The sequence below is a fragment of the Neobacillus sp. FW104-15D2 genome, assembly GCF_058790155.1.
The window spans coordinates 115,803-164,219 of the sequence record NZ_JBYTCJ010000007.1; the positions used below are offsets into that span (position 1 = coordinate 115,803).

38 protein-coding genes are annotated in these 48,417 nt (G+C 39.8%); 29 read left to right on the forward strand and 9 right to left on the reverse strand.

Features of this window, described 5'->3' with window-relative positions:
- Positions 1-419: 419 nt before the first annotated feature.
- From AC3WR0_RS07975 to AC3WR0_RS08035, 13 genes are all read left to right on the forward strand, one after another.
- Positions 420-1,892, forward strand: coding sequence for an amidase family protein (locus tag AC3WR0_RS07975; protein ID WP_492551804.1), 1,473 nt, complete (start codon positions 420-422; stop codon positions 1,890-1,892).
- Between the two features lie 332 nt (positions 1,893-2,224).
- Entirely contained in the window at positions 2,225-2,986 is a 762-nt protein-coding gene (locus AC3WR0_RS07980; protein WP_492551805.1) for a hydroxypyruvate isomerase family protein, read from the forward strand.
- A 1-nt stretch (position 2,987) separates the two neighbouring features.
- On the forward strand, positions 2,988-3,878 hold the full coding sequence (locus tag AC3WR0_RS07985; protein WP_492551806.1) for an NAD(P)-dependent oxidoreductase: 891 nt from the start codon (positions 2,988-2,990) through the stop codon (positions 3,876-3,878).
- Positions 3,879-4,077: 199 nt separating this feature from the next.
- The gene (locus AC3WR0_RS07990; protein ID WP_492551807.1) at positions 4,078-4,770 is read left to right on the forward strand and encodes a FadR/GntR family transcriptional regulator; all 693 of its coding nucleotides are present in this window, start codon (positions 4,078-4,080) and stop codon (positions 4,768-4,770) included.
- 65 nt (positions 4,771-4,835) lie between these two features.
- Positions 4,836-6,149 carry an FAD-binding oxidoreductase gene (locus AC3WR0_RS07995; RefSeq protein WP_492551808.1) on the forward strand — a complete coding sequence of 438 codons (1,314 nt, stop codon included), beginning with the start codon at positions 4,836-4,838 and terminating at the stop codon, positions 6,147-6,149.
- 1 nt (position 6,150) lies between these two features.
- Positions 6,151-7,503 (forward strand): (Fe-S)-binding protein, encoded by a 1,353-nt coding sequence (locus AC3WR0_RS08000; protein ID WP_027322614.1) that lies wholly within the window; start codon positions 6,151-6,153, stop codon positions 7,501-7,503.
- Positions 7,503-8,966, forward strand: a complete 1,464-nt coding sequence (locus tag AC3WR0_RS08005) for an FAD-linked oxidase C-terminal domain-containing protein (RefSeq protein ID WP_492551809.1) — start codon at positions 7,503-7,505, stop codon at positions 8,964-8,966. The genes AC3WR0_RS08000 and AC3WR0_RS08005 overlap by 1 nt, the downstream gene beginning before the upstream one ends.
- Before the next feature lie 470 nt (positions 8,967-9,436).
- A complete protein-coding gene (locus AC3WR0_RS08010) occupies positions 9,437-11,617 on the forward strand; it encodes a malate synthase G (protein WP_492551810.1) in 2,181 nt (726 codons plus the stop codon).
- A gap of 99 nt (positions 11,618-11,716) precedes the next feature.
- Positions 11,717-12,919: an NADP-dependent malic enzyme gene (ystJ, locus tag AC3WR0_RS08015; RefSeq protein WP_492551811.1), complete on the forward strand. Its 1,203-nt coding sequence runs from the start codon at positions 11,717-11,719 to the stop codon at positions 12,917-12,919.
- A gap of 14 nt (positions 12,920-12,933) precedes the next feature.
- Positions 12,934-13,713 carry a fumarylacetoacetate hydrolase family protein gene (locus AC3WR0_RS08020; RefSeq protein WP_492551812.1) on the forward strand — a complete coding sequence of 260 codons (780 nt, stop codon included), beginning with the start codon at positions 12,934-12,936 and terminating at the stop codon, positions 13,711-13,713.
- 75 nt (positions 13,714-13,788) lie between these two features.
- The gene (locus tag AC3WR0_RS08025) at positions 13,789-14,565 is read left to right on the forward strand and encodes an IclR family transcriptional regulator (RefSeq protein ID WP_492551813.1); all 777 of its coding nucleotides are present in this window, start codon (positions 13,789-13,791) and stop codon (positions 14,563-14,565) included.
- Between the two features lie 443 nt (positions 14,566-15,008).
- Entirely contained in the window at positions 15,009-16,700 is a 1,692-nt protein-coding gene (locus AC3WR0_RS08030; RefSeq protein ID WP_492551814.1) for an L-lactate permease, read from the forward strand.
- Positions 16,701-16,995: 295 nt separating this feature from the next.
- Positions 16,996-17,226 (forward strand): DUF4083 family protein, encoded by a 231-nt coding sequence (locus AC3WR0_RS08035; RefSeq protein WP_492551815.1) that lies wholly within the window; start codon positions 16,996-16,998, stop codon positions 17,224-17,226.
- An 86-nt stretch (positions 17,227-17,312) separates the two neighbouring features.
- On the opposite strand, the gene AC3WR0_RS08040 is transcribed toward AC3WR0_RS08035, so the two are convergent.
- A complete protein-coding gene (locus AC3WR0_RS08040) occupies positions 17,313-18,767 on the reverse strand; it encodes an N-acetylmuramoyl-L-alanine amidase (RefSeq protein WP_492551816.1) in 1,455 nt (484 codons plus the stop codon).
- A 253-nt stretch (positions 18,768-19,020) separates the two neighbouring features.
- Between AC3WR0_RS08040 and AC3WR0_RS08045 the strand changes: the two genes are divergently transcribed.
- The gene (locus AC3WR0_RS08045) at positions 19,021-20,220 is read left to right on the forward strand and encodes an ATP-binding protein (protein ID WP_492551839.1); all 1,200 of its coding nucleotides are present in this window, start codon (positions 19,021-19,023) and stop codon (positions 20,218-20,220) included.
- 258 nt (positions 20,221-20,478) lie between these two features.
- Here the strand turns inward: AC3WR0_RS08045 and AC3WR0_RS08050 are convergent, their stop codons facing one another.
- From AC3WR0_RS08050 to AC3WR0_RS08060, 3 genes are all read right to left on the reverse strand, one after another.
- On the reverse strand, positions 20,479-21,324 hold the full coding sequence (locus tag AC3WR0_RS08050) for a hydrogenase small subunit (RefSeq protein ID WP_492551817.1): 846 nt from the start codon (positions 21,322-21,324) through the stop codon (positions 20,479-20,481).
- Between the two features lie 228 nt (positions 21,325-21,552).
- On the reverse strand, positions 21,553-21,711 hold the full coding sequence (locus tag AC3WR0_RS08055) for a hypothetical protein (protein WP_492551818.1): 159 nt from the start codon (positions 21,709-21,711) through the stop codon (positions 21,553-21,555).
- The gene (locus tag AC3WR0_RS08060) at positions 21,708-21,941 is read right to left on the reverse strand and encodes a hypothetical protein (RefSeq protein WP_492551819.1); all 234 of its coding nucleotides are present in this window, start codon (positions 21,939-21,941) and stop codon (positions 21,708-21,710) included. The genes AC3WR0_RS08055 and AC3WR0_RS08060 overlap by 4 nt, the downstream gene beginning before the upstream one ends.
- A gap of 211 nt (positions 21,942-22,152) precedes the next feature.
- Here AC3WR0_RS08060 and AC3WR0_RS08065 point away from each other — a divergent pair, with 211 nt between their 5' ends.
- The 4 genes from AC3WR0_RS08065 (at position 22,153) to AC3WR0_RS08080 (ending at position 27,437) form a co-directional block, all read left to right on the forward strand.
- Positions 22,153-22,485: a hypothetical protein gene (locus AC3WR0_RS08065; RefSeq protein ID WP_492551820.1), complete on the forward strand. Its 333-nt coding sequence runs from the start codon at positions 22,153-22,155 to the stop codon at positions 22,483-22,485.
- A gap of 277 nt (positions 22,486-22,762) precedes the next feature.
- On the forward strand, positions 22,763-24,013 hold the full coding sequence (locus tag AC3WR0_RS08070) for a M20/M25/M40 family metallo-hydrolase (protein WP_492551821.1): 1,251 nt from the start codon (positions 22,763-22,765) through the stop codon (positions 24,011-24,013).
- A 199-nt stretch (positions 24,014-24,212) separates the two neighbouring features.
- Positions 24,213-25,622, forward strand: a complete 1,410-nt coding sequence (locus tag AC3WR0_RS08075) for a M20/M25/M40 family metallo-hydrolase (protein WP_492551822.1) — start codon at positions 24,213-24,215, stop codon at positions 25,620-25,622.
- 18 nt (positions 25,623-25,640) lie between these two features.
- Positions 25,641-27,437 carry a S9 family peptidase gene (locus AC3WR0_RS08080; RefSeq protein ID WP_492551823.1) on the forward strand — a complete coding sequence of 599 codons (1,797 nt, stop codon included), beginning with the start codon at positions 25,641-25,643 and terminating at the stop codon, positions 27,435-27,437.
- A 207-nt stretch (positions 27,438-27,644) separates the two neighbouring features.
- On the opposite strand, the gene AC3WR0_RS08085 is transcribed toward AC3WR0_RS08080, so the two are convergent.
- The 4 genes from AC3WR0_RS08085 to AC3WR0_RS08100 all read right to left on the reverse strand — a co-directional run bounded on the left by AC3WR0_RS08085 (position 27,645) and on the right by AC3WR0_RS08100 (position 32,765).
- Positions 27,645-27,863 (reverse strand): helix-turn-helix domain-containing protein, encoded by a 219-nt coding sequence (locus tag AC3WR0_RS08085; RefSeq protein ID WP_251571091.1) that lies wholly within the window; start codon positions 27,861-27,863, stop codon positions 27,645-27,647.
- 10 nt (positions 27,864-27,873) lie between these two features.
- Positions 27,874-28,356, reverse strand: coding sequence for a DUF2975 domain-containing protein (locus AC3WR0_RS08090; protein WP_492551824.1), 483 nt, complete (start codon positions 28,354-28,356; stop codon positions 27,874-27,876).
- Positions 28,357-28,875: 519 nt separating this feature from the next.
- Complete coding sequence (locus AC3WR0_RS08095) at positions 28,876-30,291, reverse strand: hypothetical protein (protein WP_492551825.1); 1,416 nt, start codon at positions 30,289-30,291, stop codon at positions 28,876-28,878.
- A gap of 68 nt (positions 30,292-30,359) precedes the next feature.
- Positions 30,360-32,765, reverse strand: a complete 2,406-nt coding sequence (locus AC3WR0_RS08100) for a M14 family metallopeptidase (RefSeq protein ID WP_492551826.1) — start codon at positions 32,763-32,765, stop codon at positions 30,360-30,362.
- A gap of 546 nt (positions 32,766-33,311) precedes the next feature.
- Between AC3WR0_RS08100 and AC3WR0_RS08105 the strand changes: the two genes are divergently transcribed.
- The 8 genes from AC3WR0_RS08105 (at position 33,312) to pepV (ending at position 44,053) form a co-directional block, all read left to right on the forward strand.
- Complete coding sequence (locus AC3WR0_RS08105; protein WP_492551827.1) at positions 33,312-34,304, forward strand: acyltransferase family protein; 993 nt, start codon at positions 33,312-33,314, stop codon at positions 34,302-34,304.
- A gap of 1,041 nt (positions 34,305-35,345) precedes the next feature.
- The gene (locus tag AC3WR0_RS08110; protein WP_492551828.1) at positions 35,346-36,674 is read left to right on the forward strand and encodes a sigma 54-interacting transcriptional regulator; all 1,329 of its coding nucleotides are present in this window, start codon (positions 35,346-35,348) and stop codon (positions 36,672-36,674) included.
- Positions 36,675-37,028: 354 nt separating this feature from the next.
- Complete coding sequence (locus AC3WR0_RS08115; RefSeq protein ID WP_492551829.1) at positions 37,029-38,600, forward strand: ABC transporter substrate-binding protein; 1,572 nt, start codon at positions 37,029-37,031, stop codon at positions 38,598-38,600.
- A gap of 89 nt (positions 38,601-38,689) precedes the next feature.
- Positions 38,690-39,631, forward strand: coding sequence for a nickel ABC transporter permease (gene nikB / locus AC3WR0_RS08120; RefSeq protein ID WP_027322928.1), 942 nt, complete (start codon positions 38,690-38,692; stop codon positions 39,629-39,631).
- Between the two features lie 19 nt (positions 39,632-39,650).
- Positions 39,651-40,547 carry an ABC transporter permease gene (locus AC3WR0_RS08125; protein ID WP_492551840.1) on the forward strand — a complete coding sequence of 299 codons (897 nt, stop codon included), beginning with the start codon at positions 39,651-39,653 and terminating at the stop codon, positions 40,545-40,547.
- Between the two features lie 72 nt (positions 40,548-40,619).
- Positions 40,620-41,624 (forward strand): ABC transporter ATP-binding protein, encoded by a 1,005-nt coding sequence (locus tag AC3WR0_RS08130; RefSeq protein WP_492551830.1) that lies wholly within the window; start codon positions 40,620-40,622, stop codon positions 41,622-41,624.
- Complete coding sequence (locus tag AC3WR0_RS08135) at positions 41,617-42,603, forward strand: ABC transporter ATP-binding protein (RefSeq protein WP_492551831.1); 987 nt, start codon at positions 41,617-41,619, stop codon at positions 42,601-42,603. Before AC3WR0_RS08130 ends, AC3WR0_RS08135 begins: the two co-directional genes overlap by 8 nt.
- A 37-nt stretch (positions 42,604-42,640) precedes the next feature.
- Complete coding sequence (gene pepV, locus AC3WR0_RS08140; RefSeq protein ID WP_492551832.1) at positions 42,641-44,053, forward strand: dipeptidase PepV; 1,413 nt, start codon at positions 42,641-42,643, stop codon at positions 44,051-44,053.
- A 201-nt stretch (positions 44,054-44,254) separates the two neighbouring features.
- Here the strand turns inward: pepV and AC3WR0_RS08145 are convergent, their stop codons facing one another.
- Positions 44,255-45,439 (reverse strand): hypothetical protein, encoded by a 1,185-nt coding sequence (locus tag AC3WR0_RS08145; protein WP_492551833.1) that lies wholly within the window; start codon positions 45,437-45,439, stop codon positions 44,255-44,257.
- A gap of 464 nt (positions 45,440-45,903) precedes the next feature.
- Here AC3WR0_RS08145 and AC3WR0_RS08150 point away from each other — a divergent pair, with 464 nt between their 5' ends.
- The 3 genes from AC3WR0_RS08150 to AC3WR0_RS08160 all read left to right on the forward strand — a co-directional run bounded on the left by AC3WR0_RS08150 (position 45,904) and on the right by AC3WR0_RS08160 (position 48,213).
- Positions 45,904-46,821, forward strand: coding sequence for a DUF1835 domain-containing protein (locus AC3WR0_RS08150; protein WP_492551834.1), 918 nt, complete (start codon positions 45,904-45,906; stop codon positions 46,819-46,821).
- A 136-nt stretch (positions 46,822-46,957) separates the two neighbouring features.
- On the forward strand, positions 46,958-47,356 hold the full coding sequence (locus AC3WR0_RS08155; RefSeq protein ID WP_492551835.1) for a nuclear transport factor 2 family protein: 399 nt from the start codon (positions 46,958-46,960) through the stop codon (positions 47,354-47,356).
- A 425-nt stretch (positions 47,357-47,781) separates the two neighbouring features.
- Positions 47,782-48,213: a hypothetical protein gene (locus tag AC3WR0_RS08160; RefSeq protein ID WP_492551836.1), complete on the forward strand. Its 432-nt coding sequence runs from the start codon at positions 47,782-47,784 to the stop codon at positions 48,211-48,213.
- Positions 48,214-48,417 lie beyond the last annotated feature (204 nt).

The following is a 48,417-nucleotide window of genomic DNA, read 5'->3' on the forward strand; positions in this document are numbered from 1 at the left end:
CTAATCAGACAGTACTAGTAGATCGGAGTGCCTTTGAGTCTGAATCAGGGGTCTATTCGGACAGCATTAATAAAAACGAAAGCCTTTGAGTCTGAATCAGGGAACTATTCGGACAGTATTGGTAAAGACGAAAGCCTTCGAGTCTGAAACAGGGATCTTTTCGGACAGGATTGGTAAAGATGAAAGCCTTTGAGTCTGAATCAGGGAACTATTCGGACAGTATTGGTAAATAGAAGTGTCTTTGAGTCTGAATCAGGGATCGATTCGGACAGCATTGGTAAATACGAGTGCACTTTGACAATAGTGGATATGTTCAATTTCAAATCTTTTCTGATATCTTTCTAATCCCGAAGGAGTTATAATTATCTAATAGTTTAAAAATAACTAAATATTTAAATAGGTTATTGGGGGATAATTAAATGAACTTAGCAGCTGGGGCAGGAATTTTTCAAATTGAAGAAGCAACGATTGCACAGATTCAGGAAGCTTTGAAAACAAAGCAGCTTACTTCAGTTGAACTGGTACAAATGTATTTAGATAGAATAGAAGCATATGATAAGAACGGTCCGAAGATTAATTCGGTATTAACGATAAATCCTGATGCATTACAAGTAGCAGCGCAAATGGATGAGGCACGCGGAAAAGGAGAAGAAGGCCCATTATTTGGGATTCCGGTTCTCTTAAAAGATAATATTGAAACAAAAGATAATATGCCAACAACAGCTGGGACGATTGCATTGAAAGATAACTATGCCAGTGAGGATGCATGGGTCGCTAAAAAACTTCGCGAAGCTGGCGCCATTATTTTAGGAAAGGTAAACATGAGTGAATGGGCGTACTTTATGGCAGATGGTGCTCCAAGCGGATACAGCGGTCTTGGCGGACAGGTTTTATGCCCTTATGGACCGGAGACATTCGAAGCGGGAACGGTTGGAGGTTCAAGTTCTGGTTCAGGTGCTAGTATTGCCTCTAACTTCGCAGCAGTGGCCATTGGAAGTGAAACTTCAGGATCTATTCTTAGCCCTGCTAGTGCTAACTCTATTGTTGGAATCAAGCCGACAGTCGGATTAATCAGCCGCACAGGCATCATTCCACTTGCGGAGAGCCAGGACACAGCTGGTCCTATGGCAAGAACGGTTTCTGATGCAGCCATTACACTGGGAGTATTAACAGGCATGGATTCAACAGACCCAATTACAGCAGAAAGCGAAGGAAAGGCCCTTGCTGATTACACAAGCCATCTGAAGCTGGACGGTTTAAATGGTGCACGTATAGGTGTGGATTATAACTTTTTCTATGGAACTGATGAAGAAAAAGCGGAACTAAAACAAATCATGCAGGAACAAATCGAAGTAATGAAATCACTGGGGGCAACTGTTGAAGAGGTAGCTATACCAAAACAGGAATTAACAGCTGATGTTTTATTTTATGAATTTAAGCATAGTGTAAATGAATACCTGAAAAAGACTCCGGAAACTGTAACAGTTAAAACGCTTGAAGATGTGATTAAATTTAATGAAGAAGATCCGGACGTTAGAATGAAATTCGGACAGGCTTTATTAGTAGAGTCACAGAATAAGAGTGAAAGCCTTGATGATCCAAAATACCATGAGCAGCGTGCAAATGATATTAAATATTCCAGGGAGCTTGGTATTGATCAGGTAATGGCGGAAAATAATCTGGACGCCCTTTTGTTCCTTAATAATTTTGGAGCTGCTTTACCGGCTAAAGCAGGTTATCCTTCCATCACGGTTCCTGCAGGCTATACCAATTCCGGAATGCCTGTTGGAGTTACCTTCTCTGCGAAGGCATATAGCGAACCAAAACTAATCGAACTCGCTTATTCCTATGAGCAGCATACAAAAAAACGAGTAGCACCAACCTTCAGGTAACTTTTTGAAAAATGAATCCCTAGGGGACAAACGAGACAATCGTCTCTATTTGTCTCCTTTTTTTGCTAAACAGAATTTATATTCATAAATCCTGAACGCACGACGGACAGGATAAGGAAGGCTTCGTCAGCAATATCATCGCACGAAGGAAAAGCACTAGCTTTTCCGAGGATGTCCTAGTCAGGCGAAAGGCACACGATGTGCCGTTTTGAGCGTGATAAGTAAAACTAGGGCATCCGCCAAAGGGACTTGGCGAATGCCAAGTTTTACTAATAAAGAATACGAAAATTTTAGTGGACTTTTTTTATGATAGTAGAGGGGGAGAGGTTAATTTGAAGAAATACGCTGTGAATCTTTCAACTGTTTTTACAGATGTCCCTTTTTTGGAACGTTTTAGGAATGCAAGTGAATGTGGCTTTTCCTTCGTTGAATGTCAGTTTCCTTATTCATATTCACTAGAGGAAATTCAGCACGAGCTTGAACAGAATGAATTATCAATGGTGCTGTTGAATTTGCCTCCTGGAAATTGGGAAAAGGGAGACCGCGGGATTGCAGCAGACCCTAATAGAGTAGAAGAATTTAGAGAATCAGTTATGGAAGGCATCAAGTATGCTACAGCACTGAGTGTTTCAAAGATTCACTGTATGGCGGGTATCGTGGATAGTGAGGCAGCAAGAAAGGTTTTTATAGATAATCTTCGCTATGCCGGGTCGGAAATGGCCAAGCATGGACTGACAATCTTAATAGAGCCTATTAACCAATTTGATATGCCGGGTTATTTTTTAAGTGATCTTTACCAGGCGGTGGAGATTTTGGAGACAGTGGGTTTGCCAAATGTTAAGCTTCAATTTGATTTTTACCATATTGAAAGAATCCATGGGAATTCTCTTTCACTTTATAAACAATTCGCTGAGCAAGTTGATCATGTTCAAATTGCTGACGTTCCAGGTCGCCATGAGCCGGGTACTGGGGAAATGGATTATCGAGAGATCATTGACTATTTGAATCATACATACAAGGGGCTTATTGGACTTGAATATACGCCAAGCGGAAACAGCAAAGAAAGTTTCGAATGGCTATCGGGGAGGGTTTAAAATGAATATCGGATTCATTGGTATAGGTGTCATGGGGTCTAGAATGGTAAAAAGGCTTCTGGATCATGGATATCAAGTACATATCTATAACCGCAGCAGGGAGAAAGCAAAGGCACTGGAAGAACAAGGAGCAAAATGGTCCGAAACCATTTCAACGCTTGCTTCGGTCAGTGATATCATTTGCACCTGCTTATCTATGCCGGAGGATGTTTTGAATGTTTATCTGGGGGACTCGGGAATTATTGCAAATGCTTGTCCTGATACCATTTGTATCGACCTTACATCCGTAGGAGCTGATACAAGCAAAACGATCTTTGGGCAAGCCATCGAAAAAGGGATCTCTTACCTCGATTCTCCAGTTAGCGGTGGGCCTGAAGGAGCAGAGATGGGGACCTTGACCATTATGGTTGGCGGTGAGAAGCTGGCTTTTGAAAGGGTTTTGCCAGTTCTTCATGTTCTCGGAAAAACCATAGAATATCTCGGAGCGTCCGGATCTGGAAGTATTGCCAAGCTTATTAATCAATACCTTGTTGCCGTCCATTCGCTCGCCGCATCAGAAGCAATGGTTACGGGTGCTGCATACGGCCTCGATTCCGAACAGCTTTATAATATTTTAAAAGTAAGCTATGGAAACAGCCGAATTTTAGAGAGGCATATGGAGCAATATGTTTTTGATCGTCAATTTCAGCCTGGCGGGGCTGTGAAATATGTCCACAAAGATGTGCGATTGGCAAATCAGCTTTTACAAGAGGCCGGTATCAAACAATTCACAGGGCAAATGGCCGAAGAGGCATTTCGAAATGCTTCTGAGCAGGGTCTATCAAATTTAGATATGTCGGCAGTCATCCAGCCACTCGAAGAACAATGCGGTGTGGTGGTAAAGAAAAAATAATCATTTAAAGGATGAAATCAAATGGATTTCATCCTTTTTTCTCATACTAAGTAATAATTCTTTAAAAAAATGATTCAATTTTCATAAATAATATTTTATTCTGAATATTATTTGAATTTTGTTTTTAATCATGTTTTAATAAATGTAAGCGATTTAACTTATCAGATATGTGATGTCTGAAAGGAAGGGGGGCAGATGTGTGCAGGTAAAAAAAATCATAACGAAGAAGGTGTCGGATTCAGTTGTTGAGCAGATTGAAGAAATGATTCAGTCCGGTACATTTCAGGCTGGAGAAAAGCTTCCTTCTGTCAGAGAACTTTGCGAGATGTTCGGTGTGGGACGATCTGCTGTCCGCGATGCGATTACAACCTTAAAAGGTAAAGGAGCGGTGGATGTAAAGCAGGGAGAAGGAACCTATATTCTTGGATTTGATTCAACCAAGTTATTCAGCAATCATCTATTGCTGCCCCGGCCTCAGGATATCAGTGAACTTTTTCAAGTCAGAAAGATTTTGGAGGCTGGAATTGCAGAAATGGCCGCTATCCATCGGACTGAGGCTGATCTGCAATATATGGAGAAAATTTTTTCTAACCAATCCATCAAGAGCTGGGAATCAGACTATCACTTACATACAGCAATTACTAAAGCAGCCGGTAATGAGATTATTATCCAGCTAATGCAATTTATTTCGACAACTATGAAGAATGCCATGATTGATTTTCATCATTATATTGAGAAACATCCAGCTATTGCCCAATTGATAGAAATGCAGCATATCGGAATCTATGAAGCTATTAAGGTAGGAATACCGGAGAAAGCGAAACAAATGATGATTGAACACTTGAATTTTGTTGAAAAAGAGCTGCTGAAAAGTCATGTGTTTCAACAGTAAGGATATTTTTTTAAGAAAAAGCAGAAACGGTGTTGCGTAATAAGAAACAGTAGGAGGTGCTGGTATTGATAACCGCAGAACTTTTAACAGAGGTAAGAGCCCTTATTCCTGGAGGCCGAGTGGTTGAAGGGGAGAGTGACCAGTTGTTGGGTAATAACGGGGTGGTCCTAGTTTACCCTCAAACGGAGGAAGAGATTTCAGCGATTCTTAAATACGCCAACGAAAATGGTAAAAAGGTTTTTGTTGAGGGGAACGGAACGAAAAGAGGATTTGGAGGTTTGAGCGAGTCCGCGGATATTTTGCTTTCCCTTGCTGACTATAAGGGCATTGTGGAACATGTGGTCGGCGACATGACGTTAACCGTCAAAGCTGGAACTAATTTCAAGGAATTGCAGGATTATCTGGCGGAGCATAAACAAAAGATTTCCCTTGATCCTTTCCATCCGGAGGAGGCTACGATCGGCGGAATTGTTTCAGCCAATGACAGCGGGCCAAAGCGGCTCGGCTATGGTTCATCCCGTGACGTAGTTATCGGGTTAAGAATTGTTTATCCTGATGGTAAAGTGGTTCGTTCCGGCGGGAGAGTCGTAAAAAATGTGGCCGGCTATGATATGAACAAATTATTTATAGGCTCCATGGGGACACTGGGTGTTTTTTCTGAAGTAACTGTAAAGCTTCGTCCGCTCCCAAAGTCCGAGAGTCTCATTTTATTATTTTTCCCGCAAGGAAATATGGAGGAAATCAAGGCGTTTGCACAAAAGCTTCTTGATTCGACGATGGAACCAGTCACTCTTGAACTGTTAAGTCCTGCATTGTCAGAGAGGCTGACTGGTCAGAGCTGTTATGCCTTAGCCATTGGACTTGAGGATGTTGAAACATCTGTACAATATCAAGAGAATTTTATCAAAAGCATTCAACCGGAGCACTCGGACATGAAAATTTTCACTCTAACTGACGCTCAAGCCTTTTGGAACGAATTTTACTCTCTTCATTCCTTAGAAAGCGACAGCCTTGAAACTTTCGCTTCTTTAAAAATCGGTGTTGTAAACATGGATGTAACCCAAGTCCTTAAGGAAAGTCAGTTGTTAGGTGGTTCTCATCATTTAGAAGTTCAGGCTCATGGCGGATTAGGTCACGGCTTATGCCAGGTCAATCTTAAGGGCTCAAAGGAGGATGTCGTTTCAGCCATCCAACAAATGAGAGAAACGGCTGCAGGTCTTGGCGGGTATGCTGTTATCAAACATTTGCCATTTGCATTGAGACAGGAAGTAGACACCTGGGGTCCCAAGCCGGCACATTTCTTCCTATTAGAAGGAATCAAATCAAAGGTGGATCCAAACAGAGTTCTTAACCCTAAACGATTCGTGGGAGGGATTTAAAATGAGTGTAACAGAAATCGATTTGAAGAGAGATCCGGCTTGTACCACTGGTTTAAGTAATTATCTTGCTAAGGATCACCCGGATGAAAATAAATGGGCAGATTGTGTCCATTGCGGTATGTGTCTGGAATCCTGCCCAACATACGAGATTACGGGTCAGGAGCAGCATTCTCCACGTGGGCGCGTTCATCTAATTAAATCGGTGGCAGAAGGAAAACTCAATGTAAACGAGTTTTTTATGGATCCTGTTTTTGCCTGCCTAGACTGCCGTGCCTGTACAACCGCCTGTCCGGCGGATGTGGAAGTCGGCGGCCTTATCGAAGAAGCTCGCGGCCAGGTTCGCCAGGCCATGCCGTTAACTGGATTGAAAGGAGCAGTAAGCAAAATGTTCCTGCAGGGGCTGTTCCCTCATCATAATCGTCTGAATTCATTAGGAGGACTGCTGCGTTTCTATCAAAAGAGCGGCATGCAGAAGGTAGTCCGGAAAACGAAGCTGATTAATATCATGCCTCAGCATTTAGTGGACATGGAAGCGATCATGCCTGAAGTGAAAGAAACGGTTCGTAAAAAATACAAAAATACAGACGTCATTAAAGCGAAGGGCCAGACAAAGAACGAGGTTGCGATGTTAACTGGCTGTGTCATGGATGTGATGTTTAGTGATATTAATCAAGCAACAATTAATGTATTAACCCGAAATGGTAATGACGTAACGATTCCAAAAAACCAAACCTGCTGTGGAGCGCTTCATGTACATGCAGGGGACCGCGACACAGGAAGAAAGCTGGCAAAACAAAATATTGAAGCCTTCAAGGATTCTGAAAAGGTTATTGTAAACGCCGCCGGCTGCGGCTGTGCGCTCAAGGAATATCCTGAACTGTTCCGTGACGAACCGGAGTGGTATGAAAAAGCAGAAGAGTTTTCTGCTAAAATAGAGGACATTTCAAAGTACCTTTATGATACCGGCTATGAAAAGCCAAAAGCTGAATTGAATACTCGAATCACTTACCATGACGCATGCCACCTGGCACACGGACAGGGAATACGGCAGGAGCCACGTGAGCTCTTACTTAATATTCCTGGAGTGGAAATGGTGCATATGCCAAACTCCGACCGCTGTTGTGGAAGTGCAGGAATATACAATATTACGAATCCTGAAATGGCATCCGCTGTACTGGAAAGCAAGATGCAAAACGTCCCTGAAGATGTCGAAATGATTTCAATGGGCAACCCAGGCTGTATGCTCCAGATGGCAATGGGCGTACAAAAGCATGGAAGAAACCAAAAAATCGTGCATACCGTTCAGCTGCTGGATTGGGCTTATCAAAAAGAGGATGGCAAGGAGGTGCTGTAATGGCGGTTAGGGGAATCAAATCAAAGGATCGGCATATTCTTAATCTTGCAAATATCGTAGGGGATGCCCGTTCCATTATTTATCATAAGGAAGATTTAGTTGCCTATGATTGTGACGGCTTCACTTTGCATAAGCATTTACCAAAAGCGGTCGTTTTCCCGAATAATACAGAAGACGTTGCTGCATTAGTTAAATATTGCTCTGACAATCAACTGCCGTTCCTGGCTCGAGGTGCTGGTACTGGGCTAAGCGGGGGGGCTATCCCCTTGAACGGAGAATTTATCATCAGCATGGTGCGAATGAAGAAGCTGTTAAGTGTGGATTTTGAGAATAGGCGTGCAGTAGTGCAGCCTGGTTTTGTTAATCTTAAGCTGACGAACTCCATTGCGGATAAGGGTTACTATTATGCTCCCGATCCATCCAGCCAGTACTGCTGTACAATCGGCGGAAATGTTGCAGAAAATGCCGGTGGCGCCCACTGTCTCAAATACGGAGTAACAACCAACCATATTCTTGGACTTGAGGTCGTTCTTCCAAACGGTGAAATTGTGGAAGTTGGAGCTAACGGTATTCCTGATGTACCAGGATACGATTTACTAGGCTTGTTAACAGGTTCTGAAGGGACGCTTGGGATTGTAACGAAGATTACGGTGCGTATTCTGAAGAACCCGGAAGCGAAAAAAACGGTGCTCGCTTATTTTGATAGAGTAGAAGATGGAAGCCAGGCGGTTTCGGATATCATTTCAGCAGGGATCGTTCCTGCTGCACTGGAAATGATGGATAAGATTGCGATTGAAGGGGTAGAAGCGGCCGCATTTCCAGTTGGACACCCAAAGGATATTGAAGCCTTCCTGCTAATTGAAGTAGATGGTATTGAAGCTGGACTGGATGAACAAATCAACAATATCATGGAAGTCTGTAAAAAAAGAAATGTCCGTGAGGTTAGGGCTGCTAAAACGGAGGAAGAAAGAGCGAGATGGTGGGCGAACCGGAAAACCGGCTTCGGCGCAATGGGTGCCATTTCTCCGGATTATTTAGTACAGGATGGGGTTATTCCCCGGAGCAGGCTGCCAGAGGTTCTTAACAACATTAATAATATTAGCCAGGAATATGGACTACGGATCGCCAATATTTTTCATGCCGGGGATGGGAACCTTCACCCATTAGTTCTATTTGATGCCAGAATTCCCGGACAAAGGGAAGCAGCCCTGGAAGCTGGAAGCGCCTGTCTGCAAGCCTGTGCAGATGTCGGCGGTACCATCACCGGAGAGCATGGCGTGGGTATTGAGAAAAGGGAAGAAATGCGATTCGTATTTACTGATGATGAAATTATCGCTCAAACGGATATCCGAGAAGTCTTCAATCCTTATAATCTCTTAAACGCAGGAAAACTCTTCCCTACACCGGGTCGCTGTGTGGAGATTAAGAGAGAACTAAAACAAAAGGAGACTGCGATTTTATAAAGTTTTCCAGCCGGAGTAATTCGCGGAATCGCTATCGGGGTTTGGCGGAAAAGTTATCGAGTTTGGCGGAATAGTTATCGGATTTGGCGGAAAAGTTTTCGAGTTTGGCGGAAAAGTTATCGGTTTCGCGGAATAGATATCGAGTTTGGCGGAATCGTTATCGGCTTTGGCGGAAAAGTTATCAGGTTTGGCGGAAAAGTTATCGGTTTCGGCGGAATAGTTACGTAGTTTGGCGGAAAAATCTACGAATCACGCGGAATAATTTAAATTTCAGCGGCAAAACAAGGAAATTTCACGGGGAAATAGGGGATGAGTTTCAATAGCTTCGTAATTCATCTCCTATCAACCTCATAAAAAAAATAAGCTATCAAAATAATTGAAAAACTTCGTATAAACGTGCTATTATTTTTTTAACGAAATAAGAAACAGTGTTGCGTAATAACAAACGACTTCCAAGGAGGAAATGTATTATGGAAAACTATGTGAAAAAAGGGAACCTTCAGGTGGCCCAGGAACTCTATGATTTTATCAATTCAGAAGCCCTGCCAGGAAGCCAGGTGGATCCTGAAGAGTTTTGGTCCGGTTTTGAAGCATTAATTGAGGATTTAACCCCTGCAAACAAAGGATTGTTAGCGACACGTGATGAGTTTCAAAATAAACTTAACAACTGGTATCAGGAGAATAGTGGAAGCTTTGACTTTGATACATATAAGTCATTTTTAACTGAGATTGGCTATCTTGAACCGGAAGTAGAAGATTTTGAGATTGGTACTGAAAATGTCGACGATGAAATCGCCATCCAGGCAGGACCGCAATTAGTTGTTCCAGTAAATAATGCCCGTTATGCGATTAACGCAGCAAATGCCCGTTGGGGAAGCCTGTATGATGCACTATACGGCACAGATGCAATCAGTGAAGAAGATGGTGCCCATAGTGAAGGGAAGTATAATCCGGTCCGCGGTGCAAAGGTTATTGAGTTTGCGAGAAATTTCCTTGACCAGGCAGTCCCATTAAAAGATGCCTCTCATAAGGACGCAGTTCGCTACACTGTTAAGGATGGCAAACTGAATGTGGCTCTCAATAATGGCACAAGCACAGGATTAAAAGACGAAGAGAAGTTCGTCGGTTATCAGGGAGACCAGGAAGCTCCATCAGCCATCCTGCTAAAAAATAACGGACTTCATTTTGAAATCCAAATTGACCGTAATCATTCGATTGGCAGCACAGATGAAGCTGGGGTTAAGGATGTTCTTCTGGAATCGGCTGTTACAACGATTATGGACTGTGAGGACTCTGTAGCGGCGGTAGATGCTGAAGACAAAGTGCTTGTTTATCGAAATTGGTTAGGACTTATGAAAGGTGATTTATCATCCTCTTTCATAAAAGGCGACAGACAGATGACACGAAAGCTTAATCCTGATCGCAGTTACGTAGCACCAGAGGGAGGAGAAGTTACTTTAAATGGCCGTTCCCTTTTGTTTGTCCGTAATGTAGGTCATTTGATGACGAATAGCGCCATTTTGGATCAAAACGGTGATGAAATTCAGGAAGGAATTTTGGATGCTGTTGTCACAAGCCTTGTTGCAAAACATACGCTTCTTGGAAATGGCCCATTCCAGAATACTTCTAAAGGATCTGTCTATATCGTTAAACCAAAAATGCATGGTTCAGAAGAGGTAGCTTTTGCCAACCAGCTTTTTGACCTAGTGGAAGATTTGCTTGGACTTGAACGACATACACTTAAAATTGGTGTAATGGATGAGGAACGCCGAACCACTTTGAACCTGAAGGCATCCATTAAGCAAGTTAAAGACCGCATTGTTTTCATTAATACCGGGTTCCTGGACCGAACAGGAGACGAAATTCATACATCCATGGAAGCAGGTCCAATGATTCGCAAAAACGATATGAAATCGTCCAGCTGGCTTCAGGGCTATGAAAAATCAAACGTTGTTGCCGGACTTTCAGCTGGCTTCCAGAATCGTGCTCAAATCGGTAAAGGAATGTGGGCAATGCCTGATTTGATGGCAGATATGCTGAAGCAAAAAGTCGGTCATGTAAAAACCGGAGCAACAACAGCGTGGGTACCGTCTCCAACAGCTGCTACTCTTCATGCTTTACACTACCATCAAGTAGACGTAAGAGAAGTACAAAATGAAATGCTTAATCATACAGCAGATTTTAAAGATGATATTTTACACTTCCCAGTTGCAGAAAACACTAACTGGAGTCCAGAGGAAATCCAGGAGGAGCTCGACAACAATTGCCAGACTCTTTTAGGTTATGTTGTCCGCTGGGTTGATCAGGGAGTCGGCTGCTCAAAAGTTTTAGATATTAATAATGTTGGATTAATGGAAGACCGCGCAACATTGCGTATTTCCAGCCAGCACTTGGCAAACTGGCTGCACCATGGAATTACCACGAAAGAGCAGGTTCTTGATACCTTGCATCGCATGGCTAAAGTCGTTGATGAGCAAAATGCCGGAGATGTTTTTTATAAAAACATGGCTCCGAACTTCGATGATTCGGTAGCATTCCAGGCCGCTTGTGACTTGATTTTTGAAGGATACAATCAGCCAAATGGATACACTGAGCCCATTCTTCACCGCAGACGTATTGAAGCAAAAGCGAAATTTGCTGTAAAACAATAATGTTAAACAGGGGCATTTTATTCGAAAAAAATGCCCTTGTTTTCTAAAAATAGCTGGAATAAATGGTCAGTAAAGAAAATGAATGGAGGCGTTGAGGCTATGCCAAACCTGCGGGAGAAGTCATTGGAACTTCATAAGCAGTCTCAAGGGAAAATTAATATTAGTGTCAAAGTTCCGATGGAAAGTGCAGAAGATTTAAGCTTGGCCTATTCACCTGGGGTAGCAGAGCCTTGTAAAGAAATTTACTTAAGCCCAGAAAAAGTCTATGACTATACTATTAAAGGTAATCTTGTAGCAGTTGTGTCAGATGGATCCGCTGTTTTAGGACTTGGAAATATCGGACCGAGCGCGGCAATGCCTGTAATGGAAGGAAAAGCAGCATTGTTTAAGGCCTTTGCTGATATTGATGCTTTCCCCATTTGCTTGAACACAAATGATCCCGATCAAATTATCCAGGCGGTGAAATTACTGGAGCCGACATTTGGCGGAATTAATCTGGAGGACATTTCAGCTCCAAACTGTTTCATTATTGAAGAAACACTAAGAAAAGAAATGGATATCCCGGTTTTCCATGATGATCAGCACGGGACAGCCATCGTAACTGCTGCAGGGCTTATAAACGCTTTAAAGGTTGTTGGAAAACGACTTGAAAACATTAAGGTAGTAGTTAATGGAGCTGGTGCTGCTGGAATTGCCATTACCAAACTGCTTTTGAATATGGGTGTTAACAACATCATTTTGTGTGATACAAAGGGTGCCATCTATAAGGGGCGCCAGGCAGGAATGAACTCCATGAAAAACGCTATCGCTGAGGTAACGAACAGAGAGAATCTTCAAGGTTCGTTAGAGGAAGTAATGAAAGGAACGGATGTGTTCATCGGTGTGTCCGTTGCCGGAGCAGTGACGCAAGAGATGGTACAGTCCATGAATCAGGATTCCATTATTTTCGCCATGGCAAACCCAGTACCGGAAATCATGCCGGAGGACGCAATTGCTGCCGGAGCAGCAGTGGTAGGGACAGGCCGTTCGGATTTGCCGAACCAAGTTAATAATGTACTCGCCTTTCCTGGTATTTTTAAAGGGGCATTGATGGTCCGAGCTACTAAAATAAATGAAGAAATGAAGCTGGCTGCCGTATACGCTATTGCCGATCTTATCGATCCTAATGAACTCTCAAATGAGTATGTCATTCCTTACGCGCTTGATGTAAGAGTGGCGAAAGCAGTAACAGCAGCGGTCGCTGAAGCTGCAATTAAAACGGGAGTTGCCCGAAAGAATATTCCACACAAAAATATGGTCTGAAAAGGAGCATGACAATGAAATTCACAAGGTTTACACAAGGTTCTTCCATTTATAGTGGTGTCATTACAGATGGTTCTATCAGGGAAATTGAGGGAGATATTTTTGGAGATTGGCAGTTCACAGGCAAAACCTTTTCTTCTGATGAGGTAAAGTTTCTTGCTCCTTTAGAGCCAAATCAAATTATTGGAATTGGTGCAAACTATGTTACGAAACTGGAGGACCGGCCTTCTGAGCTTCCAGAAATTCCTGTTTTCTTCTTTAAACCAACATCATCCGTTATTGGCCCTGATGAAGAAATTGTCATTCCTGACGGGATTGAGAAGGTTAAATTCGAATCTGAATTAGCGATTATTATTGGAAAAGAAGCTAAAAATGTTCCTGAGTCAGAAGTTCTTGATTATGTGTTTGGATATACAGTTGGAAATGACGTAACTGCGCCACAATTTTTCCATCAAGACGGCCATTGGACAGTTGGTAAATCTTTTGATACCTTCACACCACTAGGACCTGTTATTGAAACCGAACTGGATCCTTTTTCCGTAAGCGTTGAGGCAAGACTGAATGAAGTGGAAAAACAAAATAGTGCAACAGAATTAATGATCATTCCAATTCGAAGAATGGTTTCCTATTTAACATATGTGATGACGCTGAAGCCGGGCGATGTCATTCTGACGGGGAGTCCGGTAGGAGCTGAGTTCGTAGGTGCCGGTGATTTGATTGAATGTGAAATTAAAGAGATTGGAACTTTGCGCAATTCTTTTGTAAATCAAAAAGAGCATTCAAGTACCTATTAATTCGTTACAATGCCCGGTAAAAGAATTATGCTATAATTTAAACTATTATTGTCAGCAATTATGAGGTGAACAATTTTGGAAAGAGAGAATATGGTTAAGTCTGTAAGCCGGGCATTGGATATTATTACTCTGGTTAGTATGAAAAAGGGCGGCTTGGGTGTTACTGAGATTGCCAAACAAATAGATATTAATAAAAGTTCTGTTTACCGAATCCTTTCAACACTTGTCCAGTATGGGTATGTTGAGCAGGATGAGGATACCGGCCGGTATAAGCTTGGTTATAAATTCCTTGAAATAAGTTCGAAGCTTCTTGACTCCATTGATTTAAGAGCAGAGGCCAAGCCTTTTCTGAAACAGCTGGAAAATGAGACGAATGAAGTGATCCATCTGGTTGTTTATGATCAGGGTGAAGTCGTTTATATTGAAAAATTAGAAGGCAATGAAACGCTGAGGATGCATTCTAAGGTAGGCAAAAGGGCTCCTATGCACTGTACCTCCGTTGGAAAAGCAATTCTCGCGCATCTTCCTTCCAGCATTGTACTCGATATCCTTGAGCGCAAAGGCATGGGCATGCACACTGATAAAACCATCACGAATAAAGAGGACTTTATGAAGGAATTGGCAGTTGTGAAGAGGAGTGGCTATGCATTAGATCTTGAAGAAAATGAATATGGTATTACATGCATAGCCGTTCCTATTTTTGACCATCTAGGAAAAGTGATTGCTGCAGCAAGTATCTCCGGACCAACAATGCGTATGACGGAAGACCGATTAAAACAACTTCAAGCCAGAATGCTGCACATTGGTAAACAAATTTCGGCACGGCTTGGTTTTGAAAGCAGAATCAGTTGAAAAAAGAAGAAAAACATTTGGCTGGTATAGAAGGTATATTGGCCAAATGTTTTTTTAGCTAATCAGAATTTATATCCCTAAATTCTGAACGCATAAGTAAAACTGAAGCATCCGCCAAAGGGACGTGGCGAATGCCAAGTTTTTCTAAAAATAATGCGATTTGAATATTCTAAAAATTATTGAAATTCTGATATAGTTATGTATAATTAAAAAAGATAAGTGTTTGTTATATAACAAATAAAAGTATTGTTCTATAACAATGTTTTGTCTTTCGCAACAAATTAAAAACAGTGTTTCTTATTACCAAACAGAAAGGAGAGTATGTTTCTAAATTTATTTTTAAGGCAGTTTCCCTACATATTAATCAGTCACCATAGTGCTTACGTTGTCTGTTCCATCATTAATATTGGTAACATTACATTTCGTATTATGGAGGATTAACTATGACATTCACACAAAATTTTTCAACGGTTGGAGATAGTCTGGCTTTATCAGCTTTGGTAGCAGTTATACCGATTCTCTATTTTTTCTGGGCTTTAGCTATTAAAAGGATGCAGGGGTACGTGGCGGGATTAACCACATTGCTGCTTGCACTGATATTGGCAGTGGTGGCATTCAAGATGCCTGCAGGGATGGCGGTAATGTCTGCCGTACAAGGCGGAGTATATGGAGTCCTGCCAATAGGCTGGATCATCATTGCATCCGTTTTCCTTTATAAGTTAACAGTAAAGACTGGGCAATTTGATATTATTCGTAATTCTGTTGTTTCACTTACAGAGGACAGACGTCTTCAGGCACTTTTGGTAGCGTTTTCTTTTGGCGCCTTCCTTGAGGGGGCAGCTGGTTTTGGTGCTCCCGTTGCCATTTCGGCTGCACTTCTTGTAGGTCTTGGGTTTAATCCGCTATACGCTGCAGGACTTTGTTTAATTGCCAACACTGCACCGGTTGCATTTGGAGCCATCGGTACTCCAATTATTGCGGTTGAAGGCCCTACAGGGGTTTCCGCAATTGAAATTTCCAAAATGGTTGGCCGTCAATTGCCATTTTTATCATTATTTCTTCCGTTTTTCCTAGTTGTCATTATGGCTGGATTCAAGAAAGCAGTGGAAGTCCTTCCGGCAATTTTAATTACTGGTATCTCTTTCGCCGTAACCCAGTACCTCAGCTCTAACTTCCTTGGACCAGAACTTCCTGATATTTTATCCGCGTTAGTTTCATTATTTGCTTTGGCAGTCTTTTTGAAATTCTGGAAGCCGAAAAACATCTTCCACTTTTCAGCAGAAGCAGAAATTGCTGCTACTATTGCTACAGCACCAGGTAACACGCCAGTAAAGCTCGTTGGCAGCCAAGTTTTTAAAGCCTGGTCACCTTTCCTGATCTTAACTGGATTTATCACCATTTGGGGAATTCCGGCAATCAAACTTGCACTCGCTGGACATTATCTGGGGACAAACGGTATTTTAAAAGCAGTCAATTCCATAGGAGCTTTGTTTACTTATATTCCTGAAGTACCTCTATTAAATAATAAGGTCATTAGCTCAGCGGGTACTCCAATTGCTGCCGTGTTTAAACTTGAATTACTTGGCGCTGCCGGTACATCCGTTCTTTTGGCAGCTATCGTTACAAAGTTTATTTTTAAAATTTCATGGAAAGAATGGGTTGCAACCTTTGGCGAAACGCTTAATGAGCTGAAATTCCCAATCATTACAATCGCGTCCGTTGTTGGGTTCGCTTATGTAATCAACGCGTCCGGAATGAGTACAACTCTTGGTATGTCCTTGGCAAAAACAGGCTCGATGTTCGCCTTCTTCTCTCCGTTCCTTGGATGGCTCGGCGTGTTTATCACAGGTTCCGATACTTCTTCAAACCTGTTATTTGGAAACATGCAGAAGATTACGGCCGATTCCCTTGGTATGAACCATGTATTGGCGATTGCTGCAAACTCATCCGGAGGGGTTACCGGAAAAATGATTTCTCCACAATCCATTGCGGTTGCGTGTGCGGCGGTAGGATTGGCAGGTAAGGAAGCAGACCTGTTCCGATTCACATTTAAGTACAGCCTCATCCTGGTAGTATTAATTGGTATTTTGACATATGTGCAGAATACAAGCCTCTTAAACTGGATGATTCCATAATTGGGCAAAGCGGCCTTCCCTTTGGGGAAGGCTTTTTGTATGGTGAAAACGGTAGTGGCATCAAATGATAGAAATAGAAAGTCAAAGTGTGCAAAGTTGGCAACTGTGGCGGAATTGGCTTTTAGAGGTAGTGTTTATTCTTTTAATTATAATAGGTGCTTAATGGATTCACGGGGATTTGATATAAGAAGGTTGTCTTTTATTTTGGCTCTTTTCTAAAAGATTGTTGCTATTGAATAAGGTTTTTTTAATATAATTATAAATGGTATAATTCTCCAAAAACAAGGTGATTTTTATGGTGAATATTGGTGATATTATTTTTCAGTTATTTGCACTTTTAATTCCTATCGCAATCATTGTAGCTATTGTAATTTTTGTTCGTTCTTCAAAGAAGAGAAAGGAACAATTAGATAGAATTGAAGAAAAGTTAGATAGAGCATCAGGACAATCGCCAAAAAATAGATTAATAAGCTCGGAAAGGGAATCTAGTAACATCACTTTTGCAAGTTTTTTCGAATCAATGTGATGTTAAGGAGGGGGAGTAGCATCCGAATGTCTTCTAGTTAAAAAACTTCGTATAAAAAGCCGGATTCGAACTGAATCCGGCTCCTCTTATTTAATGATATCGTTTTGTACACCATCCAGATGCTGTTTTGCGAAGGTAATCATATTGCCGTATAGGTTCAAGATCGTTTGCCCATAATCATTTCCAGGAACGGCCCATTTTCCGTTTAAGTCGGCCCAGGTTGGAGCAGTGCCTCTGGCAACTAGATTAAAGCGCGGGTCAACGAGCGGGTATTTATCAGGCAACGGTTGGGTTGAAGCATAGGCAAACAGGTGCTGAATTTGAGCCAGGACTCCTTCTTCCGGCGTTTTAAAGCTGGCGCCGGAATTACCTCCTCCTGTTGCCCCGATTCCGGCATAGTTGTTTTGCTCAGGATGCACATCTCCGGTAAAGCGGAAATAGTTAGTTTCTAACAAAGCCTGGGCAAAAGCTATATCACCTCTGATACCATAATACGCCCCTAACGAAGAATAGTAGCTTCCGAGTTCAGGGGCATTAGGATTCACTGACTTTGCAAAAAGGTTCATTTGCTCCGGTGACAAATAGGTTGGCCCCACGATTGAATCTCCAGTCGGTTCTGAACGAAGGGTGATTTGGCCCGGACTTGGAGAAGCTGCAGGGTTTGGTGCTGATCTATGTGCAGGAGCAGTGCTCGAGTCAGAACTTTGTGACACGATAAAAGCGTCTTTAATTCCCGCGGTTTCGACTTCCCGTTCACGGGCTTCAGCATTTGCCCTGGTTGAAAAAGCCCCCGCCTGAACACGATACCAAGTCTCGCCGGAAATAATCGCCGTCACAACAATTGCTTCAATTCCCTTTGAATGGAGGAATGCTACACGTTTTTTTGCAGATTCTCTTACTTTAAATGACCCGGCGATTACTTTGTACATAATACTAGAATTCACTGCTAAAGTTGACGGAGTTGTGAAAGGAGTTGTTGTTCTAGTTGATTTTGGTTTAAGATTAAAAGCTTTAGCAATCCCATTGGCATGTCCTTGGGCAACACTTTGCCTCCAGGAAGCTTGTTTCATTAGGCTGGCATCGTGTGGGTTGTTAATGAAGCCATTTTCGGAAAGCATTGCCGGCATGTTAGATTCGCGCAGCACATGGAAATTGGCCTTTTTCTTCCCCCGAATAGTTAACTGATTGAGCTTGATGATTTCTGCATGGATAATGTCCCGGTACTTTGCGGTTGTTGTTGTATCTGATAAGTTAGAGTGGATATAATCCTCATATCCCTGAGCAGAGCTGCTTTCTGCTGAATTGATATGAATGGCTAAATAATAATCAGCGCCCCAGGAATTCGCTTCATTTGTCCTTTGGCTTAGGCTTTTTGTAATGTCGCTTGTACGGCTCATCCTTATATCAATATTTTCATAAGTATTTAAAAGGAGAGTACGTATTCTTTGTGAAATATCCAGCGTGATATCTTTTTCATTTAAACCATTGCCTTGAGCGCCTGGGTCGGCGCCCCCATGACCTGGATCTAAATATAGTTTCATAGAATCGCCTCACTTTTTTAATGGTTGTACCATATATTATAGGGGAAATCAGGAAATTGTTCGGGTGCCAGCCTAGAATTCTCGCCGATTTAGGATAGACTCTTCTATAAAAAGCTAATTTGAAAAGGCTATTGTAAAGGAAGCTCGATATAGGTTAGTATACTTATGGTCCCATTGTATATTTAATCTTCTCGAGAGGAGTCCGGCGTTGATTGAGTCATTTCTGTTAAACTTCCTATTCCTGCTTTTTCCGGTGCTGATTTTTTTAATATTCTTTGAAAATAGGCCTAATACATATAGCAAATCCGTTATTATATTTCTTTCATCCATATCCATGATTCTTTGTATGGGTTTTCCCATCAAATTAGCATTTGGGCCAATCTTTGATTTAAGATACATTCCTTTTTTACTAATATCACTTTTTTGGGGATATAGATATGCCTTCCCACTTTATATAGTGTTAAATGTGTGTCGTTTTTTGATTGGAGGACCATATTTTCTTCATTCACTCATATTTTCGACCGTCATATTCATTTTAGTACCTTTATTAAATAAAGTGTTTATGAAACAGAGTCCAAAGAAGCAGATTTTCATTTCGGCTATCGTTACTTTATTTACAATGGTTCTTTATCTTTCAAGTGTTACTTTGATAATACCAGTTTTGGATAAAGGATTTTGGCTTTTAGCATTTTATGCATTAACTACCTATACAGCAGTTATGGTTATTAATATGGTATTAATAGAGAAAATTATTGATAATGTAAAAAACAGAGAGTGTCGAATGCATTCGGAAAGATTAAATGTAATTAGCGATTTATCCGCGAGTGTTTCTCATGAGATTCGAAACCCGCTTACGGTTACAAAAGGATTTCTTCAGCTTTTAAAGGATTCACAAAACATTACAGGTGATGAAAAAAGATATGTTGAGATTTCATTATCTGAATTAAAACGGGCTGAGCAAATTGTTACTGATTTTCTTGCTTTTTCTAAGCCACAATCGGAAAACATGGTTTTCTCCAATTTAAAAGAAGAGATAGATTATGTAACGAATGTTATGATTCCCTATGCCAACATGCATCAGGTAGATGTAGAAGTGAATTTTAATAACACTTTAAAAATTAAGTACGATAAAAATCAGGCAAAGCAGTGTTTAATTAATTTATTTAAGAACGCTATTGAGGCGATGAAAGAAATGGGCGGTGTTCTTTCTATTGATATTTCAGAGCAGGAGAATCAAATTGTCGTTAAAATAACCGATACAGGCATTGGGATGACGAAAGAAGAGGTTTTACGATTAGGGAGACCTTACTATTCTACGAAAAAAGAAGGAACCGGTCTTGGAATGCTGATGGTATATAGTACGGTTGATAAGGTTAATGGCAGAATTGAAATAGAGAGTGAGAAGGGGAAAGGCACTACTTTTCTTATTACGATTCCAAGTCTGCCGTTTTAAAAAGGTTTCGGACAGTGGGGGATGCTGTCCGTTTTTTGTTACTATCATTTAATTGTGTTTTTACATCTCCCATTTCCTTTTTTAAAAGACTGCGAAGAACATAGCCAAAATTAAAAGCCACTTACAATTTTAGGACTTTATTTGTGTTTTTCTCCACGTACTTTCATCCGTTTCAATGCTTCTTCTTAATAGCAGTTTCGTGTATTCTTTTTTCAAAAACAAAACGGACAGCTGAATAGACTGCTGCCCGTTTTCCAATTATCTTTTCTTTTTCCCGCAGAATGTTCCTTTATCCCAAAATCCTTTTTCTGAGCAGCCGATACATGTGAATCCGGCAGATATACATCGGTCCTGGCCGAGTGATTCACAGGAGTTAAAGGCGGTTGGACCTTTACAGCCCAATTTAAACAAACAATATCCTTTTCTGGCACCCTCGTCGTCATAAGACTCGGCAAAAAGCTTTTGGTCAAAGAATGGTTTTCGGTGGCAGGTCATATGGACGGTAGTTTGATAGAACAGTTTTGGACGGAGCTTTTTATCCAGTTCCGGCAATTTTCCATGAAAGTGTACGTGGAGCAGGGTGCCGATCATCACTTCAGGAATAGGCGGGCAGCCGGGAACTAACGCGACAGGAATTTCCTCTGGAATAAGCTCTCGAATATCTACGGAATGGGTCGGATTAATACCAGCTGCTGCAATACCTCCCCAGGCGGAACAGCTGCCAAAAGCAATAACGGCTTTTGCATTTTTTGCTGCATGGATAATTTCTTCCCGGACCGATTTCCCAGCAATCATTAAGAATTCATCACTGCCTGGAATTCCACCTTCTACCGCAAGAACATATTGCCCTTTATATTCTTCAAAAATGCTTTCCTTATGTTCTTCCACCTGATAACCGCTGGCTGCGGATAATAATTCACTGTATTCAAGAGAAATAAAATTCAGCAGTGTATCAAGGGATGATGGCTCGAAAGAACGGGTAAAAGCTTCTTTGCATCCGGTACAATCAAGCGCACTTATCCAAACCACAGGCAAACGTTTATCTGTAAGAGTTAACATTTCTTCTGTTACATGAATGGCTTCTAACCAGTTATATTGGACCATGGTCAAGATCTCCCCTTATATATGCTCAAATATTTCACATAGTATCTTATTTTTATTATAGGTTTAAGGGAGCTGGCCGGAAAGACTGAATCAGAAGGTTTCACAGAAGTGTCATGTTTGCTTTCTTTGTTCTGAAACAGAAACTTCAAGACGCTGTGGCGGTTTATTTCTTCAACTTCTTCTTTAATCTTTTCCAGCTCTATGATCTGATCCATGAGCGGCAGGACATTAATTGCTTCGATTCGGTCCAGGAAGTCTCAAACCGCCAAAAAGAACAGGGATGTCGGGATTATATTTTTTTACGATTTTGGCAAGTTCAATACTGCCGTGAGCGTGGGGTAGCCAGTGAAGGTCTATACCGATTGCTTTGGCCTTGATTTTCTTCATTTTTTCTCGGCATCAAAGTCAGGGTCTAATAGCATCCGGTTGGCGATGTTAATAATCTTAACTTTAAGCCCATACCTTTCAAGATAGTCGCCAATGCTTGTCAATCCAATGGGGTACATTTCAAAGACAGGGGATGAAGGGACGACATCGCTGATTGGACCAGTGAATAGCATCTCTTTCCTAAAATCATATACAGTGGGAGGATGTAAAAGTACCAGGTCATAGATCATTCCATCATCTTCCTGATTTAATATAATAATTGCTTCAGCTACAGTGTATTGCTTTTCTTTTTAAAAGGCATCCTTAAGTTTTACAAAAATAATACTTTTTTTAATTCACCCTGACCTTTTTACCGGTTTTTTTGTATATAGAAGTTGAAAGGGCTGGACCATTCAAGATGGCGGCACGGCCCTTTCAAAAAATTAAAAGGAGCGGTTCAAAATGGCAGAATTACTTATGAAAGAAGAGGCTTTATTACTATTACCTTCACTGGCAAAAAAGTATGGAATAAATGAGGCAATTATTTTGCAGCAGCTTCATTCTTTATTGGAAAAAAGCTCAAATGTGATTGAAGGCAAAAAGTGGATTTATAATACATATAAGGATTGGAAGGTTTATTTTCCATTCTTGTCGGAAAGTACAATCAAACGGACTATGCTTTCATTGCAAAAGGAGGGAGTAGTGATTACAAATAATTTTAACCCTTACAAAATGGATAAAACCAAATGGTATACGATCGATTATGAGGTTATTCAAAAAACGTTTGGAAAATAGTAATGAATAGTCTACTCGATTAATAGTTAATAAGTCACGTGTATTGAACAAGCTTGGATTAGGTCTAAATTAGTGCTACTCACAATGCAGATGCTGCTACAAAGGCATCTAATCTAATTGGTGGAGGAAGCCCACTTATCTATAAAACAATGAGATAAATTGACTGTACCCTCTTTCATTACGAAAGGGGGTTTTTTTTATAGAGCGATATACTTGTGGAATTTTAAGAATTGATAGAATATATAAAAAGAAACTCTTTTTACTGGGGGAATTATATATGGCATATGAATCGAAGGTAATCTGTGATAATAGTAAATCAGTAATTGAAGTTTTGAGTAAAGATCCAAAAGTAAAAGCAGGGCTTGATTTTTTGGAAGAGGATAACGATTATACTACCCAGGAGCAAATCGCTTTAACAGAAATACCGGCACCAACGTTTCAGGAGCAGGAGCGCGGTTTAGAGTATCAAAGAAGATTAATAGAATACGGCCTTAAAAATGTACATATAGACAGCCAGGGGAACGTGTTTGGAGTGAGACCCGGAACAGGGAATGGACCAAAGCTGGTGGTTGCTGGGCATCTAGATACTGTTTTCCCCGGGAGTACGGATGTAAAAGCGAAACTGAGGGATGGCAGGATTTATGCACCAGGAATCGCCGATGATGGCAGAGGGCTTTCTTCCGTACTTACTCTGTTAAGGGCAATAGAAAAAGCGAATATAAAAACAACTGGAGATATTATTTTCGGAGCAACCGTTGGTGAAGAGGGATTAGGGGATTTAAATGGCGTCAAGGCACTTTTTGAAAACAGAAAGGATATAGATGGATTTATTTCGATCGAGCCTGGAAGTCCTGAACGCATTACCTATCTTGCAACAGGAAGCCGCAGGTATCATGTTACCTATACCGGAACGGGCGGGCATAGTTTTGGAGACTTTGGAAAGCCAAGCGCTATCCATGCTTTGGGAAGGGCGATTGCAAAAATAAGTGACATCCAAACCCCGAAAGAGCCGAAAACAACCTTTAATGTTGGAACGATCAATGGGGGAACATCTGTCAATACGATTTCGGCAAAAGCGGAAATGCTGATCGATATGCGGTCCGTCTCGCCAGATGCTTTAAAAGATTTAGAAGATAAAGTGATGAATATTTTAAAAATGGCTGCTGACGATGAAAATAAACGATGGGAAACAAATGATATTCAAGTAGATATTAAACTGGTAGGTGACAGACCTGCTGGCTCTCAGCCCGAGGACAGTGTAATCGTGCAGGCAGCCCTTGCGTCTGCAGAAACATTGGGCTTTGAGGCCATATTGGATGAACCGAGCAGCACCGATTCAAATGTTCCAATCAGCCTAGGCATTCCAGCTGTGACCCTTGGCGGTGGAGGGAAGTTTGGCGGATGCCATACGCTTGAAGAATTTTACGATCCAACCGATGCCTTTTATGGAGTTCAAAAAATCTTTTTAACCATGCTGGGTTTGGCAGGGGTAGAAAATTTAAGTGAATCCCTTTTAACAAAAAAATAAATTTCCGGGAGACAGGTTCCTGTCTCTTTTTTGTATTAAAGAATATTGTTGATTTTTGTCTATGTTGATTGGATCGAAAAGCATGCGCAGTTAGCGATTGTCAAAAAATAAGTTTTTTATAGAATATTTTGAAAAAAAGAAGGAGTTATCCTTCGTCTATCGAAATATTAATATATTAAATTTAAAAGGGGGCAGTCCTATGACTAAGCCGCAATTAGAAGAATTAAAACAGCAAACGAAAGAGTTAGTATTTGATTCAGTAGAAACTTTAAAGGAATATTTAAGACTTCCAACTATCTCTGCTCAAAATTCTGCTATTCCTGAAACAGTTAAGTATGTAGTTAAAATGATTCAGGATGCTGGTGGAGAGGCGCAAGTCCTAGATGATTTGGGAGGAAACCCGGTCGTTTATGCCTTTTTTGCAGCTGGAGAACAGGGTGATAATGGTAAGACATTATTGTTTTATAACCACTATGATGTTCAGCCCCCAGAACCGCTGGACGAATGGAATTCAGAGCCGTTCAATCCGGTTGTCGAAAATGGCATTCTTTTTGCAAGAGGGGTTTCAGACAACAAGGGCGACCTCGTTGCCCGTTTGACTGCGATTAAGGTCCTGCAAAAGGCGGCAGGGGGACTGCCATGCAATATTAAGTTCATGATTGAAGGCGAAGAAGAAATCGGAAGCCCAAATCTGGAGCCTTATCTGGTTAAATATAAAGATTTATTTGCAGCCGACGCCTGTATCTGGGAATTCGGCGGCAAGGATGAAGAAGAAAGAATTAGTATGGTAGCCGGAATAAAAGGGATGGCTTACCTGGAGCTAAGCTGTACAGGTGCAGATATCGACATGCATTCCTCAGTCGGAGCCTATGTGGATAACGCAGCATGGAGGCTTGTACAGGCCCTTGCCACTATGAAAAATCAACAAAATGAAATTTTAGTAGAAGGTTTTTATGATGGAATCATCCCGCCAACAGAGGGAGAGTTAGAAGCGGTACATGCCCTTCCTTTCGATGAAAAGGGAGTAAGCAGGCTTTATGGTTTGAAGCGTCCTCTCATTACGGCTGCAAAAGGAAAAGACCCGCGGGAAGCGATGGTTTTTGAACCAACCATGACCATCTGCGGAATCGTCAGCGGCTATACAGGTGAAGGCTCTAAAACCGTTCTTCCTAAAAACGCCAGAGCCAAGGTGGATTGCCGATTAGTTCCTGGGCAGGATCCAGACTATATTTTAGAATGTGTTGAAAAACACTTGGAAAAGCATGGTTTTAATGATGTTAAGGTAACCTCGTTAAATGGCCAGAAGGCTTACCGATCCGATTTTAATCATCCATTCATTAAACACGTAATTGCTACAGCAAATGAAGTGTACGAGGCAGGAAGCGTATTGGCGCCAAACTCCGCAGGAACAGGCCCAATGTACATTTTTGGTGAGCAGCTTCAGCTTCCGGTTGTCAGCACAGGTGTAGGCTGGGTGCAATCAAAAGCGCATGCCCCTAATGAATCAATCCGCCTTCAGGATTTTGAACAGGGAATTGTTCATATGGCATATATGCTGTTAGGATTGCCAGCAGCTCTGGAGCCAAAGACTGTAAATATAGAGGCTTAACAGAAGAGGGGGAAGGACATGGGCATCGGTATTCAGCCGTTTTTGCATGTACGGACGGCCAGTAATCCAGTTTACCATCCGGATGGCAGCAAAATTAGTTTTGTTACTAATTATACAGGCCTGCCGCAGGTTTGGGAGCTGAACTTAAACGGAGGCTGGCCTTCACAAAATTCATTTACTGCAGAAAGAATTATGTTTGTCAGCTATATCGCTGGCACGTCAAAAAGAATAATTGGAATGGACGTCGGCGTTAATGAGAAACAGCAGCTGTTCCTATTGCAGGACGATGGAAGCCTGCAGCCGCTCACTGATTCGTTAGACCATATTCACCAGTATGGCGGCAATTCTCCTGATGGAAAGTGGATTTCCTGGGCGAGCAATCGACGTAAGGCTGCTCATTTTGATATTTATGTTCAAAACCTTGAAACACTTGAAATCAGGGAGGTTTTTCAAGGGGATGGTATGTATCACGCAGTGAAGTGGTCCCCAGAAGGACGCTCGCTATTGATTGAAAAAGTAAATTCTAATCTTGATAATGATTTAGGATTATTGGAAATCTCTTCTGGAGAGGTTTCCTGGCTGACATCTCATGAAGAGGAAGCAAAATTTGAAGATCCGGTGTTTAGCCAGGATGGCAGCCATCTTTATTTTTTAACCAATAAGGATCGAGAGTTAACAGGACTTGCCGTTCTTAATATAAGAACAAAGGAAATAAAATGGCTTGACCGGAGAGAATGGGATCTTGAAGGCCTGGTAATGAGCGGAGATAAAAAGCAGTTAGCCTATACGGTGAATGCAGGTGGGACTTCAAAGGGAGTTCTATATCATATAGAAGAGAACTCCTTTAGTTCATGGAAGACGCCAATCGGGGTTATTCAAGAATTGGCATTTTCGCATGACAGCAAAAAACTGGCCTATGTATTCAATAGTGCTATTCAGCCTTCAGATATTTGGGAACTGGATGTGGAATCCAAACAAACCAAGCGGCTGACGTATGTGTCAAATCTGCCGGTTGTTGAAGGGCAGCTTGTTGAACCAGAGTTGATTTCATTTAAATCGTTTGATGGCCTGGAGATTCCTGCCTTTTATTACAAACCAAAAGATGCTTCAGGGAAACTTCCTGTAGTCGTTTTTGTCCATGGGGGTCCAGAATCGCAAATCCGTGCTGTTTACAATCCATTTCTGCAATATTTCCTCAGCCGCGGTTATGCCGTTTGCACTCCGAATGTGAGGGGAAGTACAGGCTATGGAAAAAGCTTTACTCATCTGGATGATGCAAGAAAAAGAATGGACTCTGTTAGAGATTTGACTTCTCTTGTAGATTGGTTAAAAGAAGAGGGCAATGCCGATCCTGACAAAATTGCCGTTATGGGACGCAGTTATGGAGGATTCATGGTTTTGGCAGCTATCACACATTATCCGAAGCTATGGGCAGCAGCTATTGATATTGTCGGAATATCAAGCTTTAAAACCTTCCTGGAAAACACCAGTGTTTGGCGCCGCAAGCTGAGGGAAGCGGAATACGGCAGCATCGAAAACGACGGGGATTTCTTTGATGAAATTGATCCTATTCACCGGACGAAGGATATAGAATGTCCTGTCATGATGCTCCACGGTGCGAATGACCCGCGTGTGCCGATTGAAGAAACCGAGCAGATGGTAAAGGAATTAAAGGATCGCAATCATCCTGTCCATTATCTCCGCTTTGAGGACGAAGGACATTTCTTTGTAAAACTCAAAAACAATATTACCGCCTATACTGAAGTTGCTGAATTTCTCGATGAGCATATTGGGAAGACAGCAGCAATCAAATAATGGTGTGAAAAAGGAGGACGTCATTTCTGACTAACGGGTTCCCTTTTGAGGTGCAAACATTGCAAATCGCATCATATTTTTTGTCACTAATATCAATGGAATTCTTTGATTAAATAACATCAATAAACGCAAAGAAGGGATAGCTTAATGGCTATCCCTTAAATTCTCTATTGACTACCTTTAATTAAATAAATTTGTTGTCTATTTTTATGGAGTGTCTTCGTCGCTTTTGTACTCCAAAATATCACCTGGCTGACAATCCAAAGTCTTACATATCGCCTCTAATGTTGAAAAACGAACCGCTTTTGCTTTTCCATTTTTCAGAATGGAAAGATTCGCCATAGTAATTCCAACCCTCTCCGAAAGCTCCGTTACGCTCATTTTTCGTTTTGCTAACATCACATCAATATTAATAATAATTGCCATATCCTCCACCTCAGACCGTCAAATCATTTTCTGATTTTATGTTAATCGCTTCTTTTAGAAGCCGTTGGAGCACAGCAGCAAAAACGGCGATAACCATCGAGGCGAAAATAATGACCAATCCGATTGGTATGAAACTTGGAGGGTCAACTTTCTTCCCCATGAGATAGTAGAGCGGCATACCTAGCAGATACAAGGTACTGATTGTGATGGCACAGTATTTTATATTCTTTAAAGCTTTTACCGATAATTCCGAGAACGCTTGGTTCTTATCAATATAGCTTAAAAGTTTAAAAGCCTGATACAGAGCAAAGTAAAAAGGAATCGCTGCTGCGTACATATCGATTAAAACGAGAGATTTCATATAACCCACATTTGGATACAATTCTCCAGCAAAATTCCCAATCTTAGGCACTAAAAATATGCACAATGCGAGAATCGGGATACCAATAAGAATAACAGACATTTTCAAAAAGAGTGTTGTTCCTCGTTTCATAAAGTGCACCTCACTTATTTAATGTCAGTTTTGACTTTATCACTTAATTTATTGTTTTACAATAAATTAGTATTGTTTTTTATTATATTATTATTGTTATTAAAATATCCTTTTAATTTTGATAAAAACAAAAAGCATTTCTCATTACAAAGAAATGCTTTTACTTTAAAATGTTAAATTTACAACTTGTTCAACAAAACTTCCAAATAGTTTAATAAAGTAAATCAACAACGAAAGATAACAGAACCTACTTAAAATGAATAATATCCTTCGTAATTCACAGTAAAAATCACATGATAATTCACCTTTAAATTCGCACTGTACAATAATTATTTCCATATTCGAGAATTGGTATGTGAAATCATGATTGAATTTTAATAAAAGCATCATCGAGTGTAGTAATATCAAGGAAATAAAAACCGTGAATTCCTGTGTGAATTCACGGTAAAAATGTATTGTGAAATTGACTTTGCACAAAGATAACCCGTTAATTTCTGACAGTCCTTCTTTTTATAGCTATTATTTTTTATACAAAGGATCATACGGGCGAAGCTGTGAGGTGAAGCGAGTTCCAAAGTATGGATCAGCTACGGCCTTCGGATCAAGGACATTGTCGCCTTCTGGCTTTTTACCTTTTTCAGACCAATCTACTAAGTCATTAAAAGCATTGATTTGTTCCTGGTTGGTAAATTCACAGTGTCCAATTCCACGAATAGCACGAGTGACAAGTAAATTGGATTTGCCTTTCTCAGCCGCTCTTTTTGCATAAATTTCTTCCATGGAGAACGGAACATACAGATCACCTAGTGTATGGAGGGACATGGTTGGAACCTTCAGATCGCCTGTAACCTTCGGAATCGCAGCCAGGCCGTTATTATGGCGGCCATTTGGATCATTGGTAATTCGAAGAACATTATTGTTTAAAGCAACTTCCTCGGGAGACAATGCAGGATCATCATCGAGCTGATAAACAGAATCGGTGTTGTTAATGACATTACCGGTAGCCTGGTTATATGCAGGGTTTGTAGGCATTCTTTGCAGCAGGAAGTCATCAAAGGCATGTTTATAGGAGAAGTCAAATAACGGCCGTTTTCCACCTGAAAGATTCTCAGTAACCTTTTCCAGCTTCTGTCCTGCATCTGTTAGAGACGTAAAGACATAAGAACCAGTGAACGGATCTTTCACTAAACCCTTTCCAAGTTTTTGCTCCATATCAGGAACCTTGGTATTAAAATAATTATCATCAGCTACAAACTGTTGTTGATCCTTATTAGTGCCAGTTAGTGCTTGTCCAACTAGGCCGTAATCTGTAAAAAAGTCAAAGAGCTCTGAATCACCCATTACGCCGCACATTGGCATGGCAGCATCTACATCCCCATATTGTTCAGCGTATACTCCTGTTACATGGCCGCCCATAGAATGTCCCATTATGTAGGTCCGAGTAGGGTTGCCGACCAGCTTTCTAAACAATCCGTTCAATGCATGTGTATCTTTTACGCCCGATTCCACATCGTAACTGTTTGTACTGTAACTGGATGCAGCCCATGCATATCCTTCCTGAAGGAGTTCTGTACGAAATGAGGGAGCGCTAACAGTTAAAGCAGGTCCTTCTCCGCGGTAACCATGTGCGTATAAGACGAGTTTTCCATTCCAGTTCTTTGGAACTTCAATCCAATACCCAGCACCGTTGTTTATCCCTTTGAAAATTTTAGCATCTTCAAATCCTGATACAGGCGTAATTGAATTCAACTGAGTTTTATCAACATAATAGTTTTGTTTGTCTTGTCCATTTCCAATGAAAAATGCAGGTGGTTTAATATTAAGCAGGGAAGTCTGTACTGTTGGTGATGCCTCATCAGCTAAGGCGGCGGAAGTGACAACGCCAAGGGACAAAGTGGTTGCTAAAATGGCAGGAAATAGTTTTTTCTTTTTCATTATTAATCCTCCTTTATAATTGTTGTTTAAAAAGGCTGACCTGTAAAAGGCCAGCCCTTTTAACCAAATTATTTAATCGTAATCGAAGCAGTATTATAGTTATCTCCATTGCTAATAGGATTGTAGTTTTTCTCGATGTTTCCGGCAGCGTCAACAGCGAACCATTTAAGGGTTGTTGTTTTATCAAGCTTTAACGATTCTGCAGTTTCACGAGTTCCGCTTAAGTTGATTTTTGCTGACTCAAAAGTAGGGCGGCTGCCATCTACAGTATAGTAAATGGTAGCTGGTTCACTTGTTTCAAATGAAACATTTACAGGGCCAGAGTACTTTCCATTTCCAGGAACTGCTTTTGATGAAGGAGGCTGATGGTCTTTTGAATGGTTGTAGGCTACCTGAATTAAGCCAATTAAACCATTCGAAAACTCCATTGCTTCTTCATGACCTTCAGAGAATGGCGGTTGGAATCCAACTGCCTGCCATTTTTTTGAATCCTTATTCCATAAATCCGCTCCAACTTCGAAGTCCCAGGCGTAAATTCCTTTTTCATACCATAGGTAGTCTGCGGAGTTGCCTGCAGCAGAATAAAGAACATCCGGAACCGGGCCGGTACGGCTTGGAAGAATGACTGTGCCACGGTAGTCCTGAATTTTGTTTAACATAATATCAGAGACGGCCCAGTAATAAGATTCTTCTCCTGCAGATGGGCGCGGTAAAGTTTTACGGTTAGCATCATAAGCTCCTGGTGACCACATAAAATATCCGCCATAGCTATGAATATTCATGGCAAACTTAATGTTTGAAAATTGATCAGCAAGCCAGACGATATTTTTCGCTTCCGGCTCTGAGGTTTCTGCTGGTCCTGCATAGGTAGTGCTTGTGCAGTTTGTGGTTGACGCACCGATAAATCCATCAAAAGCAGAACCTACTGAATGGTTCCTGTTAATATCTACACCCCATTGATTTCGGTACCCTGGATCTGATTTATCCGGACCACAGTGATTGGTCATATTTTTACGCTGCATATTGTAATCATAAAAGCTGTAAGTGGCACCGTCAGGATTGGTAGACGGAACTAGGAAAATATCCAGATTATCAACAAGCTTCTTCGTTTCTCCATCATGGGCATAATTCCGAAGCAGACGTTCGGCTGTTTCGATCGTTACCAGAGGTGTTACCCACTCACGTGCATGTTCCTGAGCGTAACCGAGTACACCAGGCTTCGAACCATCACGATGTTTCCCAATTCTAATAGCTTTTACTGTGAACGGATCACGGGAGATGTTTGCTGGAGCTTTTAAACCATCGTTCAGAGCAGCTGCTCCAGGTGAAACAACTCCTGAGCCGGTATACCCGCGATAGGTAGTAGCAGATAGCAGCTGGCTTGCTTCATTGTTTAAACCATCAACTACTTGCCTGGCTGTGCTTGAAACATTACCTGATGAATCAGTAGCTAAATCTACTAAAACCTTTTTCCCCTCTATTGTTACTTTAAGTGGGGAGTTGTTACCATTCGGATTTCTGAACTCTATAGAAAGGTCATTACCGCCTTGGTATCCCCAAGCTTTAGATGAGACTACAACTGAAGAGTTTGTAGTACCGCCTAACATAGCCTGCGCGAGCCGTCGATATCCATTTGTTTTATTCGGCATATCAATGATTTCTACTAAATCGGGAAACTCCTTAGCAAGTTTCTCTGCTCTTTGATACAGTTCTGTTGGATCCATATAATGGTCCACAAAGTCTTTGACATAATGCGTCTGCGGATTCCCAGGCTTGTCCACTCCAAGCCACTCCGAGACAGGACTTGAGGCGGTCCCGCCAAGATTGCTTTCCACCTTTACTGATGCTGGAATGGAGGTAACCGGTACTTCTAAATAGTGGTATAAGTATTCACCAGCATCAACCAGACGGTCTAAAGTAGCTGATTTTTCAACTCCATTTTCTGTCCAGGTTGCTGTTAGAGCTGTACTTGCAGCAGCTCCCGCACTTGATTTTGCCTCAATATAAAGAAAAGTATCTGATTGGTTAGTATAATAATTGGCACGAAGGATTTTAACCGAATCCTCTGATGCCGACAGGCTTGCCTCCTGCTGCAAAGCCGTTTGTCTTTCAGATGTCCTGGTATTCCAATCCTTTTCGGTAAACAGGGTATCTTTAACTCTGACACCATAAAGCTTTAGCGATTCAATCTCCGATGGTGTAACGACTGCGTCGACATCCCAAATTCCATCATGTTCTTCAGCCCGGTGGGAAAGGTCAATCCCCAATTCCAAGAGCTTGTCCTTTGCTTGCTGATTAGGTACTTCGAGTTGAACTAGGGAAGCGGATTCTTCTTTAGGGAGTGGTAGATCCGGTTGTCCAACTGCACTTGTTGGGGTACTGAATCCTGGGTAGAGGACTGTAAAACCTAGACCAGTCATAGCGGTCATGATCATTAAATTTCTTTTCCATTTCTGCTTTTTCCATTTAACCAAAGCTTGCACCTCCTGAAATAATCTATCTATTTAATAGAAAGAAACAGGATTATTGTAAAATAAATTGTCAAAATATTTTGTCATATTATTAAATTGTCATTCCTAATTCGTCCTACAAAAACTTCAGAAACCGAAGGAGTTTATATTATTCATGAGATGAAAAAGAATAGGTAGAAATTACTGATAGAAAAGTTTTAGGAGAGTTGAAAAATTTGGGCTTGAAATTTTCAATATAAATTCAATCTTTATATTAGAATATCAACTTAAAAAATTAGGATGAAAAAGACTGTGAAAATGGTTGTAAATCGCTGTCGGCATAGCAAGAATTAAAGGGGTTTTTGTTGAAAAAATATAAGAATTTTCAATGAGTAAGAGAAATAATAGGAAAACCCATCCTTTACAGACAAAGGGTGGGTTTTTAATCGATAATTGGAAAAAACAAATCTGATTGTTTATAGATTTTTATAAAACGGTAATAGTTTCGTAACATATTTTTTGTAAGGTAGTACTTGGGCCTAATTAAAAAATAAGTTGGGGGTGTTTCGAGTGGCTTCCAGCTTAAAAAGAAGTCTTTACTTTGACAATGCTAAATTTATATTAATTTTTTTAGTGGTTTTTGGACATGTAATCAGTCCTTTAAAAGAAAATAACGATGTACTATTTAGCTTATATTCATTTATCTTTCTTTTTCATATGCCTGCTTTTATCTTTATCTCGGGATACTTTTCGAAGGGATATAATAAAAAGGGGTATTTTATGAAAGTAGCTAAGAAAATTCTTTTGCCTTATTTAATTTTCCAAGCACTTTATTCCCTGTTCTATTATGCCGATGGGGAGATATCCAGTTTGAGAATCGATTTTCTGAAGCCGCATTGGACCTTGTGGTATCTTTTAAGCATGTGCTGCTGGAATCTTTTCTTATATGTGTTTGCAAAATTAAAATGGAAGGGATTTATCTTAGCAGTCGCTATCGGGATAGGTATTGGTTATTTCGATCACGCAGGAAGTTATTTATCCTTATCGAGAACTCTCGTATTTTTTCCATACTTTCTATTGGGATTTTTAATAGAACAAAAGCATTTAAGAGCAGTTCTAAATAAACGATTCTCACCAGTTGTTGGAGTGAGCATACTTGTATTGTCTTTACTGATCCTTGCCAGCTTTTTCCCTAAGGATGCCATACCATGGTTATTGGGGGATACCTCATATGCTGGTATGGGGGTAAAGGATTTATCAGGCGGGTTTATACGTTCAATACAATATGTATTAACTGGGTTTGTTGCCTATGGCTTTTTGTCAATTGTGCCAACCAAAGGCAACCTATTTACATTTGTTGGGGGACGCACTCTATATATTTACCTAATGCATGGATTTATCATTAAATCCATCCAACAAATCATCTCTGATGAGACTCTTAGAGATTTTTCCGATCATTATATTATGTTAATCCTATTCTCCTTAGCTATCTGCTTATTCTTGGGAAGTTATATGATTAAAAAGTATACACGTCCAATAATTGAATTAGATTATCGTTTATGAAGTTAAAATCAAAATAAGCTCTTGCCTATTGGCAGGGGCTTATTTTTTAGCTAATCAGAATTTATATCCCTAGATTCTGAACGCACGACGGACAGGATAAGGAAGGCTTCGTGAGCATTATCATCGCACGAAGGAAAAGCTCCTGCTTTTCCGAGGAAGTCCTAGTCAGGCGAAAGGCACAGGACAAGGAAAGCTTCGTCAGCTTTGCCTCGCACGAAGAAAAAGCATAGCTTTTTCGAGGATGTGCCGATTTGAGCGTGATAAGTAAAACTAGGGCATCCGCCAAAGGGACTTGGCGAATGCCAAGTTTTTCTAATATTGCAGATCAACTCTTATTTTTGTAGAATAGCCTCTTCATTTTGTAGAAGTAGGCTTCATTTTTGTAGAATAGCTTCATCATTTTGTAGAAGCAGAATTCATTTTTTTAGAAGGGGCTCCTAAAAATGTAGAAAGGATTCCAGATTGTAGAATCAGCTGATATTTTTGTAGAATACCCTCATCATTTTGTAGAAGTAGAATTTACTTTTGTAGAAAGGGCTCTTAAAAATGTAGAAAGGAATCTAGGTTGTAGAATCAGCTGAAAATTTTGTAGAACAGCCTCTTCATTTTGTAGAAGTAGGATTCATTTTTGTAGAAAGGGTTCTTAAAAATGTAGAAAGGATTCCAGATTGTAGAATCAGCTTATATTTTTGTAGAATAGTCCCAGCATTTTGTAGAAGAAGAATCCATTTTTGTAGAAAGGGCTCTTAAAAATGTAGAAAAGGCTCTAGATTGTAGAATTAACTGATAATTTTGTAGGAAAAATTCTTCTCATTCCTGCTTAAAGGACTGCTAATAATGATAGAAAGTCTGGTAAGCGGAAGGCAAAAGAGAGTGCGTATCAAAATCTTAAAAAATTAATAAAAAGCTTATTATTGTCAAGTGCCTAAAAAACTGAAAATAAAAATAATATTGAATATTTTTTATTTTTGAGGTAGTCTAATATACAAAAATAAATAATATTCATTTTTAGATTACATTTTATTTTAAAGGAGGATTTCTGTGAATGGTCTTTATCTCTTGCCAAATACCGAAGAGGAGATAATAGATTCGTACGATGAAGACATTATTGTAACGAATAGAGAGGGGAAAATTTTAAAAGCAACTCATATAAGCGGACAGCGTTATGGATTATCTGCTTCGGAATTGATTGGTCAATCTGTTTATTCATTAGAAGAAAAGGGAATCTTTTCGCCTGCAATCACTCCGTTGGTTATTAAACAAAAAAAGAAGGTTGTAATAGTTCAGGAGACATCAGATGGAAGAAAGATACTTATTACTGGTATACCTTTATTCAATGAGAATAATGAGGTTGAGTTTATCCTCAGCTATTCTTATGAGGATTCAGAGCTTCTCGATCTGCAATGTCATTTGAAAGAGCTTGAAGGCGAGATATCAAAGGTAAAGGAAGAACTTGAGCTGCTTCGCAGTAAAACATTAAGTTTGGACGGGATGATAGCCGAAAGCAAATCTATGAAACAGGTGCTGGAGAAAATTAATAAAATTGCTCCGCTTCAAGTACCCGTCATACTCCAAGGGGAGAATGGGGTTGGAAAATCTTCATTAGCTAAATTGATACACAAAAAAAGCTCCTGGTCAGACGGTCCTTTCATAGAAGTCAATTGTGCAACCATTCCAGAAGCAATTCTTGAATATGAACTCCTTGGCAGTTCAGGAGAAAACAAAAATAAAACAGGGCTGCTCCCAATGGCACAGTTCGGAACTCTCTATTTGCAAGGAATAGACGAACTTTCTTTAGGGGCTCAAACAATATTATTAAAAGCCCTTAGAGAAAAAAAGGAAAACTTTCGAATTATTAGTTCCTCAGAACTAAGACTGGAAGAGTTAAAGGCAAAAAAAAGATTTAGAGAAGATTTATTTTATTTACTACATATCGTCCCAATTGAAATAAGGCCTTTACGGGAGCGAGTAGAAGATTTAGCACAGGTTATTTTGAAATATAAAGATAAGTTTTGCGCCTTCTATCAGATATCCAAAGAGCTTTCTAAGGATTTATTTCATGAATTGCTTCAGCTGGAATGGAGCGGAAATTACCTAGAGGTTAAAAACCTCATAGAAAGGCTAATTGTCCAAAGTGATTCAGCCGTCATGACAAAGGATGACCTTCCAATCGAATATCGGCGCACTATTTCAAGTTTTGAACAATTGGAAATGGAGGGGCGCACCCTCCCGAAAATTTTGGAGAATGTAGAAGAGCGGGTTTTGATGAGTGCCCAAAAACGGTACAAAACAACTACTGAAATGGCAAAGGCACTAGGAATCAGCCAGCCTTCAGTAGTGCGTAAATTAAAAAAATATTTAATTACCTAAGGTGGAATTTTAATTCCGGGGAAGATCTTTATTTGAAATTCTAATTTTATAAAAATTAAAATCTGAATATTTATACTTATATTGCTATTAACAATATTGTAATATATAATAATTATGCAAATATAAATAATAATTATACAGAAGTGAATAACCGAGGAGATGATAATTAATCCTGTTCCAATAAGGTAAAAGGGATATAGATAATGAAACGTAAGTTTCTACGAATTCATTAATTATACGTAAATTCTATTCAAGTCTTTTTGAATTTAATGATTAATGACAAAAAGATTTCGTATTTTCAGAGAGCCACGAAATTCAATTTTAAAGATATCTATTAAATTAGGGGGTATTAAAATGAGGGGGAAAAAAAGTTTTATTTTCATTATAATTTCAATCTTGCTTCTAACTGTATCTGCCTGCAGCAGCAAAGATGCCAACAGCAGCGGCACAAAAGGGGAGAAGAAAACCAGCGGCGGAGAATTAAAGGTAACCTTGTCAGCACAGCCGCCAACACTTGACACAGTTGCAACAAATTCAGTTGATACTGCTTCTGTTGCCAGAAATATCTTCGAAACACTGGTAGCACCTAATGCTAATTATCAGCCGGTTCCTATGCTTGCAGAATCAGTTGATAAGAGCACAGATGGCAAAACGTATACTTTTCATTTAAGAAAAGGTGTTAAGTTCCATAATGGCAAAGAGATGACCTCAGACGATGTAGTGGCATCTATGAACCGATGGAAGGAACTCTCCTCAGCAGCGCAAAGTGTCATTCCAAATGCTGTATTTAAGGGAACGGATAAGTATACAGTCACAATGGATCTTCCTGAACCATCCTCTGGTGTTTTAAACATATTGGCATCAACGAAACAGTTCCCAGCCATAATGCCGAAGGAAATAGCTGAAAAAGCTAAGCCGGAAGGGGTTACAGAATATATAGGCACAGGTCCATTCAAATTTATTGAAGAAAAACAAAATCAATACATTCATCTGGGGAAATTCAAGGATTATAAGCCAGTAGATTCTGAATCAAGCGGTTTAGCAGGAAAAAAGGAAGCTCTTGTTGATGATTTATATTTCGATATTGTCAAAGATGCATCTACGCGTTTAGCTGCTATACAGACTGGAGAATATGATATCGTTTCTGATGTTCCGTTTGAACAATATAAAACCGTTAAGGATAATTCTAAGGTTAAAACCTCACTTGATCCATATGGCAACTTAGTTGCTATCTATAATAAAAAGAGCAAATTATTCTCTGACAAAATTATGAGGCAGGCCGTTAACGCTGCAATCAATGAAAAAGATATTATGATGGCTACATTTGCAAATAAAGAATTGTTTAAACTGGACCATGGCTATATGAACAAGGATCAAAAAGACTGGTACAGTGAAAACGGCAAAGATTCTTATAATCAGGCTGATGCTGCAAAGGCCAAAAAGCTATTGGCTGATGCCGGTTATAATGGCCAGGAAGTAAAACTTATTGTTACAAAGGATTACAGTGAACTGTATAATTCAGCGGTCGTTCTACAGGGACAATTGCACGATATCGGCATGAATGTAAAATTGGAAACCTATGATTGGCCAACACTCTTAGAAAAAAGAAAAGATCCGGGAGCATGGGACATTTTAGTCTCCGGCTACTCAACCGTAACCACTCCTGCTCAGATTCTTTACTTGACTCCAAATGATCACGGCTGGACAGAGGATCCAAAAATCGCTGATTTGTTATCTAAGATTAACAAGTCACCATCCAATGACGAAGCTAAAAAGCTTTGGGCTGATTTACAGGAATATGCTTGGAATGATTATATGCCCGCGACTAATTTTGGAACCTATAGTTTAGTAGCAGCTGCAACTGACAAAGTTAAAGGTTTTACGATGTTCCAGGGACCTGTTGTTTGGAATACGAAAGCAGAATAAATAAAAATTGCCCTCCCGCTGCATCAGCACGGGAGGGTGTTAGCTAATATCGATTTTATTGAGAAAGAGTCCTTTTAGGGGGGAGTTTATTGTTTTTTTATGTCCTAAAACGCGTTTTTTCGCTGATTCCCGTTTTATTAATTGTTTCTATTGTGGTTTTTTTACTTATATTTCTAACACCAGGGGATCCTGTTTCTGTCATGTTAGGACAGGATGCATCAGCACAGCAAATCAAAGAACTGCGTGAGCAATTGGGCTTTAACCAGCCATTATATAAACAGTATTTTGATTGGCTGATAGCCGTGTTTCACGGTGATTTGGGAAATTCATACTTTATGCATGAACCAGTCACAACTGCGATTTTAGATCATTTAGGACCCACTATTTCGATAGCCGTATTGGCAGAAATCATTGCCATATTAATTGCAGTACCAGTAGGAATCCTAGCTGCAAAAAACCGGGGTTCATATATAGATCAATTAGTCATGGGATTTACATTAACCGGAATGGCGGTGCCTAGCTTTTTGTTCGGATTATTGCTTATGCTGGTTTTCGGAGTAAAGCTTCAGTGGCTGCCTATAGCAGGGTACGAACCATTAAGCAGCGGGTTATGGAATCATTTGCAGCATATATTATTACCGGGACTGGCTCTTGGAATTATCCAATCTGCTTTGATTGCCCGCATGACCCGTTCTTCCATGCTGGAGGTTTTGAATGCGGACTTTATTAAGACGGCCCGTTCAAAGGGATTAAAAGAACGTTCTGTGGTTTATGTACATGCGTTAAGGAATGCATTACTACCTATTATAACTGTTATCGGCCAGACCTTTGGGCTGCTGGTGGCAGGCGCTGTAGTAATTGAAACGATATTTAATATTCCGGGGATTGGACAATTAGTTTTAAACTCTATCCAAAGCCGAGATTATGCGGTTATCCAGGGAGTCATTCTAATGGTTGCCTTTTTCTATGTAATGATTAATTTGTTAATTGATTTAATATATATCATTGTTGATCCAAGGGTAGAATACTAGTTTTTAGGAGGGATGAAACATTAATGCTGTCGAAAGTAATCTAAACACTAATAAGATAAAAATTGACCTTAAACAGCAGGAAAGATCGCTTTTTTTTCGCCGCTTTTTATCAAATAAATCAGTGATAACCGGTAGTGTTATTATTAGTCTTTTGCTTTTAATCACTATTTTTGGCCCGATATTCACACCTTACGATCCATACCAAATGGTAGTGAAAGACCGGCTCCACGGTCCAAATGCCCATCATTTATTAGGCACTGATAATTTTGGCCGGGATTTATTAACCCGCATTGTCTATGGAGCAAAGGTTTCCATGCTGGTTGGGTTTTCATCAGCGCTGTTGGCATCAGTTATTGGGATGGCAGTCGGTTTAACTGCCAGCTATTATCGATACCTGGATAATTTTCTTATGCGAATTTGTGATGGCCTATTATCGCTGCCCGCGATTTTATTTGCCATTGCATTAATGGCGGTGCTTGGAGCAAAGACAGGGAATGTAGTGATCGCGCTAACCATTGTCTTCTCCCCGGAAATTGCCAGGATTGTTCGGTCGAGAGCCTTGGTTGTAAGGGAGGAAACCTATATCGAGGCTATCAAGAGCCAGGGGGCTAGTTCCTGGCGGATTATTTGGCGTCATATAGCACCCAATACCATTTCCCCACTATTGGTAAAGGCCACTTTTGTTTTTTCAGAGGCTGTTATTATTGAAGCAACTTTAAGCTTTTTGGGAGCTGGAATACCAGCGCCAGACCCCAGTTGGGGCAATATTTTGTCTGATGGAAAGCTGGTTATTTATAATGCCTGGTGGATTACAGTGTTCCCTGGTCTTTTTATTATTTTGACTGTATTAGGATTAAATCTTCTTGGAGATGGACTACGGGACCTCATTGATCCACAATCCAATACAAAGAAGTAGGGAATATTTTTTACATATCGCTGAATGAAAGAATAAGAGATTAATTAAATGAATTAAAAGGGAGGGTACCAGATGAAGCAACCTCTTTTAGAGATTAAAAATCTGCAAACCCATTTTCACACTGACCGAGGGCGAGTTACCGCAGTCGACGGTATAACTTTTAACGTCGAGAAGGGTGAAATATTGGGTGTTGTTGGGGAGTCAGGCTGTGGAAAAAGTGTTACCGCACAATCCATTCTGCGCCTGTTTGATGAAAAATTTACAGCTCAATATGACGGTGAAATTATGCTTGAGGGCAAAAATTTACTGAAGCATACAGTTTCGGACATGGAAAAAATCCGCGGGAATGAAGTTTCAATAATATTTCAGGATCCACTAAGTTCTTTAAACCCGGTTTTCACAATTGGCTATCAATTAAGGGAAACCATTATGTTACACCAGAAACACCCGAAAAAAGAGGCTCACGCCATGGCTGTGGAATTACTTCGATTAACAGGAATTCCTTCACCAGAAAAGAGAGTAAAAGAATACCCCCACCAGCTGTCAGGAGGTATGAGGCAGCGGGTGATGATAGCCATGGCCTTGGCCTGCAAACCTAAATTACTTATTGCGGATGAACCAACTACCGCCTTGGATGTTACGATTCAGGCACAAATACTGGATTTGATATTGGAATTGAACAAAGAACTTGGAATGGCTGTTCTTTTCATTACACATGACTTGGGAGTAGTTGCGGAGATTTGTACCCGTGTTGTAGTCATGTATCTTGGCCAGATTGTTGAAGAAGCTGAGGTTGAAGACTTGTTTAACCAGCCTCTTCATCCCTATACAATGGGATTGATGAAATCTATTCCTCAAATGGATGGTGACCGTACAAAGAAGCTTAATGTCATTGGCGGGACAGTACCTTCTTTAAATGATATCCCTAAAGGGTGCCGTTTTGCCACCCGGTGTGCTTTTGCAGATGAACAATGCAGGGAAACGCCTCCAGAACTGAGGGTACACGAAGGGAATCACAGGGTAAGGTGCTGGCATTATGAAAAAATCGTCATGAAAGAAGAGGTGGAACATGTCTAACCAGCAGGAACACACAAGTCCTTTATTAGAAGTACAAGGTTTAAAGAAATATTTTAAAGTAAAAGGACTAAAGGGTAAATTTCAAAACTTGCAGGTGAAGGCGGTTGATGATGTTTCTTTCAAGCTTTATAAAGGGGAAACCTTAGGTTTGGTAGGAGAGTCAGGCTGTGGAAAAAGTACAACCGGCAGAGCGGTTTTGCGCCTAATTGAACCGTCTTCAGGAAAAGTATTTTATAAAAACGAAAATATATTACAGAAGAATGGAAAGGCATTTCGAAAGATACAAAAAGAAATGCAAATGGTTTTTCAGGATCCTTTTTCATCCTTAAACCCGAGAATGAGAATTGGTGAAACGTTAAAAGAGCCTTTATCCATTCATTCGATCGGTGAAAGAAAAGACCGGACCGATAAAGTGATCGAAATGCTTCATAAAGTAGGGTTGCGAGAAGAACACTTTTACCGGTACCCCCATCAATTCTCAGGAGGACAAAGACAGCGTATCGGTTTGGCTAGAGCACTGGTAGCAAATCCCGAAATATTAATTTTGGATGAACCAGTATCCGGCCTCGATGTATCCATACAATCACAAATTATCAATCTATTACAGGAATTGCAGGAAGAGTTTAAGCTTACCTCTCTGTTCATTTCCCATGACCTAAGTGTTGTCCGCCATATTTCGGATCGGGTAGGTGTGATGTATCTGGGGAAAATGATGGAGGAAGCACCCACGGAAAGCTTATTTTCAAATCCCCTGCATCCCTATACACAAGCTTTGCTGTCAGCAGTCCCAATAGCTAAACCGGGAATGAAAAAAGACCGAATCGTGCTAAAAGGCGAGATACCTTCACCTCTCAATCCGCCGACAGGCTGCATTTTTCATACAAGATGTCCTTTCGTTATGGATAAATGCAGAAAAGTAGTTCCGGAGAGAGCAAGTATGGGACCGGGCCACACGGTTGCATGTCATTTATATAATTAATATAACTAGATAAACTGGGGAAAAGAGGGAGAACTCAATGGAGGTAAACTGGAAAAAGGCAGCTGCGGACCAGAAGGAAGCCTATTTAAATTACACATGCGAAATTTTGGGAATTCCAAGTGTCCTTGATCATACAACCAAAGCGGAAGGTAGGCCTTTCGGCAAACCAATTGCCGATGCACTTCAATATATACTGGATTTTTGCGAGGGACTTGGATTTTCTGTACATAATGAGGATGGGTATGCGGGGCATGCAGATTATGGTACTGGAGATGAGATAATAGGAGTACTTTGCCATATCGATGTTGTTCCTGCTGGAAATGATTGGACTTCAGACCCTTTCGTTCCCGAAGTAAGAAATGGGAAATTATACGCCCGGGGATCTAATGATGACAAGGGGCCAACAATGGCTGCTGTTTTTGCTTTAAAAATAATTAAAGATATGGGTCTCATCTTAAACAAAAAAGTGCGCTTAATTTTTGGAACTGATGAGGAAAATGGAGAATGGACCGGTATGCAAAAATACTTTGAAAAACAGCCGATGCCGGTTATGGGATTTACTCCAGATGCCTACTTCCCAATTGTAACAACAGAAAAAGGGATTTTATCCTGCCATTTTACCCAAAGATTTAATAAAACAGAGCAGGTTACCGGTGAATGGATCCTGGAAACTTTTAATGCAGGTGACAGAGTAAACATGGTTCCTGATAAGGCGAAGGCCACCCTTTCGGGAAATCAATCTGCTTCTATTATTAAAGACAAGTTTGAGTCATTTTTAAACGAACGTAATGTACCTGGAAGTGTTGAACTGGAGCAAGAGAAGGTTTCTTTGAATTTAGAAGGCATTTCCCACCATGCAATGGAACCATATAAAGGACTAAACGCAGGATTGATTATGGCTCAATTTCTTCAAGCTATTAATCTTGATCAAAGAGGCCAGAATTATATTACTCTTCTAAATGAATACTTTGTGGATGGTTTTTTCGGTGAAAAACTTGATATATCAGTAGAAGATGAAATTAGCGGAAAGTTGACTATCAACCCAGGTACGTTCTCATATGATCATAAAGCAGATGCCAGCCTAGGGTTAAGTATCCGCTATCCTGTAACAACAGACTTTGAAAAGTTAATAGGGAAATTGAATAGTGCTGCACATTCTTATAATTATACAATTGGTTATGTTAATAAGGAACCGCACCATGTGGATAAAAACCATGAATTAATAAAAACCCTTCAGAAGGTATATGAGGAGCAAACTGGCGAAGAAGCTGAACTTCTTTCTATTAGTGGCGGAACGTATGGGCGCGCCATGAAAAGCGGCGTGGCATTCGGACCTTTTTTCCCAGGTGAAATAGATACTGCACATCAAAAGGATGAATATATTGACTTAGAAAATATGAACAAAGCGATGGCCATATATGCACAGGCGATTTATGAATTAGCAAAATAATCACCATCTCGTAATAATGATTATTCCAATAACAAAAACTCAATCAAATATTTATAAGTTAATTTAAAAAACGTTGTAAAAATAAAACAAAAAGGATTGAGCTTGTTCATCATAGTGCTCAATCCTTAGTAACTGCTCTAACTAGTTGTCTTGGATTCAATTCTTCCTCGATATCCATTTACCTTTTACTATCTTTCGATTTTATAAAGTTTTAACTAAGAAACTTGCAATAATAACGGATGCAACTGTTACCGTAGAAAACCCTGCAATTAACATAGGCGGGGATAATTCATTTAAGAGTGTTTGTTGTTCCTCCTCGGTTCGTCCCACACTGCGGCTAACTTCCTGACATAAAATATAATCAGCAGGAAAACCAAACATGGAAGTTAAGGACATTGACATCCCTTTATAAGGGTGAATTTTAAATAATTTTGAGAAAATGAAACCTCCCCCTACAATACCGATTTGACCAATTATAATAATCGACAACACTTGTGGTATAAAATGTAGGAATTGAATGAAGCTTACGGTACTCATTGAAGCGATCACAATAAAAATGGTTCCGAGTACCGCAATGCTTGAAGCTTTTGCTTTGTCCATAATATTTTCGTCGTAAAATTTAAACCTTGTGCCTATTACACCAATGATTAAACACCAAATGGTGGAACTCACTCCAGTATAGTTCCCTATCACAGCTGCGATAGAAGCACCAAGAAATAATTTAAATAAAAGAACATTCGCTGTATTAAATTCATATTTCTTTTTTGGTTTAATTTTTGGTGAATGACCATGTAAAGGCATCTCTAATGCTGCCGCAACATACTTTTTTGAATCCGCGAAATCCATTTTATCCCGTAAAATAATTGCATATTTTCGAAGAAAGTAAGAGGCAACCGGCATTCCAAATAATTTATGTACAGCTAAGACAAGTGCTGGAATAGCTACTAAATTTTCAAAACCGAGTTCTTTTAACCTATCTGAGGTAACAATAAAAGCCACAATTCCCCCCACAATTGGCCCCATACCCGCCACAGCTGTTTGATAACTAAAGAGCATTGAAATAATTGGTAAAACTAAACAAATGGCAACGACTGTTCCACCCAGTGCTATTAAAACAGCTTTATACTGCTTAATCATTAAAGACAATGGAATAAGTGTACCCAAATGAACAACTAAAGGACCTGTCATTAATACACCTATCTGACTAAAAGTCGATGTTTCCACAATATTTTTAGGGAAGACACCTGTCCAAATTAATACTAGAAATCCTAGAATTGCAATTAGTAACATAGGTACTCTTGCTCGGGTTAATACAGAAACAAATTCTCCTAGAGCAACTAATCCGAGAACTAACATTGCTGCAAATAATGGGTCATGAATTGTCATATATATCCTCCTTAAATCATAAATAAAATATTCCAGAAGTTCATTTTCGGTTTGAATTGAATTCGATTAAAAAGAACTTACAAACGGAAGAAAATGGATGTCTTTGTTTACGGTTGTTAGAAAAAAATTAAAAATATTCATACAAGTGAAATTAATATAATTTCGATTATAAAATATATTCTGAAAAAATACTATAAATATAGCGAATTTTTGTCGAAATTTTTTGATTATCTAAATTCTTGCTTGCGATGTGGAAATGTTGGTGAAAAAATATATCTAAGTTAACAGAGGTGTCAGTTAATAGAAGGATGGACTTCTGTAACAGGTTTTTTGTTATTTTTATTAATTCAATTCCAGAATTGTGATTAGGAGGAGTTTATTTATATATGAAGAATTAATAGAACTAATGAATCATACTGTTTGAGGTTAAATTTATTCTCTAATTAACAGGGAGGTGGATCAAGATGTTACATATTGTAAATGGGGATGCTGTAGGTAATAAAATCAAACAAATAGATGGTGAAATCATTGTTTGGAGAGAGATGTATGATTTTGGTCCACTAAGCTCTATTTGGTCAAAAGAAGAGCAAGTAAAAATGCGTGCAAGTTTTTTTGAGGAAAAGTTAGGGATTCCTTCCAATTTTTTTATTCAAAATTGTGAAGGTCAAGAAAAACTGCTTAGTAACATACCAAAATCAGAAGAGGTTGTACTTTGGTTTGAACATGACCGTTTTGATCAAACAATGTTAATGTATTTGATAACGGAATTATCTTCTAAGGGTTATGGAGATTTGTCGATGATAAGTATTGATCAGTATCCTGGTATTTCCCCTTTTTATGGTTTGGCACAGTTATCTTCAGAACAATTAATAGAACTTCTTGATTCCAAACAAAAATTAACCCGTGAACAATTACATGAGGCGATAACTGGCTGGAAAGCATATACCTCATATTATAAGGCTGATATTGAAAAATGGATCTTATTAGAGGACCATTCGCTTCCATTTTTATTAAATGTACTTAAAAACCATAATAGTTATTTTCCCTCGAAAAGTACTGGATTAAATGAAGTGGAATATTTAGCGCTATCATTGATAAACAAAGGTGCATGTTTATTTTATGACCTGTTTCAATGCATAAAAGAAAAGAGAAAAAATGATGGATTAAGCGATCTTCATTTAGCAGCAATTCTAAATGAATTAATGAACACACCTTTTCCTTTGCTTAAAAGTGATATTCCTTTACCAAATTACCCTCAACCTTACTCGAATGCAAAGTTGGAACTAACCGCGAACGGACTCGACGTATTGGAAGGGAAAAAGAATCGAATTGAGTTTGTGGGCATTGATTGGTGGGTTGGTGGAGTACATTTACAAAAATGAGGTTTAATGCAGGTACACATGCAAATCACCCAAAAAAGTATTTTAATGAAGTTGAGCCTTAACCACAATGAAGTAACAGATGCTACTATTGGCGATTTATGGATAAATGCATTACATAACGAAAGGATGTATTCAAATGAATGAAGGACATGCTAAATTTGATACAGTCTCCAAAAAAGAAAAAGCAGTTTCTTTTCTGCAACTCGTTGCTTCTGGTGAAGTAAGAGAAGCATATGAAAGACACATAGGTGATGGTTTTTCTCATCATAATCCTTTTTTTTATGGGGACGCAAAGTCACTCATGTTAGCAATGGAAGAGGATTCATCCAAGAACCCTGACAAAACCTTAGAGGTTAAGCGTGCTATCGAAGAGGGGGATCTCGTTGTGGTTCACTCATATGTAAAACAAAATCCGGAGGATCTAGGAGTGGCTCTTGTCCATATCTTCCGTTTTCAAGATGGCAGAATAATTGAATTGTGGGATTTAGGACAACCAATACCAGAAAATATTATCAATGAGAATGGGATTTTTTAATTTGTTCCAGTACTTTTTAAAGTTGGCCCATTTTGCTTCGGGGAGCGTTAGTTTAATAAGCGATATATAAAAAAGCTCAGGTCTTAATTCCTGAGCTTTTTTATACTTTTTATAAGTAATTTCTCTTGTAAACCTAAACGAATTTATGTTTTTTTATCTCAAATTGAACTTCCACATATTCATTTGATAAGTGAGTTTTCAATCGCATATCTATAGAAAAAAACTCAGAAATTTACGGATTGCATAATTGGATTGGGATTGATTAAATAAGAGAGACTAGGTCTTGTTCAACTAAAGGGTGGGTTGATCTAGGAAGATAACGCCTTTTCTCTCCTTGAAATAACGTGCAAGTTCCTTTATGAATGTTTACAATTGAATAAGAACTTAACCCAGATGTGTTGCTTTTCTTCATAAGGAGGAATATGATGAAATTTTTAATAAAGTTAAATACTATTAGTGCCTTATACGCTATAGCGTTGTTTATAGCAATCGAACTCATAATAAATGTATCTCATATTAGTACGTTAACTGGTTGGGAATGGGATAATGTTTACATTGTCATTGCCGCTATTAATATTATTGGGCTTCTACTATCAACAATTTTATTCATTTGCTTAACAAAAAAATGGACTATAGGTAGGAAATATAGCAATTTGTCACTCCTTTTGTGGGTACCATATTTTATTCTTTTTTTCTCTTTTTTTCCTGTTGTTTTTCCTATTAATGCGGGAGTAACACTTTTTCCGAGATTTAGTCTTCTGATTTATGGGTCTGTCATTTTGTATCCAATTTACATATTATTTATTAATCTATGTGCTTCACCTCTAGGTTTAGATAATGAGGAAATAAGGCAATAAAAAAATGCAGGTTACTTTTTGCAACTTATAATCTCGCTTCTTCACCTAACGGAAGCTTTAGCACAAGATGGGATTCCGGTAAAAAGAGGTCGCTGCGGCGGTCTTTTTTTCTTAATCGACAAACGGGGCAGGTGTGCGGCCGAGCCTAGGTCGTATCATATAGCGGGTGGGATTCCCGCCGAGTAAGAACTAGCCATTCGCTCG

Bases quoted from the DNA above. Each gene is read 5' to 3' on its own strand.
- AC3WR0_RS07975 (WP_492551804.1), top strand. From the start codon at position 420: ATGAACTTAGCAGCTGGGGCAGGAATTTTTCAAATTGAAGAAGCAACG.
- AC3WR0_RS07985 (WP_492551806.1), top strand. From the start codon at position 2,988: ATGAATATCGGATTCATTGGTATAGGTGTCATGGGGTCTAGAATGGTA.
- AC3WR0_RS08000 (WP_027322614.1), top strand. From the start codon at position 6,151: ATGAGTGTAACAGAAATCGATTTGAAGAGAGATCCGGCTTGTACCACT.
- AC3WR0_RS08005 (WP_492551809.1), top strand. From the start codon at position 7,503: ATGGCGGTTAGGGGAATCAAATCAAAGGATCGGCATATTCTTAATCTT.
- AC3WR0_RS08010 (WP_492551810.1), top strand. From the start codon at position 9,437: ATGGAAAACTATGTGAAAAAAGGGAACCTTCAGGTGGCCCAGGAACTC.
- ystJ (WP_492551811.1), top strand. From the start codon at position 11,717: ATGCCAAACCTGCGGGAGAAGTCATTGGAACTTCATAAGCAGTCTCAA.
- AC3WR0_RS08020 (WP_492551812.1), top strand. From the start codon at position 12,934: ATGAAATTCACAAGGTTTACACAAGGTTCTTCCATTTATAGTGGTGTC.
- AC3WR0_RS08030 (WP_492551814.1), top strand. From the start codon at position 15,009: ATGACATTCACACAAAATTTTTCAACGGTTGGAGATAGTCTGGCTTTA.
- AC3WR0_RS08035 (WP_492551815.1), top strand. From the start codon at position 16,996: ATGGTGAATATTGGTGATATTATTTTTCAGTTATTTGCACTTTTAATT.
- AC3WR0_RS08040 (WP_492551816.1), bottom strand. From the start codon at position 18,767: ATGAAACTATATTTAGATCCAGGTCATGGGGGCGCCGACCCAGGCGCT.
- AC3WR0_RS08050 (WP_492551817.1), bottom strand. From the start codon at position 21,324: ATGGTCCAATATAACTGGTTAGAAGCCATTCATGTAACAGAAGAAATG.
- AC3WR0_RS08055 (WP_492551818.1), bottom strand. From the start codon at position 21,711: ATGAAGAAAATCAAGGCCAAAGCAATCGGTATAGACCTTCACTGGCTA.
- AC3WR0_RS08060 (WP_492551819.1), bottom strand. From the start codon at position 21,941: ATGATCTATGACCTGGTACTTTTACATCCTCCCACTGTATATGATTTT.
- AC3WR0_RS08065 (WP_492551820.1), top strand. From the start codon at position 22,153: ATGGCAGAATTACTTATGAAAGAAGAGGCTTTATTACTATTACCTTCA.
- AC3WR0_RS08070 (WP_492551821.1), top strand. From the start codon at position 22,763: ATGGCATATGAATCGAAGGTAATCTGTGATAATAGTAAATCAGTAATT.
- AC3WR0_RS08075 (WP_492551822.1), top strand. From the start codon at position 24,213: ATGACTAAGCCGCAATTAGAAGAATTAAAACAGCAAACGAAAGAGTTA.
- AC3WR0_RS08080 (WP_492551823.1), top strand. From the start codon at position 25,641: ATGGGCATCGGTATTCAGCCGTTTTTGCATGTACGGACGGCCAGTAAT.
- AC3WR0_RS08085 (WP_251571091.1), bottom strand. From the start codon at position 27,863: ATGGCAATTATTATTAATATTGATGTGATGTTAGCAAAACGAAAAATG.
- AC3WR0_RS08090 (WP_492551824.1), bottom strand. From the start codon at position 28,356: ATGAAACGAGGAACAACACTCTTTTTGAAAATGTCTGTTATTCTTATT.
- AC3WR0_RS08095 (WP_492551825.1), bottom strand. From the start codon at position 30,291: ATGAAAAAGAAAAAACTATTTCCTGCCATTTTAGCAACCACTTTGTCC.
- AC3WR0_RS08115 (WP_492551829.1), top strand. From the start codon at position 37,029: ATGAGGGGGAAAAAAAGTTTTATTTTCATTATAATTTCAATCTTGCTT.
- AC3WR0_RS08130 (WP_492551830.1), top strand. From the start codon at position 40,620: ATGAAGCAACCTCTTTTAGAGATTAAAAATCTGCAAACCCATTTTCAC.
- AC3WR0_RS08135 (WP_492551831.1), top strand. From the start codon at position 41,617: ATGTCTAACCAGCAGGAACACACAAGTCCTTTATTAGAAGTACAAGGT.
- pepV (WP_492551832.1), top strand. From the start codon at position 42,641: ATGGAGGTAAACTGGAAAAAGGCAGCTGCGGACCAGAAGGAAGCCTAT.
- AC3WR0_RS08145 (WP_492551833.1), bottom strand. From the start codon at position 45,439: ATGACAATTCATGACCCATTATTTGCAGCAATGTTAGTTCTCGGATTA.
- AC3WR0_RS08150 (WP_492551834.1), top strand. From the start codon at position 45,904: ATGTTACATATTGTAAATGGGGATGCTGTAGGTAATAAAATCAAACAA.
- AC3WR0_RS08155 (WP_492551835.1), top strand. From the start codon at position 46,958: ATGAATGAAGGACATGCTAAATTTGATACAGTCTCCAAAAAAGAAAAA.
- AC3WR0_RS08160 (WP_492551836.1), top strand. From the start codon at position 47,782: ATGAAATTTTTAATAAAGTTAAATACTATTAGTGCCTTATACGCTATA.